At 63.8% G+C, this 57,671-nt stretch carries 47 protein-coding genes (2 of these 47 only partly in view); 14 read left to right on the top strand and 33 right to left on the bottom strand.

Features of this window, described 5'->3' with window-relative positions:
- Together wecB and BTH42_RS03450 are read right to left on the bottom strand one after the other, a co-directional pair.
- Positions 1-962, bottom strand: partial view of a non-hydrolyzing UDP-N-acetylglucosamine 2-epimerase gene (gene wecB / locus BTH42_RS03455; RefSeq protein WP_075295791.1) — the 5' portion only. It extends 193 nt beyond the left edge of the window; only the first 962 of its 1,155 coding nucleotides appear in the window; the start codon lies at positions 960-962; its stop codon lies off the left edge, out of view.
- 180 nt (positions 963-1,142) lie between these two features.
- Positions 1,143-2,711, bottom strand: coding sequence for a methyl-accepting chemotaxis protein (locus tag BTH42_RS03450; RefSeq protein WP_075295789.1), 1,569 nt, complete (start codon positions 2,709-2,711; stop codon positions 1,143-1,145).
- A gap of 244 nt (positions 2,712-2,955) precedes the next feature.
- Here BTH42_RS03450 and BTH42_RS03445 point away from each other — a divergent pair, with 244 nt between their 5' ends.
- Positions 2,956-4,056 carry a glycosyltransferase gene (locus tag BTH42_RS03445; RefSeq protein ID WP_075295787.1) on the top strand — a complete coding sequence of 367 codons (1,101 nt, stop codon included), beginning with the start codon at positions 2,956-2,958 and terminating at the stop codon, positions 4,054-4,056.
- Positions 4,057-4,115: 59 nt separating this feature from the next.
- Here BTH42_RS03445 and BTH42_RS03440 read toward each other — a convergent pair whose 3' ends face one another.
- The 5 genes from BTH42_RS03440 to BTH42_RS03420 form a co-directional block, all read right to left on the bottom strand.
- A complete protein-coding gene (locus BTH42_RS03440) occupies positions 4,116-6,002 on the bottom strand; it encodes a nucleoside-diphosphate sugar epimerase/dehydratase (RefSeq protein WP_075295785.1) in 1,887 nt (628 codons plus the stop codon).
- Positions 6,003-6,021: 19 nt separating this feature from the next.
- The gene (locus BTH42_RS03435) at positions 6,022-7,038 is read right to left on the bottom strand and encodes a glycosyltransferase family 4 protein (RefSeq protein ID WP_178392113.1); all 1,017 of its coding nucleotides are present in this window, start codon (positions 7,036-7,038) and stop codon (positions 6,022-6,024) included.
- Positions 7,039-7,043: 5 nt separating this feature from the next.
- Positions 7,044-8,006, bottom strand: coding sequence for an SDR family oxidoreductase (locus tag BTH42_RS03430; protein ID WP_075295781.1), 963 nt, complete (start codon positions 8,004-8,006; stop codon positions 7,044-7,046).
- Positions 8,003-8,827: a glycosyltransferase family 2 protein gene (locus BTH42_RS03425; protein ID WP_256701751.1), complete on the bottom strand. Its 825-nt coding sequence runs from the start codon at positions 8,825-8,827 to the stop codon at positions 8,003-8,005. Before BTH42_RS03425 ends, BTH42_RS03430 begins: the two co-directional genes overlap by 4 nt.
- 321 nt (positions 8,828-9,148) lie before the next feature.
- Complete coding sequence (locus BTH42_RS03420; RefSeq protein WP_143751960.1) at positions 9,149-9,844, bottom strand: hypothetical protein; 696 nt, start codon at positions 9,842-9,844, stop codon at positions 9,149-9,151.
- 411 nt (positions 9,845-10,255) lie between these two features.
- Here BTH42_RS03420 and BTH42_RS03415 point away from each other — a divergent pair, with 411 nt between their 5' ends.
- The 7 genes from BTH42_RS03415 (at position 10,256) to BTH42_RS03385 (ending at position 23,492) form a co-directional block, all read left to right on the top strand.
- Positions 10,256-11,671, top strand: coding sequence for a mannose-1-phosphate guanylyltransferase/mannose-6-phosphate isomerase (locus tag BTH42_RS03415; RefSeq protein WP_075296102.1), 1,416 nt, complete (start codon positions 10,256-10,258; stop codon positions 11,669-11,671).
- 441 nt (positions 11,672-12,112) lie between these two features.
- A complete protein-coding gene (locus tag BTH42_RS03410) occupies positions 12,113-15,406 on the top strand; it encodes an FkbM family methyltransferase (protein WP_075295776.1) in 3,294 nt (1,097 codons plus the stop codon).
- Between the two features lie 4 nt (positions 15,407-15,410).
- The gene (locus tag BTH42_RS03405; RefSeq protein ID WP_075295774.1) at positions 15,411-16,838 is read left to right on the top strand and encodes a glycosyltransferase family 2 protein; all 1,428 of its coding nucleotides are present in this window, start codon (positions 15,411-15,413) and stop codon (positions 16,836-16,838) included.
- Positions 16,839-16,881: 43 nt separating this feature from the next.
- Positions 16,882-17,937 (top strand): GDP-mannose 4,6-dehydratase, encoded by a 1,056-nt coding sequence (gene gmd / locus BTH42_RS03400; protein ID WP_075295772.1) that lies wholly within the window; start codon positions 16,882-16,884, stop codon positions 17,935-17,937.
- A complete protein-coding gene (locus BTH42_RS03395; RefSeq protein WP_075295770.1) occupies positions 17,934-18,785 on the top strand; it encodes a GDP-mannose 4,6-dehydratase in 852 nt (283 codons plus the stop codon). The genes gmd and BTH42_RS03395 overlap by 4 nt, the downstream gene beginning before the upstream one ends.
- A gap of 48 nt (positions 18,786-18,833) precedes the next feature.
- On the top strand, positions 18,834-20,243 hold the full coding sequence (locus BTH42_RS03390) for an FkbM family methyltransferase (protein ID WP_075295768.1): 1,410 nt from the start codon (positions 18,834-18,836) through the stop codon (positions 20,241-20,243).
- A gap of 51 nt (positions 20,244-20,294) precedes the next feature.
- Positions 20,295-23,492, top strand: a complete 3,198-nt coding sequence (locus BTH42_RS03385; RefSeq protein WP_075295766.1) for a glycosyltransferase family 1 protein — start codon at positions 20,295-20,297, stop codon at positions 23,490-23,492.
- Positions 23,493-23,657: 165 nt separating this feature from the next.
- Here the strand turns inward: BTH42_RS03385 and BTH42_RS03380 are convergent, their stop codons facing one another.
- From BTH42_RS03380 to BTH42_RS03335, 10 genes are all read right to left on the bottom strand, one after another.
- Positions 23,658-24,671: a glycosyltransferase family 2 protein gene (locus tag BTH42_RS03380; RefSeq protein ID WP_075295764.1), complete on the bottom strand. Its 1,014-nt coding sequence runs from the start codon at positions 24,669-24,671 to the stop codon at positions 23,658-23,660.
- A gap of 312 nt (positions 24,672-24,983) precedes the next feature.
- On the bottom strand, positions 24,984-26,861 hold the full coding sequence (locus BTH42_RS03375; protein WP_075295762.1) for a glycosyltransferase: 1,878 nt from the start codon (positions 26,859-26,861) through the stop codon (positions 24,984-24,986).
- 41 nt (positions 26,862-26,902) lie between these two features.
- Positions 26,903-27,655 (bottom strand): ABC transporter ATP-binding protein, encoded by a 753-nt coding sequence (locus tag BTH42_RS03370; protein ID WP_075295760.1) that lies wholly within the window; start codon positions 27,653-27,655, stop codon positions 26,903-26,905.
- A 10-nt stretch (positions 27,656-27,665) separates the two neighbouring features.
- A complete protein-coding gene (locus tag BTH42_RS03365; protein WP_075295758.1) occupies positions 27,666-28,448 on the bottom strand; it encodes an ABC transporter permease in 783 nt (260 codons plus the stop codon).
- Positions 28,449-28,497: 49 nt separating this feature from the next.
- A complete protein-coding gene (locus BTH42_RS03360) occupies positions 28,498-29,406 on the bottom strand; it encodes a glycosyltransferase family 2 protein (protein WP_075295756.1) in 909 nt (302 codons plus the stop codon).
- Positions 29,399-30,301, bottom strand: coding sequence for a dTDP-4-dehydrorhamnose reductase (gene rfbD, locus BTH42_RS03355; protein WP_075295754.1), 903 nt, complete (start codon positions 30,299-30,301; stop codon positions 29,399-29,401). The genes BTH42_RS03360 and rfbD overlap by 8 nt, the downstream gene beginning before the upstream one ends.
- Complete coding sequence (gene rfbC, locus BTH42_RS03350) at positions 30,294-30,845, bottom strand: dTDP-4-dehydrorhamnose 3,5-epimerase (RefSeq protein ID WP_075295752.1); 552 nt, start codon at positions 30,843-30,845, stop codon at positions 30,294-30,296. Before rfbC ends, rfbD begins: the two co-directional genes overlap by 8 nt.
- Positions 30,830-31,723 (bottom strand): glucose-1-phosphate thymidylyltransferase RfbA, encoded by an 894-nt coding sequence (rfbA, locus tag BTH42_RS03345; protein WP_075295750.1) that lies wholly within the window; start codon positions 31,721-31,723, stop codon positions 30,830-30,832. The genes rfbC and rfbA overlap by 16 nt, the downstream gene beginning before the upstream one ends.
- Positions 31,724-31,733: 10 nt before the next feature.
- Positions 31,734-32,795 carry a dTDP-glucose 4,6-dehydratase gene (rfbB, locus tag BTH42_RS03340; RefSeq protein WP_075295748.1) on the bottom strand — a complete coding sequence of 354 codons (1,062 nt, stop codon included), beginning with the start codon at positions 32,793-32,795 and terminating at the stop codon, positions 31,734-31,736.
- Between the two features lie 416 nt (positions 32,796-33,211).
- A complete protein-coding gene (locus BTH42_RS03335) occupies positions 33,212-34,147 on the bottom strand; it encodes a GDP-mannose 4,6-dehydratase (protein ID WP_075295746.1) in 936 nt (311 codons plus the stop codon).
- A gap of 183 nt (positions 34,148-34,330) precedes the next feature.
- On the opposite strand from BTH42_RS03335, the gene BTH42_RS03330 reads away from it, so the two are divergent.
- A complete protein-coding gene (locus tag BTH42_RS03330) occupies positions 34,331-35,203 on the top strand; it encodes a symmetrical bis(5'-nucleosyl)-tetraphosphatase (RefSeq protein WP_075295744.1) in 873 nt (290 codons plus the stop codon).
- A gap of 160 nt (positions 35,204-35,363) precedes the next feature.
- Here BTH42_RS03330 and BTH42_RS03325 read toward each other — a convergent pair whose 3' ends face one another.
- From BTH42_RS03325 to BTH42_RS03300, 6 genes are all read right to left on the bottom strand, one after another.
- Positions 35,364-36,215, bottom strand: a complete 852-nt coding sequence (locus tag BTH42_RS03325) for a 1-acyl-sn-glycerol-3-phosphate acyltransferase (RefSeq protein ID WP_075295742.1) — start codon at positions 36,213-36,215, stop codon at positions 35,364-35,366.
- Positions 36,216-36,259: 44 nt separating this feature from the next.
- Entirely contained in the window at positions 36,260-37,540 is a 1,281-nt protein-coding gene (locus BTH42_RS03320) for a dihydroorotase (protein WP_075295740.1), read from the bottom strand.
- A gap of 49 nt (positions 37,541-37,589) precedes the next feature.
- On the bottom strand, positions 37,590-38,615 hold the full coding sequence (locus BTH42_RS03315) for an aspartate carbamoyltransferase catalytic subunit (protein ID WP_075295738.1): 1,026 nt from the start codon (positions 38,613-38,615) through the stop codon (positions 37,590-37,592).
- Between the two features lie 80 nt (positions 38,616-38,695).
- Complete coding sequence (gene pyrR / locus BTH42_RS03310; protein ID WP_075295736.1) at positions 38,696-39,235, bottom strand: bifunctional pyr operon transcriptional regulator/uracil phosphoribosyltransferase PyrR; 540 nt, start codon at positions 39,233-39,235, stop codon at positions 38,696-38,698.
- Positions 39,222-39,662 carry a Holliday junction resolvase RuvX gene (gene ruvX, locus BTH42_RS03305; RefSeq protein WP_075295734.1) on the bottom strand — a complete coding sequence of 147 codons (441 nt, stop codon included), beginning with the start codon at positions 39,660-39,662 and terminating at the stop codon, positions 39,222-39,224. Before ruvX ends, pyrR begins: the two co-directional genes overlap by 14 nt.
- A gap of 10 nt (positions 39,663-39,672) precedes the next feature.
- Positions 39,673-40,251 (bottom strand): YqgE/AlgH family protein, encoded by a 579-nt coding sequence (locus BTH42_RS03300; protein ID WP_075295732.1) that lies wholly within the window; start codon positions 40,249-40,251, stop codon positions 39,673-39,675.
- Between the two features lie 29 nt (positions 40,252-40,280).
- Between BTH42_RS03300 and BTH42_RS35875 the strand changes: the two genes are divergently transcribed.
- Complete coding sequence (locus BTH42_RS35875) at positions 40,281-40,406, top strand: hypothetical protein (protein ID WP_256701749.1); 126 nt, start codon at positions 40,281-40,283, stop codon at positions 40,404-40,406.
- Positions 40,407-40,668: 262 nt separating this feature from the next.
- Here BTH42_RS35875 and BTH42_RS03295 read toward each other — a convergent pair whose 3' ends face one another.
- Positions 40,669-42,075, bottom strand: coding sequence for a hypothetical protein (locus BTH42_RS03295; protein WP_075295730.1), 1,407 nt, complete (start codon positions 42,073-42,075; stop codon positions 40,669-40,671).
- 276 nt (positions 42,076-42,351) lie between these two features.
- Positions 42,352-42,522, bottom strand: coding sequence for a rubredoxin (locus tag BTH42_RS03290; RefSeq protein ID WP_006047743.1), 171 nt, complete (start codon positions 42,520-42,522; stop codon positions 42,352-42,354).
- A gap of 270 nt (positions 42,523-42,792) precedes the next feature.
- Between BTH42_RS03290 and BTH42_RS03285 the strand changes: the two genes are divergently transcribed.
- Together BTH42_RS03285 and cysC are read left to right on the top strand one after the other, a co-directional pair.
- The gene (locus BTH42_RS03285) at positions 42,793-43,656 is read left to right on the top strand and encodes a hydroxymethylpyrimidine/phosphomethylpyrimidine kinase (RefSeq protein ID WP_075295728.1); all 864 of its coding nucleotides are present in this window, start codon (positions 42,793-42,795) and stop codon (positions 43,654-43,656) included.
- Between the two features lie 133 nt (positions 43,657-43,789).
- Positions 43,790-44,428 carry an adenylyl-sulfate kinase gene (gene cysC, locus BTH42_RS03280; RefSeq protein WP_075295726.1) on the top strand — a complete coding sequence of 213 codons (639 nt, stop codon included), beginning with the start codon at positions 43,790-43,792 and terminating at the stop codon, positions 44,426-44,428.
- A 160-nt stretch (positions 44,429-44,588) separates the two neighbouring features.
- Here the strand turns inward: cysC and groL are convergent, their stop codons facing one another.
- The 3 genes from groL to BTH42_RS03265 all read right to left on the bottom strand — a co-directional run bounded on the left by groL (position 44,589) and on the right by BTH42_RS03265 (position 47,394).
- On the bottom strand, positions 44,589-46,229 hold the full coding sequence (groL, locus tag BTH42_RS03275; RefSeq protein ID WP_075295724.1) for a chaperonin GroEL: 1,641 nt from the start codon (positions 46,227-46,229) through the stop codon (positions 44,589-44,591).
- Between the two features lie 53 nt (positions 46,230-46,282).
- A complete protein-coding gene (gene groES / locus BTH42_RS03270) occupies positions 46,283-46,573 on the bottom strand; it encodes a co-chaperone GroES (RefSeq protein WP_075295722.1) in 291 nt (96 codons plus the stop codon).
- A 425-nt stretch (positions 46,574-46,998) separates the two neighbouring features.
- A complete protein-coding gene (locus tag BTH42_RS03265; RefSeq protein WP_075296100.1) occupies positions 46,999-47,394 on the bottom strand; it encodes a hypothetical protein in 396 nt (131 codons plus the stop codon).
- A 353-nt stretch (positions 47,395-47,747) separates the two neighbouring features.
- On the opposite strand from BTH42_RS03265, the gene BTH42_RS03255 reads away from it, so the two are divergent.
- Together BTH42_RS03255 and BTH42_RS34635 are read left to right on the top strand one after the other, a co-directional pair.
- Positions 47,748-48,362 (top strand): hypothetical protein, encoded by a 615-nt coding sequence (locus BTH42_RS03255; RefSeq protein WP_075295718.1) that lies wholly within the window; start codon positions 47,748-47,750, stop codon positions 48,360-48,362.
- Between the two features lie 83 nt (positions 48,363-48,445).
- Entirely contained in the window at positions 48,446-50,683 is a 2,238-nt protein-coding gene (locus BTH42_RS34635; RefSeq protein ID WP_143751959.1) for a hypothetical protein, read from the top strand.
- Between the two features lie 269 nt (positions 50,684-50,952).
- On the opposite strand, the gene BTH42_RS03235 is transcribed toward BTH42_RS34635, so the two are convergent.
- The 5 genes in view from BTH42_RS03235 to BTH42_RS03215 are tightly spaced (at most 53 nt apart) and all read right to left on the bottom strand, a layout consistent with a single transcriptional unit that may run on beyond the window.
- Positions 50,953-53,211 (bottom strand): polysaccharide biosynthesis tyrosine autokinase, encoded by a 2,259-nt coding sequence (locus BTH42_RS03235; protein ID WP_075295710.1) that lies wholly within the window; start codon positions 53,209-53,211, stop codon positions 50,953-50,955.
- Positions 53,212-53,260: 49 nt separating this feature from the next.
- Positions 53,261-54,400, bottom strand: a complete 1,140-nt coding sequence (locus BTH42_RS03230; protein ID WP_178392112.1) for a polysaccharide biosynthesis/export family protein — start codon at positions 54,398-54,400, stop codon at positions 53,261-53,263.
- A 42-nt stretch (positions 54,401-54,442) separates the two neighbouring features.
- Complete coding sequence (locus tag BTH42_RS03225; RefSeq protein WP_075295706.1) at positions 54,443-55,828, bottom strand: undecaprenyl-phosphate glucose phosphotransferase; 1,386 nt, start codon at positions 55,826-55,828, stop codon at positions 54,443-54,445.
- Between the two features lie 52 nt (positions 55,829-55,880).
- Positions 55,881-57,491, bottom strand: a complete 1,611-nt coding sequence (locus tag BTH42_RS03220; RefSeq protein ID WP_075295704.1) for a sugar phosphate nucleotidyltransferase — start codon at positions 57,489-57,491, stop codon at positions 55,881-55,883.
- Positions 57,492-57,544: 53 nt separating this feature from the next.
- Positions 57,545-57,671 carry the 3' portion of a helix-turn-helix domain-containing protein gene (locus tag BTH42_RS03215; RefSeq protein WP_178392111.1) on the bottom strand. Its footprint extends 950 nt past the window's final position, so 127 of the gene's 1,077 nt are visible here — the last part of the coding sequence; its start codon lies off the right edge, out of view; it ends in the stop codon at positions 57,545-57,547.

Below are 57,671 nucleotides of genomic sequence, written 5' to 3'. Positions count from 1 at the left end.
GTATCGGTGCCGACCAGTTCCGCGACGCCCATCGCGACCGCCTCGGGCCGCTCGGTCTCGTCGCGCAGCACCAGCACCGGCTTGCCGAGCGCGGGCGCCTCTTCCTGCACGCCGCCTGAATCGCTGAGAATCAGGTACGAAGCTTCCATCGCGGCGATGAACGACAGATAGTCGAGCGCCGGACATAACTCGACGCGCGGATGCTCCCCGAGCAATTCGCGCACGACCGACGCCACGTTCGGATTCGGATGCACCGGGAACAGCACGTCGAGGGAAGGATCCCGCGCCAGCAATTCCAGCACCGCCGCGCAGATGCGCCGCAGCGGCTCGCCGAAGTTTTCCCGCCGGTGGGTCGTCACCAGCATCATCCGGCGGCCGGCCGGCACGCCGCGCGCGGCTTTGTGCGGATGGCGGCGCGCGTCGAACAGCGCATCGATCACGGTATTGCCGGTCATGAACACGGTCTCGTCCGCGCACCGTTCGTCGCGCAGATTTTGCGCGGACGCCGCGGTGGGCGCGAAGTGCCAGCGGGTCAAGCGCCCGGTGACCACGCGGTTCATTTCTTCGGGGTACGGATTGCTCATGTCGTGGGTGCGCAGTCCCGCTTCCACGTGGCCGACCGGAATCCGGTTGTAGAACGCCACCAGCGACCCGGCCAGCACGCTGGTCGTGTCGCCCTGCACCAGCATCGCGGCGATGCCGGCGTCGCGGACCACGTCGTCGATCGACGCGATCAGGCGCGACGTCAGGCCGGCGAGCGTCTGGTTCGGCCGCATCAGGTTCAGATCGTGATCGGGCTGGATGCCGAACACGTGCAGCACCTGATCGAGCATGTCGCGGTGTTGCGCGGTCGCGATGACCAGCGGCTCGAGGTACGGGGATTCGTGCAGAGCCCGCACGATAGGCGCCATTTTGATTGCTTCCGGACGGGTGCCGAACAGCACCGCGACCTTCTTTTTCATCGCCTGCACGCTTCAGTCCATTTCGTTGCCGTTATTTTTCGCGCGGCAATCATACCTGAAAAGCCTGAGGCGACTTTTCGGCGGCGAGGACAACGAAAACGGCGGGACGGCAGCGGCGGTGCTCCGCAGGCGCGCGCGCCGTCAGCCCCGTTGCCCGTGTCAGGAGTCAGGCGTCACGCGTCAGGCCAACGCCGGCGACGCCCCGTCCAGACGAAACACCGAAATCGCGTCCTTCAGCACGATCGCCTGCTCTTCCAGCGACTTCGCCGCGGCGGCCGCCTGCTCGACCAGCGCCGCGTTGTGCTGGGTCACTTCGTCGATCTGCGAGACCGCCTTGTTGACCTGCTCGATGCCGTCGCTCTGCTCGAGCGCCGACGCCTCGATCTCGCTCATCACGCCGGTCACGCGCTCGACCGCCTTCATCGCTTCCTGAATCGTCTTCTGCGCGTCCGACACCAGCGAGGCGCCCTCCTCGACCTTCGCCGCCGATTCGCCGATCAGCTCCTTGATCTCCTTGGCCGCCGCGCCCGAGCGCTGCGCGAGGCTGCGCACTTCCGAGGCCACCACCGCGAACCCGCGCCCCTGCTCGCCCGCGCGCGCCGCCTCGACCGCCGCGTTCAGCGCGAGGATGTTGGTCTGAAACGCGATCCCCTCGATCATCCCGATGATCTCGGTGACCTTGCGCGACGATTCGCTGATGCCGTCCATCGTCTCCGTCACCCGCGACACCACCGTGCCGCCGCGCGTGACCGTATCGAGCGCGCCGTGCGCGAGACGGTTCGCCTGCTTCGCGTTGTCGGCGTTCTGTTTGACGGTCGCCGACAGCTGCTCCATGCTCGCCGCGGTCTGCTGCAATGCGGCCGCCTGCTGCTCGGTGCGGGCCGACAGATCGGCGTTGCCCGACGCGATTTCGTTCGCGCCCTGGGTGATCGCGCTGGTGCTGCCGCGCACCTTGCCGACCGTTTCGATCAGGCCGTCGCGCATCCGCGTCAGCGCGCCGAGCAGCTGGCCCATCTCGTTGCGCGAGCGCACCTTGATCGCGACGCTCAGGTCGCCCGCCGCGATCCGCTCGAAGTGCTTGACCGTCGCGTTGACCGGCTTAATCAGCGCCGCCGACAACGCGATGCGCGCGCCCACGCCGATCACGAGCGCGATCACCGCGATCGCGCCGAACAGCAGCGTCGCGAACTGGAAGCGCTGCGCGCCGGTCGCGGCCTGCCGATGCTGATCGTCGAGCTGGGCGGTTTCGAGCGCGTCGATCGCCTTCGAATAGGTCGCGTAGAAGCTGTTCGCGGTATCGCCCTGAATGTTGCGGAAGGTGTTGAAGTCGAAATCGGTCAGCGCCGTGAATTCCGGCTCGATCGCCTTGTCGACCAGCGCCGCGCGCGTCTGTTCGACGTTTTGCGCGAGCTTGCGCTCGGCCTCGCTCGCGAACGGGCCGGCCATGTAGTTGCGGAAATCCTTGTTCGATTCGACCAGCAGCTTGTGCGCGGCCGGCAGCAGATCGTCGGTCTGCTTGCCGACGCTGAACAGCGTCTGATAGGTGCCCAACGCGAGCTGCACCTGCAGCAGCTTTTCCGAGCTGGCCTTCAGATGCGACAGCGCGGCGGTGCTGCGCTGCGTGTCGGTGAGGCTGTCGTTGGCGAGCTTCAGCGCGCCGTAGCCGACAGCGATCACCGTCAGCAGGAAAGCGACGAACACGCTGATCACGAGCGTCAGTCCGCCACGAATTGTGATGTTGTTTAGCATTGGGTCTCCAGCGGTTGTTGCGCGCGACGTACACCGCGCCGCATCCCGGTTTACGGCGTTTGCCTAACTTCGCCACATAGGTGAAATCCATGAGAAGCCAGCACCGGCGGGCCTCGGCGGGCGACTAAAACGTCACTATCTGGGATTTTCGAGGCCCGCTTCCGCAAGCTTCGGCACCGTGCCGCGCGGCGGTCGCGATGCGTTTCGTTTGTATAATTCCGCGTCTTCGCTCAGGCCCACTTTCATGCTCAGTTTTGCGCTCGGCTTTCTCGTTTCCCTGCTGATCACTCTGTTGATCGTGCGTTATGCGCATCTGCATGAAAAATTCTCGACCGATAGCGATCTGGCCGGCGTGCAGAAATTCCACGCGCGCCCGGTGCCGCGTATCGGCGGCGCCGGCATCCTGCTCGGTCTGCTCGCGTCGGCGGTGCAGCTGCATCGCGCGTATCCGGCGGTGTCGGGCGGAATTCTCGGCCTGATCGCGTGCGGGCTGCCGGCGTTCGGCTCGGGGCTCGTCGAGGATCTGACCAAGCGGGTGTCGCCGCTCGCGCGGCTGATCTGCACGATGGCCGCCGCCGCGCTCGCGTTTTTCCTGCTCGATATCGCGGTCACCCGCATCAGCGTGCCGCCGCTCGACTTTTTGCTGTCGTACGCGGCGATCTCGTTCGTGGTCACCGTGCTCGCGGTGGCTGCGCTCGCCAACGCGATCAATATCATCGACGGCTTCAACGGCCTTGCGTCGATGGTCGCGTTCATGATGTTCGCGTCGCTCGCGTACGTCGCGTTCCAGGTGCACGATCCGGTCGTGCTGTCCGCGTCGTTCATGATGATGGGCGCGGTGCTCGGCTTCTTCATCTGGAACTTCCCGGCCGGGCTGATCTTTCTCGGCGACGGCGGCGCGTACTTCATCGGCTTCATGCTCGCCGAACTGTCGATCCTGCTGGTGATGCGCAATCGCGACGTGTCCGCATGGTATCCGGTGCTGCTGTTCATGTACCCGATCTTCGAGACCTGCTTCTCGATCTACCGGAAGAAATTCATTCGCGGGATGTCGCCGGGCATTCCCGACGGCGTGCACCTGCATATGCTGGTCTACAAGCGGCTGATGCGCTGGGCGGTCGGCGCGCGCACCGCGCGCGAGCTGACGCGCCGCAACTCGCTGACGTCGCCTTATTTGTGGCTGCTGTGCCTGATCGCGGTCGTGCCGGCGACGCTGTTCTGGCGCCACACGCTGCACCTGTTCTGCTTCGTCGTGGTGTTCGCGGCGACCTATGTGTGGCTGTATGTGAGCATCGTGCGGTTCAAGTCGCCGCGCTGGATGGTGGTCAGGAAGGCGAAGCGGTAGACGTAAAAAAAGCGCCCTCGGGCGCTTTTTTTATTGCTCGCGGCTTCGTCGACCTTGCTTCACGAAGCCTTCTTGGTGATCGGCACCGGCACGCTGCGCAGCGTCGGCGTCGCGGCGGCGGGCTGATACTCGGGGACCCAGCGGCGCAGATCGCGGCGCACTTCGTCGTCGTTGAGCACGCGGTGCTGCATCAGCCACGGCAGCAGTTCGTCGAGCAGATTGTCGGCGACGCCGCGCGCCTGCGCGATGCGCAGCTTCGCGTGCGGGGTGCGGGTGGTCGTTTCGTCGTCGGCGAGCAGTTCTTCGTAGAGCTTTTCGCCCGGACGCAGGCCGGTGAACTCAATCCGGATCTGCTCTTCGGAGAAGCCGTACAGCTTGATCAGATCGCGCGCCAGATCGGCGATCTTCATCGGCTCGCCCATGTCCAGCACGAAGATTTCGCCGCCCTGCCCCATGCTGGACGCCTGCAGCACCAGCTGCGACGCCTCCGGAATCGTCATGAAGAAACGGGTGATTTCGGGGTGGGTCACCGTGACCGGGCCGCCCTTGGCGATCTGCTGCTGGAACTTCGGGATCACGCTGCCCGCGCTGCCCAGCACGTTGCCGAACCGCACGGTCTCCAGCGGCGTGCGCTCGCTGGTCTGCTGCAACGCCTGACAGACCATCTCTGCCAGCCGCTTGCTCGCGCCCATCACGTTGGTCGGGTTGACGGCCTTGTCGGTCGAAATCAGCACGAAGCGCTTCACGTCATGGCGAATCGCCGCGCGCGCAACCCGGTAGGTGCCGAGCACGTTGTTGCGCACCGCCTGCCATGCGTTCTGCTCTTCCATCAGCGGCACGTGCTTGTAAGCGGCCGCGTGATAGACGATGTGCGGCGTGTGGCGCGCCATCACCTGATCGAGCAGCAGCGAGTCTTTCGCGTCGCCGACCACCGGCACCAGTGCGACGCCCGGAAAGCGTTCCTGCAGTTCTTCGAGCAGCCGGTACATCGCGTATTCGGACAGATCGAGCGCGATCAGCTGGGCCGGCCCGAAACGCAGGATCTGCCGGCACAGCTCCGAGCCGATCGAACCGCCCGCTCCGGTCACCATCACTACGCGATCACGCAGCAGCGCTTCGACGTGCGGGGTATCGATCCACACCGGCTCGCGGCCCAGCAGATCCTCCAGATCGATGTTGCGCACCTGGGACAGCGACGCCTGGCCGCCGGCCATGTCGGTCAGCGCGGGCAGCACCATCGCGCGCACGCCGGCGCGCACGCACAGCGTCGCCGCGCGGCGCTGCTGCTCGACCGACGCGGACGGAATCGCGATGATCGCGTATTCGGTCTTCATCGCGTCGGCGATTTCGGGGAGCGTGTCGATCGCGCCGAGCACTTTGTAGCCGTAGATTTCGCGGCCGTGCTTGGAGACGTCGTCGTCGAGCAGGCCGATCAGCCGCCATTCGCTCGAACGCGACAGCTCGCGCGCCAGCATCGCGCCCGCGGTGCCGGCGCCGAGCACGACGACCGGCTTGCCTTGCGCGACCAGACCGCCGTACAGATAGAACTCTTTGGCCGCGCGATACAGCGCGCGCGCGCCGCCCATCGCGAGGAACAGGAACAGCGGCGAGACCAGCAGCACCGAGCGCGGAATGATCGGGGTGGGCTGCACCATCACCGCGAGGATCATCGACAGCAATGCGCCGCTCGCGACCGCCTTCGAAATCCGCAACAGGTCGGGCAGGCTCGCGAACACCCACATCCCGCGATACAGGCCGAACAGGCGGAACATTACGCCGTAGACAGGCAGCACCCAGACGAGCGCGTGCAACGCGCCGTCGCGGAATTCGACCGGCACGGCGCCATTGAAACGGATGACGTACGCGATCAGCCACGCGCTCAGGACGGCGGCCAGATCGAAAACGAAAGCACTCAGTGATAACCACCAAGCTTTTGAGCGAAACATCAGAGGCAAACCTCGAGATTTATTTCGTGCTGGCAGTATCGGCTTCAACGCGTCTCCAGCGTAGATCGATAGCGACGCCCATGCACGCCAACATGCAGCACCACGCGGCGACGATCGCCCACTGCTGGAGTTCGGGCTGTTGCAGTGCCCATAGAGCAAGCATTATGCCGCCCAGCATCACCGCGTACCAGTAGCCCGCCATCCGGGCGTGGCTCATGCCGGAGCGCACCATCCGCTGATAGTAATGGTCGCGGTGCGCCTCCCAGAACCTTTCGCCGCGTAACAAACGTCTCAGCAGTGTTACAGATGCATCCGCGATAAACGGCGCGAACACCAGTGCGGGAAACCACACCGGCCACAGCGCGTTGCGCCAGCCCCAGTAGCCGAGAGCGCCGGCGAGAAAGCCGAGCGGAATCGAGCCGGCGTCGCCCAGAAAGAGCCGGGCGGGATGGAAATTGAGCAGAAGAAAGCCGAGCGCGGCGCCCGCCACCGCCGCCGCCGCGACCACCAGATCCATGGCCGGCTGGCCGGCCGTCATTGCCGCGATGCCGTACGCGCCGAAGCCGAACAGCGCCATGCCGCCGGCCAGACCGTCGGCGCCGTCCATAAAATTATAGAGATTGATCAGCCACAGCATCAGGAAACCGATGCCCGCCAGCAGCCACCACGGCGCGGCCGCCGGATACACGATCAGCAGCAACGCGACCGCGAGCAGGTGACCGGCGAAGCGCACGCGCGCGGGCAAGCCGCGGCGGTCGTCGATCTGCGATAACGCCGCGAGACCGGCCGCCGCCACCGCGATCAGCCACATCGACGGCGCCAGCCACAAGATCGCCGCGACGCACACCGGCACGATGCCCCAGCCGCCGACCCGCGGGGTCGGGCGCACATGGAGCGAACGGGCGTTCGGAATGTCGGTGGCCAGCCGCCACGCGAGGCCGGTGCCCAGCAGAACGCGCAGGATCGCGGTCGATGCGATCGCCGCGACCACGAACACGCCCGCCACGGCGGGCCACGATGCAAGTGAAAGGCTCATGTCGGTTATTGTCGTTGGTCGCGCGACCGGTACCACGCGGCGGTGGCGGCCAGACCCTCGCGGGTCGTGTAAGGCGGCTGCCAGCCGAGTTCGCGTTTCAGACGGCCGGTGTCGAGCTGCAGGCTGTCGGTGAGCCGGCCGATCTGCGGTCCGAGCCCGGTGAGCTTGCCGAGCAAGCGCAACGCGCCGACCGGCACCGGCACGAGCCGCGCCGGACGGCCGAGCGCGTCGCCGACCATCCGCAGCAATTCGGCGACGGTGGGCGCATCGTCGTCGGCGACGTGAAAACAGCCGTGGGTCGCGCGCGGGTCGGTCGCGCAGTGCAATAGCGCGTGCGCGAGGTTATCGACGTAGACGAGGCTGCGGCGCGACTTGACCGCGCCCAGCGGCAGCGGCAAGCCGCGCGAGACCGCGTTCATCATGCTGAGAAAGTTTGCGCGCACGCCCGGGCCGTAGACCAGCGGCGGACGCACGCTGACGACCTCCAGACCGGTCGACGCGCCGAACTGCGCGAGTTGCCGCTCCGCACGCAGTTTCGAGCGGCCGTAGGCGTCTTGCGGCGCGGCCGCGTCCTCGCTCAAAGGCACTCCGCCGTCGCGCTCTCCCGCCGCCTTGATGCTGCTGACGAACACGAAACGGCGCACGCCGCGAGCGTGCGCGGCCTCGGCGACGCGTCGCGCGCCAACTACGTTGGTCGCGTCGAAGGCTGCGTCGGGGTCGGGCGACTGGTCGTGCATCACGTGGACGCGGGCGGCCAGATGGATCACGCAGTCGGCCTGCAGGTCGGCCGGCCACGCGGCGTCGAGTCCGGCGAAATCGGGGCTGTCGTGGACCCATTCGGTTACGCCGGGCATGACCGTGCCCTTGCGGCGCACCAGCGCGGTGACCGTGTGCCCCGCCGCCAGCGCGAGCCGGCAGACGGCCTGGCCGACGAAGCCGTTCGCGCCGGTCACGACAACGCGGCTCACCACAGCCTCCAGCCGAAGCGGTTGAAGAATTTGTAGGCGGACGCGGCGAACATGCGGATGTGGGCGGAGCCTTTGCGGGATGCGCCGCCGCCGTGGTGCACGACAGTCACGCGCGGCACATAAGCGACGCGGGCGACTTCATGCGTGCGCAAGCTCAGATCGTAGTCCTCGAAATACAGGAAGTAACGCGGGTCGAAGCCGCCGATCCGTTTGAGCACGTCCGTGCGAAACAGCATGAAGCAGCCGCTGATGATCGGCGGATCCCAGACGATGGAACGGCCGTCGATCACATCGCGCATTTCATACTGAGCGAGGCGCTTCGCGAACAGGGTCCGGCGCAGCACCGACGGCAGGAAGCCGCGCGCGAGCAACACCAGCAGGGTCGGGAAGCGACGACACAGATATTGTTCGCGGCCGGCGTCGTCGTTCACTCGTGGCGCGAGCAAGCCGGTGTCGGCATGGGCTTCGAAGAACTCGTGGGCGGCTACGAGCGCCTGCGCATCGATGTCGATGTCCGGATTCAGGATCAGGTGAAACTGGCTGTTCGCCTGCTCGATCGCGAGATTGTGGCCGCGACCGTAGCCGACGTTGCCGTGGCCGGCGAGCACCGTGCAATCGATGCCGGCCTGTGACAGCCCGGCGAGGCTCTCGCCCATCTCGGGCATGCCGCCGTTATCGATCAGATAGAGATGAACCGACACGCCCGGCGCGACGCGCGCCAATGCTGTGCTGGCTTGCGCGAGACTGGCCAAGGTCCGTGCGAGCAGTTGCTGGTCAGGATGGAAGACGACCACCGACACGGTCACTATGCCGTGATTCATACTAGGTACCGCACTCACTGTCATCGGGGAAGGCGGCGATCGGCGCCGGGGGAGCGCTTGAGTTGTTTAAACGGGGTCAGCAAAGCGATTAGTGTGCTGAAAATGAGCGGTTTGCGCAACTGGGGTTTCTGTTTGTTACGCGGGTGACTTGCTACAGGCAAATTGGTCTGGCTTCGGCGCAAACTGCCGCGTTGGAGTTGGTTCACCAATCACTGCAATGGTAGTCGGCATGACCGCACATCGGTAAAACCTGGCATGGCCACGCGTTGCCACCAGTAATAACGACACCGTCGCCGCGTTACTAGTCGGCGTGCGATGCGATTAACTCAAAGCTTCCCAATTGCGCATCGCCTGCTGGCGCGTCGTCAGCGTCCACGGAACGTCGTAGCCGAGAGCGTCAAAAAGATGGCGATGCCTTCTGTAAATCGCCCGCGCCGTCCTCGCGGGTATCAACCGCCGCCAAAGACCGGCACGCCCTTGCCAGCCGTGCTGATTCGGCAACGAGTGGAAATAGTTGAAATCGAAGCGTTGCAGTGATTCGTCCAACCGCTGTCGTGGCGCCTCGCTTGCGAGAGCTCCGACCAGCGCAACGAACTTTTCGTTCGAGCCCTTCACCAGATCCTCGTACCGGACCCGCAGCGCGTGCTCGTCATGCCACCATTGATAGGTAACCGACAAAAGATTTTCGGCACCCCACCCCAATGCATAGTCCGCGAACGCATCGGAGCTCGGCGACTGGCCCGCCAGTTCCAGAGGAATTTCCGCGTTACCCAGCAACCACTGACTGGTCTCGGGTTCGTGGCGAATGAATTGCAGAACGGAGAGGAGAACATCCAGCGGGTGACGCCCGATTACCACGGACCTGAACTCGTTTTCCACGAGGAAACGTTGAAAGTTCGGCTCGCGATACCAGTGGACCTGAATTATGCAGCGCGGCGGCAATGGGGCTGGTGCGTCGAGATAGTTATGGACCGCGATTTCGCGTAGATCAAGACTGTTCGCCAGCACCGAGCGCACCCAGCTACTTCCACTACGTGGAGAACTAACAATGGCGATTCGCATGGATGAGATTGAAACCCTCTGGACTGCAAAGACTTCGCACACGCCGATGGACCGGATGAACAGCATCGCCAGACGCTTAAGAAGGCTAATGAATCCAGCGAGCGGGAAATGGCGATAAGTCTGTGCTTCGGGTGGCAAAGCCAAATGTCTGATGTATTCAAGTGTAGTTCGTAACGGCCATAACTCAACGCAAGTTAACCGTTTCACTCATGGCGCCGGGTCGTACAACGCTGCCTTGCGATGCCCTGCAACACGCAATCTGCCGGTTGACTGTCACGAATTGTTAAGAGCATGTCTTTTGACCGATTGACGGCGGTTACAGGGTAAGATCGAGGCATTATCTTCAGGAAGGTGATGATCAGAACTATGCTGATTCCCGTCATACTTTCCGGCGGTGCCGGAACCCGACTGTGGCCTGTTTCCCGTGAGGGCTATCCCAAGCCCTTCATGAAACTGGCTGACGGGGATAGTTTGCTGTTCAAGACGTACCGGCGGGCAGCGGCGGCAACTGGCACGGACGCTGAGATCCTGACGGTCACCAACCGTGAGTACTACTTCATGAGCAAGGATGAACTGGCCCTGGCGAAGCCCGCTCAGGCCGGCGCCTTCCTGCTCGAACCCGCGGGGCGCAACACGGCCCCGGCCGTGGCGATGGCCGCGCACTGCATAGCCGCGAAGCACGGCCGCGATGCGCTGATGCTGGTTCTGTCCGCGGACCATCTCATACAGGACCAGGCGCGCTTCGAGGCGGCCGTCGAGGCGGCCGTCAGCCTCGCCCAGCAAGATCATCTGGTCACGTTTGGCATCGTGCCCAGCGCGCCGGAAACCGGTTTTGGCTACATCGAGGCAGGCGCCCCCCTGGGTAGCGGCAAACAGGTGTTGCGCTTTGTCGAGAAGCCCAATGTAGAAACGGCTCGCGAATACATCGAGGCCGGAAATTTCTACTGGAACTCAGGAATGTTCTGCTTCAAGGCAGGGACGATCCTCGACGAAATTTCCCGCAACGCACCCGATGTCGCGACCACGGTCGAGGCCTGCTGGGCGTCGATGCCGCACGACGGCGCGATGCTCGAAATCCCTTCGCAGTCCTTCTCTCAGGTTCCCGATATTTCCATCGACTATGCAGTGATGGAGCGCTCCGACAAGGTCGCCGTGGTGCCCGCCGACTTCGGCTGGAGCGACATCGGCTCGTGGGTCGCAGTGCGCGAATTGTCGACGCCGGATGCAGACAACAACCGCACCACCGGCGAAGCGATCTTCGTCGATAGCAGTAATACCTATGTGCATAGCCAGAACCGCATGGTAGCCACCGTGGGCGTCGAGAACCTGATGATCATCGATACGCCCGATGCCCTGCTCGTAGCTCACCCCGACAAGGCACAGGACGTTAAAAAGGTCGTGGCGAGACTCAAGAAACAGGATCACGAAGCCTACAAGCTGCATCGCACAGTGACCCGTCCGTGGGGCACTTATACCGTGCTGGAAGAAGGCACGCGCTTCAAGATCAAACGCATCGTGGTCAAGCCGGGCGCCAGCCTGAGCTTGCAGTTGCACCATCACCGCAGCGAGCACTGGATTGTCGTCAGCGGCATGGCCAAGGTCGTCAATGGCGAACGGGACATCTTCGTTAGTACGAACGAGTCGACCTACATCCCCGCCGGCCATAAACACCGCCTCGAGAACCCGGGCGTGCTGGATCTGGTGATGATCGAAGTGCAGAGCGGCGAATATCTGGGCGAGGATGACATCGTGCGCTTCGAGGATATTTATGGGCGACAGTGACCGGGACACGCATCGCTAGCGAGTGCGTTCGAACGAAATCGTGCGGGCCTGACAGGTCGAGCATTTCGCAGCGCCGGCCTTCGTCCCCCGAAGATCGGCGACGCTTTGCTCAACGCGCCCAAACATTATTCGCGTCAAGTTTGCAGGCCGCTCTGCCGACTCATCCGGTAGTCGGGGCCTCGCAATACGAGCGCGTCAATGTTATCGGCTTGCAGCTTCGTACAGCCTGATCTGAAGGGCGCATCGCGAGCGACATCCCGCAGGCGATCACAACCGCCGTGCCGTCGGCATCGGAGACGATGAGTCGTGAACGTTGTGCAAACGTTGCACCTGGCCATGCATCCGCCGCGCACGATAAAAATGGCGTCGCCCTTTGTGACTCATCAGTCAATCATGGTAGATGTATTTCATGACACCACTCACATCACGGCTTGACCATTCATGACATTGATTTCCTTCGCGCAGAACCAGGAAGACATCATGCTGTGGCGTGCGCTCGGTCACGTGCGCAACGGGTTCTATATCGATGTAGGCGCGGCCGACCCGGAAGATCTGTCAGTAACCAAACTCTTCTACGATCGGGGTTGGCACGGAATCAACCTGGAGCCGCAGTCGGCCTATTTCGCATTGCTGAGCGCCGCGCGTCCGCATGACATCAATCTGCAACTGGCTGCCGGTCGCGAAGCCGCTTCGCATGTCTTCCACAAAATCGACGGCACCGGCCTCTCGACCTTCGACGCCGAGATCGCCGCACGTCATCGCGCCAGCGGATGGGACGTGGTTGAAGAGACGATCGACGCGCTGCCACTGGCGGATATCTGCGAACTGCATCGCCCCCATGGTCCGATTCATTTCCTGAAGATCGACGTGGAAGGCGCCGAAGGCGACGTGCTGGCGGGCGCGGATTTCCACCGTTTCCGCCCCTGGATCGTGCTCGTGGAAGCCACCCTGCCGTTGTCGCAGGAAGAGTCTCATGCATGGGAGCCGACGCTTACCTCGCAAGGCTACAGCTTCGTCTGGTTCGACGGCTTAAACCGGTTTTATCTGGCCGACGAAATGAAAGAGGAACTGGGAAAGCATTTCCATGTTCAGCCCAATGTCTTCGACGACTTTCAGCCGCCTGCGCGGTTACTGCAACGCGCCCGGCACGCCGAACAGGAACTGCAGCACACTCGCGAGCAGGTTACGCAGGAGATGCAACAGGTTCGCGAGCAAGCCGCGCAGGAAGTGCAGCAGATTCGCGAACAGGCCGCCGAGTCCCTGGCGCAGGCCAATACCGTAAGCCGCGAAGCACTCCGGGCGGTGGAGCGGTCCGCGCACGAAGCCGATGCCGCGAACCAGCGCGCGACCGATGCTATTCAGCAGATGGCGCAAAACCTCGAGGAAGCGACGCGCCGGTCCAACGAGGCACTTGCGGAACAGGACCGGCTTAACGACGAATTGCGACGCGACGCGCAACGAGCCAACGAGCGCGTCACAGCGCTGATGACCAGTACTTCCTGGCGAGTGACAGCACCGCTCAGAGGAACCATGATCCGTATCCCAACATCGGTCCGCTCAACGCTGCGCCGCGGAATGAAGGCCCTATGGTGGGCAGCGACTCCTCACCGGATGCCCGCACGTATCGCTTTTCTGCGAGCACGGCGTCAGCAGGCGCTTTTCGGTACCGGCCTCGCCAGCACGCAACCAACCGACGAGTCCGGCGCGCCGCTCGGCAAGCCTGTGACTGACGCCGTGATCGAGTATCGCAAAGCGACGCGCGACAGGCGCGAGGTCGCGTTGTTCGTCACCCACTCGCCCGACGGCAAGCTCAAGCCGCATGTGCGCCCGTATATCGCCGCACTGCGCCGGCATGGCATCGATGTCACGCTGATCGTGGCGGCGGACGCAAACTGGTTTGACGCCGATGCACTGTCGCTTGACGAGGTGGATACGCTGGTTGTGCGCGAGAACCTCGGGTTCGACTTCGCCGCCTGGGCGCATGTGCTACAGGTCCAACCGGAACTGTTCGACGCCGACACGCTTTACTTGCTCAACGACAGCGTGATCGGCCCCCTCAACGACTCGCTTTTCGAGAAGCTGCTGACTCGCGTGCGTTCGGCGCCCGGCGATATGGTCGGCATCACGGAGAGCTGGGAATACGAGTGGCACATTCAGAGCTTTTTCCTCGCGCTGCGCCGCCGCGCACTGGCGTCGCCCGTTCTGCAGGATTTCTTGAATAACGTCGTGATTCTGCCGACGAAGCACGAGGTCATTCAACGGTACGAACTCAAGTTCGCCCCTACGCTGCGGGCCGGTGGAATTTCTCACACCGTGATGTTCCCGTCCGAGAACCGCGACAACCGTACGCTTTTCGACTGGAAGAATCTGATCGAGGATGGCTTCCCGTTCGTCAAGGTGATGGCGTTGCGCGACAAGATCGAAGGCATGGACAGCAGCGGCTGGCGTGAAGTGCTGCTAGCGCATGGCTACGACGTGGCGCTGGCCGAACCCGCGCTTCAGGTAGCTGCCGCCAATCCGGATCCGGCCGGCAATGCGGCGCCGTCGCGCGTGCCGCGGCAGTCCACGCTGCCCCGGCACCTGCCCGGCTCCGCACTGAAGCCGGCCATCCAGCTGATCGGCCCGTGGAACTACGCAAACGGCCTCGGCGTTGCCAGCCGATCCTATGTGTCCGCATTACGACGCACGCCGTACGCGCTCAATCTCGCACCGGTCAAGCGGCCCTTCCACATTCATCGGCGGATGGCCTTGCCGCTGGATATCAACGATTTCTCCGGTCCGGCGGACGTCGTAGCCATCCATTTGAACCCGGAGGCCTGGCCCGCACTCCTGATCGAAGAACAGAAGCAGGCGATCGAGCGCGCCCGGTTGAAACTGGGGCTGTTCGTCTGGGAAACGGAAGATATCCCGAACTACTGGCATCCCACATTCGGTTCGGTCGATGCCATCTGGGCTCCGAGTCGCTATTGTCAGAAGGCTTTCGCAGCGAGCACCGACGCCCCTGTTCACGTGATCCCGTACGTGGTGACGGTCCCGCCAAGCCTTCCAGGTCCTGACAAGATTCGCCGCACCAAAACGGAAATCGGCCTCGATGCCGAAGACCGCGTGATCCTTTATGCGTTCGACGGCTCGAGCTATCTGGTTCGTAAAAATCCCTTTGCGCTGGTGCGCGCTTTTGCGCGAACCCGGTTGGGACGGTCCGGCTGGAAGTTGGTGCTGAAGACCAAGCACCTGTTCGACATGCCGCAGCAGGGCAACCAGTTACAGCAGCTGTGCGATGCGGCGGATGGCGTCGTGCTGATCAACCGTGCGCTCGATCTCGACACCATGCGCAATCTGATGGCAATGGCCGACATTTACGCGTCGCCCCATTGCGCCGAAGGCTTCGGCCTGACGGTGGCCGAGGCGATGGCAATGGGCAAGATCGTCGTCGCCACCGACTACAGCGGCACGCGCGATTTCCTCGACGACACTTGCGGGTTTCCCGTTCGCTATGCCGTCACCGCGCTGCAAGACGATCATGGCGCCTATACGACGGGCAACGTCTGGGCCCAGGTCGACGAAGACCATCTGGCCGAGTCGCTCGAAAAAGCCGCCGCGCTGGTCGAAAAAGGCGATCATGCAATCGGAGACAGGGCACGGGCGCGCATCGCCACGGACTTGTCGCCCGAGCGGGTCGGCGCATTGATTCAGCAAAGCATCGAGCAACTTCTCGCGCCACAACGACGGTCCTGATTCCATGCAAAATCTCTTGTCGCAAGCTTTTCTGATTCCGTTGACCGTTACCGCCGAGGGTGCACTGCGGGACGCGAAAGGCCGCACGCCACAAATTCAGGGCGGCGCGCATTGGTATGTGCTCAGCGATGCCGGCACTGAAATCACCGCCGAATTTGGTCCGGCTTTGCAACGCGAAGCGATGGGCAGGCCCGACATCGGCATCTTCTACGTGGATCAGCGTTTGCGCCGCGAGAAGGCGCTCGATCTGCGTCCGGACTTCGACCTCGCGCTGTTGCTCGCCTATGACTATATCGGCCTGCCGATCGCCGTTCAGGCGAATGTCCTGACCAAACTTCTCCCTTCCGCGGCGGCGTATGGGGCAGCCTTCAGTTACGCACTGCTGCTCGAAGCGGTGCAAACCGGCGTCCCTATCAGCCGCATCGCAGAAGTACTGGCGACGCGCGACAAACGCTATCCGCAGATTCCAACGCAAGAGCGTCAGCGTGTGATCGAGGACTGGCTGGGGCAGGATCGAATACATTTCGAGCTGAAGCCGGGTATCGCGCCGTACGCGCTGCAATTGACTCGCAATGCCAACGAAATGCCTCCGGTCACGTTGTGCATTCCCACTCGCCAGGGCCGCCCCGCGACAGCAGACGGCGGCGCGCAAAGCCGTCCGTTCATTACCGGATTGCTCGAAACCATCGCGCGCCTCGACTATCCGATGGACAGGCTGCATGTGATCGTCGGCGATGACCTGTCCGACGGCTCAGCGTACGCCGACCGGCCGTGGCCCTTCGCGTTGACGCGCATCGTCACCACGCGCGCGCCCGGCGAACCGTTCAACTACGCGAAGAAGATGAATCAGCTCTGGCGCTTGAGCCAGACCGAGCAAGTCGTGCTGATGAACGACGACATCACCAGCGAATCGACCGACTGGCTACAGGCGCTGCTGACTTTTTCGATGCAGGAAGATGTCGGCGGCGCCGGCGCGCGGCTGCTGTATCCGAACGGCACGCTGCAACATGCCGGGATGGCCGGCGGCCTGATCAGCACGTGCGCTCACACGTGGCTCGGCTGCCCTGCCGATCAACCGACCTACCAGGACTGGGCCATCGTCCATCGCGAGTGGTCGATGGTCACGGGGGCGGTGTTTGCGACCCGGCGCTCGGTGCTCGAAGAAATCAACGGCTTCGACGAAGTGTTCACACTGGAATTCAACGATGTGGACATGTGTCTGCGGCTGAAGATGCTCGGCTACCGCATCGTCTACACGCCGCATGCCGAGCTGGTTCATCATGAAAAGGCCTCACGCGGGGAAACGGCACCGCCCGGCACCGACCTGAACCGTTTTCTCAAGCGCTGGCGAACCTATCTGTACAACGATCCCATGTTCAATCCCGGGCTGGATCGCCAATCGCTTTCGTTACGTCCGCTCGCTTCGGCCTGAGCACCAGACTTCCACTGAAATCCACCACCGACAATCCATACTCATGAACAATTCACAGCTCTCGAAGAAATGCGCGGTTATCACCGGAATCAGCGGGCAGGACGGCGCCTATCTGGCTGAACTGCTTCTGAACAAGGGATATCGCGTTTATGGCACGTATCGCCGCACGAGCTCGGTCAACTTCTGGCGTATCGAGGAACTCGGTATCCAGAACCATCCGGACCTGCAGCTCGTCGAATACGATCTGACCGATCTGGGCAACTCGATCACGCTGATGCAGGAAGCCCAGCCGGACGAGGTCTACAACCTCGCCGCGCAGAGCTTCGTCGGCGTCAGCTTCCACCAGCCGACGACCACCGCGCAGATCACCGGCGTCGGCGCGTTGAACCAGCTGGAAGCGATCCGCATCACCAACCCGAAGATTCGCTACTACCAGGCGTCCACCTCCGAAATGTTCGGCAAGGTGCAGGCGATCCCGCAAGTCGAGGAGACCCCGTTCTACCCCCGCAGCCCTTACGGCGTCGCGAAGCTTTACGCGCACTGGATGACGGTGAACTACCGCGAAAGTTACGGCATCTTCGGTTCCAGCGGCATCCTGTTCAACCACGAAAGTCCGCTGCGCGGACGGGAATTCGTAACGCGCAAAATCACGGACTCCGTGGCCAAGATCAAGCTGGGCAAGCTGGACGTGCTGGAACTCGGCAACCTGGATGCGAAGCGCGACTGGGGTTTTGCGAAGGAGTACGTGGAAGGCATGTGGCGCATGCTGCAGGCCGACGAGCCCGACACGTTCGTGCTCGCCACCAATCGCACCGAGACGGTACGCGACTTCGTCCGGATGGCTTTCAAGGGCGCCGGCATCACGGTGGAATTCAAGGGTAGCGGCGAGCAGGAATCGGCCGTGGATACCGCCACCGGCAAGACGGTGATGCGCGTGAATCCGAAGTTCTACCGGCCGGCCGAAGTCGAGCTGCTGATCGGCGATCCGGCCAAGGCAAAAGCCAAACTGGGCTGGGCACCGCACACCACGCTCGAACAGCTGTGCCAGATGATGGTCGAGGCCGACCTGCGCCGCAATACCGAGGGGTTCTCATTTTGAAAATCCTCATCACCGGAGCGCACGGCTTCACCGGGCGCCACCTCGCCGCGCGAGCCGCGGCGGAAGGACACGACGTCGTCGCTCTGCACGCGAACCTCACCGACAAGGATGCGCTGCATGACGAGGTGAGCCGGATCGCGCCGGATGCCGTCGTCCACCTGGCCGCGATCAGCTTTGTCGGACACGCGGACCTCAGCGCGTTCTACGCGGTCAACGTGGTCGGCACGACGTATCTGCTCGACGCGCTCGCGCAGTTGCCGACCGCGCCGCAGCGCGTGCTGATCGCGAGCAGCGCCAACGTGTACGGCAACAGCGAGCAATCGCCGTTGAGCGAAGCGCATCCGCCGGCGCCGGTGAACCATTACGCGATGAGCAAGCTGGCGATGGAATACATGGCCAGAACCTACGCCGAGCGGCTGAACATCGTCATCACCCGGCCCTTCAACTACACAGGGGCGGGTCAGAGCGTCAACTTCGTGATTCCGAAGCTCGCCAGACATTTTGCCGAGCGTGCGGCTTCGGTGGCGCTCGGCAATCTGGACGTCGAACGGGAGTTCAACGACGTGCAACTGATTTGCGACGCCTATATGGCGCTGCTGTCGCATGGTCAGGCGGGTGAAACCTATAACGTCTGCACGGGCAAGCCCTACACGCTACGCGAGATCATCGACACGTTCGAGGCGATCACCGGCCACAAGATGACCATCGAGGTGAATCCCGCCTTCGTGCGCAAAAACGAAGTACACCGGCTTTGCGGCAACCCCGACAAGCTGAACCAACTGCTCCAGGCCAACGGCGTATCACTGAACGTACCGACGCTGCGTGAAACCCTGACCCGCATGCTCTGAATTTCAGAGATGCCTTGCCGCTCCATCAACCTCACGCTCTGAACCTTCATGACATTGACTTCCTTCGCACAGAACCAAGAAGACGTCATGCTTTGGCGCGCGCTCGGGCACATTCGTAACGGCTTTTATATCGATGTCGGCGCAGCGGACCCGCATGTGTCGTCAGTCACGCAGCTTTTCTACGATCACGGTTGGCACGGCATCAATCTGGAACCGGATGCGAGTTTTTCCGACTCGTTGAGCGCAATGCGCCCTCACGATATCAATCTCAGCGTGGCCGCTGCTCGCGAGGCCCGATCGTACCGCTTCTACCGGATCGGCGGCAGCGGCCTCTCCACGGTCGATGCAGCGATCGCGACTCGCCATCGGACGGCCGGCTGGGAGGTGACCGAAGAGATCGTCGAGGCGCTGCCGCTCGCCGAGATCTGCCGGCAACACTGCCCCCAGGGTCCGATTCACTTTCTGAAAATCGACGTGGAAGGTGCCGAAGCAGATGTGCTGGCCGGCGCTGACTTTCGCCTTTTTCGCCCCTGGATCGTGCTTGTCGAGGCAACCCTGCCAAATTCGCAGCAGGAGTCCTACGGCGACTGGGAGCCGATGCTGATTTCGAGTGGCTACAGTTTCGCCTGGTTCGATGGTCTGAACCGCTTCTACGTTGCCGACGAAAAAAAGGACGAACTGGGAAAACATTTCCGGGTTCAACCGAACGTGTTCGATCCGTTTCAGACACCTGGGGATTTACTGCTGCGGGCCGAGCGTGCCGAACAGGAATTGCAGCAGTTTCGCGAACAGGCTGCCGCAGAATTGCAGCGGGTCCGCGAGGCGGCAGCACAAGAAAATCGGCGCATCGGCGAGCAGGCATCCGCGGCACTGCGTGACGCGGATGCCGTGAGACGTGAGGCAACCGCGGCCGTCGAACAGTTCGCAAGCACAGCGCAGGCCGCAAACAATCGTTCGTCCGCCGCCATGCAACAGTTGCAGCAGTTGGCGGACACGCTTGGCCAGGCGAACCTGCAGGCCGCCGTTGCGTTGGCCGAGCAAACCCGCCGCGGCGACGACGCGCAACGCAGCGCACTCGCGGCGCAACACGCCGCGCGACTAGCGAACGAGCAGGTCACCGCGATGCTCAACAGCACGTGCTGGCGGGTGACCGCGCCGCTGCGGATGGTGCGGCGTATGAAGCCCACCAAACAGCGGGCGCGACAGGTATTTCATCGCACCGGTCGATTTCTGCTCGGACTGCCGGGAGGTCAGCGTGGCCTGCGGCTCATGCGTGCCATCGCTCCGCGGCCGGTGGAATGGCTGGCTCGCCGCTATCGCGTGTATGAGCAGACCGCGGCAATGCAGGAACAGGCAGCGGCGGCCACTCCTGCAAGTGCAACCGATCTCAGCCCCGAAGAAGCGCGCCTGTATCGGCAACTCAGCACGTCCAACTCTCGCACGACGACATTGGCTTGATCGTCAGCGTCTCCAACCCGATTTTCATTGCACTCTAAAAAAACTGACACTATGCGTCTTGTGATCGATTTGCAGGCAGCTCAAGGGAGTGGCAGCGACCGCGGTATCGGTCGCTATTCGCGGGAGCTTGCGCTGGCCATGGTTCGCAATGCGCGAGCACATGAGGTCACTATCGCGCTCAATGGTGTCTACATGGACAAAGCCGAGGAGTTGATCGCGACCTTCTCATCGGTTCTGCCTCGCGAGAACATCCGCGTGTGGCATCCGCCACGCGGCGCCGTACCGTTGCTCCATGATGCTCCACGCCTTGCTTACGCGGAAACCCTGCGGGCGCATTTCCTTGCGTCCCTTCAGCCGGACCTCGTGCATGTGTGCAGCGTGCTCGAAGACAACGATGTCGTTGGTTGCCTGCCGCGACAACTGGGTCGTTTGCCCGTAGTCGCGACCTTTTACGATCTCATTCCGTTATTGCGGCACGCCGAATTCTTCGGAACCTCGAACGTACCTTCGCCCCACACCCGGTGGTATTACCGCGGCATTCAGGAACTGACGTCGTGCGAAGGGCTGCTCGCCATTTCCGAGTCCAGCCGCAATGAGGCGATCGATCATCTTTCCTGCGCGCCCGAACGAGTCTTCAATATACGCGCCGGTATCGGGCCGCAGTTCCATCCGACATCGTTGCCGGCTAATGAACGCGCGGCATTGCTCGCACGCTATGGCCTGCGCGACTCGTTCATCATGTTTCTGGCCGCGGACACGCCGAACAAGAATGAAGCCGGCTTGCTGGCAGCCTATGCGCGCCTGCCGCGGGAATTGCAGAGAACACACCAGCTGTTCATCGCGGGGCAACGAGATCGCGCCAGGTTGTATCAAAAGGCGGCGCAACTCGGCATCCCAACCGAAAGTCTTGTCTACACCCCCTTCGTGGAAGAGGACGACCTCCAGGCTCTTTATTCGGCGTGCGGTCTGTTTGTATTTCCTTCCCGGCATGAGGGCTTTGGGTTGCCTGCCGGCGAGGCGATGGCGTGCGGGGCACCGACCATTGTCAGCAACACCACGAGTCTTCCCGAAGTGATCGGACGCGCGGATGCCACCTTCGACCCCGAAGATCCCGACTCCATCGCCGCTTGCATGCGCAAGGTACTGGAGAACCCGTCGTTTCAACAGGAACTCGCAAACTACGGCCCGCGCCAGGCCGCGCAATTTACGTGGCACGCGTCGGCCGAACGGGCTTGGGATGCGCTCGAGACGATCCATGACGCCCGATCGCGACAAGGTCACACACGGATCACGAGCGTCGTTCCAAAACGCCCCCGCCTGGCCTTCGTGTCCCCGTTACCGCCACAGGCCACCCGTGTGGCCGAGCACAGCGCAAGCCTTCTGCCCCGTCTCGCACGCCACTACGACATCACGCTAGTCAGTGAGGAAGAAACCTCGGAGCACCTGCTGTGGGGATTTCCGCGACTCGCTCCGGCGGACTTCCTCGCGCAGGCCGGGCGTTTCGATCGCGTCGTTTATCAAATCGGCAATTCGCCGTTTCATCGCTTCCAGATCGAAACGCTGCTGCCCTGCTGCCCAGGCGTGGTGATCCTGCATGACGCGGTTCTGTCCGACTTGATGTACGCGTCGGCCCGTGAGCGCGGACGCATCGACGAGTTCCGGGCTGTACTGCTGCAGGCGCACGGCTACCCTGCTTTGCGCTTTGCCGAAGACAATGGCATTGAAGCTGCGCTGCGGCACTATCCGTGCAGCCTGTCCGTGCTGCAGGAAGCGGTTGGCGTGATCGTGTATTCGGATCGCGAGATGGAAGTATTGAGCCAGCATTTCGGCGCCGACGCGATGCGCACGCTTACCGCGGTTCTGCCGCCGCAGGAGTCGGCGGAAGTCACTGCCGAACAGTGCGTCGATGCGATCGAAAAGGCCTATGCAACGCCGGGCGTCACTGTCGTGGCGCAAACAATGCAGACCGATATCCAGGCTGTGTCGGCGCTGCCGAATGGAGTAGCGGCCGCGTCGCGCAGCCTCGTGCGCAGCTTCCCGTCGCCATCGCGCGGCGGAGGATATAGCCGGCTCCTGATCGATATCTCCGAATTGGCGCGTATCGATTCGGGTTCGGGCATTCAACGGGTCGTACGCGAGATTACCCGCCGCGCACTTGAAACGCCGCCCCGCGGCTTGCGCAGCGAAGCTGTACGGATTCGCGAGGGGCTGTTACGCCATACGTACGCCAGACCGCTGTCGCTGCTGGGTCTGCCGCCCCTCGATCTGCCGGAAGCACCGTTCGATGTCCGGGCCGGCGATGTGCTGCTCCTCGCCGACGTTTATCCGATCATCACGGCGGCCGAATTTGACGAATTGCGGCGGTTGCGCTTGAACGGCCTGCGCATCGTGGTGCTCATCTACGATCTGTTGCCGTTGCGATGCCCTCAGTACTTCAACGACGATTTCGTCAAGCTCGTAACAGAGAACTGGTACGGCAGTCTTCTCGGCATCGCCGACGCTGCTGTTTGCATTTCCCGGTCTGTCGCCGATGATGTAATCGCCTGGCTCGACGAGGATCCCAGTCTGCGAAACAGACCACTGCCGATCGGCTTCGCTCATCTCGGCGCGGATTTTCGCAATGACTTTCGCAGCGAAGAGCTCAAAGGGCAAAGTTCGTCGGCCACCCTCGCCGCTCTCGAGAACGCGCGGCTGCGTCCCAGCGTCATCATGGTGGGTACGGTCGAACCTCGCAAAGGCCACCCGCAGGTCTTTGCGGCATTCGAAAAACTATGGGAAGCCAATGAGAACCTCAATCTGATCATCATCGGCAAGCAGGGCTGGAAGATGGACCAGTTCTCCGAGCAGTTGCGCCGCTCCCCGGAACTGGGGAAGCGGTTGCATTGGCTGCCTCGCTGCAGCGATAGCGAGGTGCGCGCTCTCTATAGTGCGAGCTCAGGGCTCATCATGGCATCCGTCAACGAAGGGTTCGGCTTGCCGATCGTCGAGGCGTTTCAGGCAGGCTTACCGGTTCTGGCACGCGACATTCCGGTGTTTCGCGAGATCGCAGGCGACCAGGCGTGTTATTTCTCCGGAGATGATCCCAAAACGCTTGCCGTGGCGCTGCGTGACTGGGCCGCGAACGGCTTTGCGCCGCGCCCGCGGTCCGGCTCCGAATTCACCTGGGATAACTGCTACCGCAAGCTATGCAACGCGATTTTCGACGACGAGTGGTACGCGACATGGCAGCCGAAAAACAAAGGCGCATAGAGAGGGGCGCGGAGTCTGCCGGCGCTCACGCGACGAATCTGACCAAGCCGTCGCGTCGACAGTTTTACCGTCGTCTTTTGTCGTAAATCCTGGCGCACGGAGCCCGCTTCGCCCATGAATGTCCGCTTCGATCTGCGGATTCAATGGGTTGCGGGTGCCCAAACATCAGGTGACAAGGCTTCGTCGCACTCCAGTCGAAAGTGTGGCGTAGCGCATTACCTTGATAGCCCACGGCGGCGAGTAGTCGAGAACGAATGCAACAAGCGAGAACTTCAGTTTCAGCTTGCGGCGGACATATCTGCTTTGCCGTAATACCTTCGCGTACTCCTGGAGAATTGCTACCACCTCCTGTTTGTCCGCGGTTTTTTTCGTTGTCGCTTTCAACGCATCCGAGAGGAATGCGCGGCCAAATCGAGGCGCGATGCAGTCCCGGAAAAAAAACAGGCCTCGGTCCGGGTTGTCGGGAAACTGGCTCGATAGCTTCATGAAATACCTGAACCTGCTCCGACACATGCGGATGCTGTACGAAGTGCTCTCGCTATGAATGCACCAGACCGTTACCGGCTCGTCGACGTAGTAGTTGGTGAAGCCGCTGCGGAAAATTCTCAGGAAGAGATCATCATCCTCGTAGCCCATGAACTGCTCATCGAAGCCACCGACCGCTTCAAATGCCTTGCGCGTGATAATTGAAGCCGACGGCAGGACGAACATGTCGGATTTCAGCAGATCGATCAACGACTTTTTCGGATTCGACGGCGAGTGCTCCTTCACTGAACTGGTGAATACCAATCCACCATCACCGTCAGCAATATGCAGATCGGCATAAACAAAGCCGAGCCGAAGATCATTTTCCGGAAGATTACCCACGAGAATCTCGATGTGATTCTCGAGATAAAAATCATCCTGATCCAGAAAGCATATATAGTCGGATGTGCTCGCAGCGACACCAACGTTTCGGGCGGAGCCTTGCCCGCCGTTCGATTTGTCGATTATGCGAAATCCATATTTTTGTGCCAAAGGGTCAAGCGCGGCGCGCTCTTCGGCCTTTGAGCCATCATTAACGACGATGAATTCCGCCGGCGCAATGGTTTGTTCCGCAACACTCTTCACGGCCCGTTCGAGCCATTTCGCACCGTTATAAAATGGAATAATCACGGCGACCGATGGTGTTTTATTCATATACGCTCCTCAGGACGCTTCAGGGTACCTTAAACAAATTACAAGCCACTTTCTTCATTGTGAAAGCGATGATTCCTTTCTTGAGCGGCGCAATGGCAGAAGACACGCGCCAGGCCAACTCGTCGTGTTGTGTGAAAAGGCTCTAGCGCGGCAAGCAGCGACGCTACACATGTAGCCTGAAAACCAAACACCAATACAACCATGCCGCTTCGCGCGGCTTTTTATTTTCCAATCAGGATTCCCACGTGGATCTGGATCGGTGGACATCGATCGCCTGTGCTCTTGCCCAGTGTCTGCGCGCGCCGTATGCCCTCAAACAAGCGCATCCACTCGCGGCGGCGATGCCAGAGCGAAACTACCTTCGTCCAGAGTCAGGTTGGGGCTATAAGACGGGTCGCTCCGTAACAGGCTGCCCCAACGCCGCTGCATGTACTGCACCTCTCCGTCGAAGTGAGCTTGTCCCGCAGAATCGCTGCCGCAGTGTCGAATCGACGACTCGTGGTGATACAGCTCCGCATACGGGGTCCAGACATTGCGATAGCCGGCTTCCTGCGTACGAATGCAGAAGTCGACATCGCTGAACGCCATCACCGCCGCCTGCTCATCCAACCCTGCCACTTCGCGATAGACCGACTTGCGCACGATCATGCATGCAGCCGTCACCGCGGAAACAGATCGAATCAGGCTGGCGCGACCGAAGTAGCCAAACGAGCTGCGAGGAATGCGTTGATGAACCGATCCGGCCACGCCATGCAGACCCAGTGTCATACCGGCATGCTGCACCGTACCGTCCGGATAAAGCAGTTTCGCGCCTACCGCGCCGACGCCGGGCTGCAACGCAATGCTGACCATTTCCGACAACCAGTCGGGCGAGAGTACTTCGATACCACTATCGATCAAGCCGACGATCTCGCCATTCGCCGCATCGACAGCCGAATTGCACCATGCGGAGAAGTTGCGTGGCCGGTCGTCGCGCAACACCCGAACCTTCCCGCCGCGCTCGAGTGCGGCCAGGTAGTCCTGCGTCGCGGGGTCGTCTGAGCCGGCATCGACGATAAGGATTTCGAAATTGCCGTACGTGGTCTTCCCGACAATGTTCGTGACGCACTGTTTGAGCAATTCGAGTTCATTTCGGATTGGAAGGACCAGACTGACAAGCGGCGCGGGAGTTGGTAGCGCGTATCGTGCACGGTATCCATTGACCGCAAACTCCACCGCGCCGCGAACGCCCATTCTGCCGAAGTGGTCGTTAAGCGCCCGCTCGCCGGCCACTACGGCATAAGGCTTTGCATCCGCGCCCGCCGCCGTGCTCTGCGCGTGGACCCGCCAGTGGTACAGCACGCGAGGGATGTGATGGATCGCGCCAACGCCAGCGCGCTCGACACAACGAAGCGCAAGATCATAGTCTTGCGACCCCTCGTAACCCTCGCGAAACCCGCCCACCTCGTCCAGCAGAGTGGTCTGAAACACCCCCAGATGACTGAACATGTTTTGCGAGAGAAACAGGTCCGGGTTCCAGTCGCACTTGAAATACGGCTCGCGGCGCTTGCCGGATTCGTCGATCTTGTCTTCGTCGGAGTAGATCATCCGGATCGAGGGATTACGCTCGATCGCATCGGCAACGCAATAGAGCGCATGCTCCGGCAATATATCGTCGTGATCGAACAGCGCAACCCACGCGCCCGTCACAAGTTCGAGCGCAGTGTTAGATGCCGCGGAAATGTGACCGTTTTTCTGCCGGAACGCGACCTTGATCCGTTCGTCCGTATGAGCATAGCGCTCGAGTAACGGACGGATCTCGGGATTGGTCGACACGTCGTCCGCGATGCACAGTTCCCAATACGGATAGAGCTGCCCGCGAATGGATTCAATCGCCTCAGCCAGCCATTTGGGATCGGGATTGTAGACGGGCATCACTACCGAAATTCGCGGCGGATTTTCAAACCCCGCGATGCGCGCGCGAATGGCCACGCGAGTTGCGTCGTCGATCTGATCGTAGCGGCACACCCATTCGGCGTAGAGCTGCGCAGAGACGGTGCCCGGCGCGCCCGCGCGCAACCACGCGATCCGTCGCTTCACGCCTGCCAGACCTTCGCGGCGAAAGACCCCGTAGGCTTTGCGCACGGCCCAACGCAATCCATCACCCGCGACCAGCCGGCTCAGCAACGAACGTGCTCTACGCAACTTCATTGATTCAGCGTCCCGCAGTACCGCCGTTGCCATTCACAGCTTCAGCCCCCCATCGCAGTCGCATACTGCGACACGACTTCTTCGACCTCGCCGAACGCACGCACACATCCGCGCTCCATCCAGAGCGCCTTGTTGCACACCTTGCGAATTTCGCTGTTCGAGTGCATCGCGAGAACGACGATCTCGGCCCGGCCGCGCAGTTCTTCGAGACGCGCTTCTGCCTTATGCATGAAAGACGCATCACCCACACCCATGACTTCGTCGAGAAGCAGGATCTCCGCGTCGACCGATGTCGAAACGGCGAACGCAAGTCGCATCTTCATCCCGCTCGAATACGTGCGAACCGGCAGGTCCAGATAGTCACCCAACTCGCTGAACTCCGCGATATCGTTCTGCTTCTCGCGAATCTCCGCATCGGTCATGCCGAGCAGCAGCCCGCGCAGCCGGATGTTCTGCATGCCGGTCGAGTTGTCGTCCATGCCCAGACTGATGTCGAGCAACGGCACGACTTTGCCCTCTCGCGACAGCGTGCCGGCCGTCGGAGGATAGATGCCGGCCATCGCACGCAGCAGTGTCGACTTGCCCGCGCCATTGTGGCCGATCAGTCCAACCCGATCGCCGCTCTCGAAGCGGAAGGTCAGATCGTCCAGAGCGCGTACGACGATGACACCGTCGTTGCCCTCCGCAATCCGGTTGCGCCGCCCCATCCGCAGCACCTGTTTCTTCAGCGAGCGACCCTGCACGTCGAAAATCGGCAGGTCCAACGTCACGTTGTTCAGTTCAATGTACGCCATGTCGCTCTCTTCAAACCCAGTACGGAAGACGTTTCAAATAGCGGCCAGTCATCAGCAAGGCAATCGGCCAGCCGATCACAGCCATGCCGATCGTCACTTGCCATGCCACCATGCTCGGCATTTGCCCGATCAGCGGAGCCCGCACGATTTCAATCAGATAGGCGAGCGGATTCCATTCGACGATAAACGCGAACCGGTTCAGCGACTCGGGACGGAAAATGATTGGCGTGACATAGAACGCGACTTGCAGCAATGCGCCGATGATTTGCGGCAGGTCACGAAAGCGTGCGGACAACAGGCCCACCGTCATCGCAATCCACATCACGTTCAGCAGATATACGAGCAAGCCGGGGATGAACATCGGCAGCGCTTCCCAGCTTTTGACGCCATAGATCGCAAGGAGGCCGATAACAATGACGAAGTTATGGGCGACGACGATCAGATTGCGCCATATGACCTGCAGAATGAAGATCAGCTTGGGCGTAGGGACCTGCCGGATGTACGACGCACCGCTAATGTACGCAACGCTCCCCTCGTTCACCGACTGCGAAAACAACCCCCACAGCACGATGCTCGACGCCAGAAACGGCAGATACTCGTTCATCTTCTGGCCGAACAGCGTGCCATACACGACGCCGAGCGAGGTGATCATCACCCCCATACTGATAGTCAGCCAGAACGGCCCAACCCGCGAACGCGCATAGCGCTGCCGGATCTCCAGCCAGCCCAGCAGCGTCCACAACCGCCATGACGCGAGGCTCTGTTTGAGGTCAAGAAGTGAAAGAGTCAACATGCAAGCTGTCTATTTGAATGGAATATGTAAAGTGGGTAGTGTGCGCGTTTCACAGTGCACCATCGCGCCCGGTCAGTCCATGCCAGATCCCCAGCAGGGAAAGACGCAGATGCAGCAGGCGAGGTTGCATGAATAACGCGTAGATCACGAGCCGGACCGGCATCTTCACGAGTTCGGTCGACTTCCAGCTCCAGGGCACATAGGCCCGCCGGATCAGCGCGATCGCATTGCGGAACAGATAATAATGCCGAACCGCGCTGTGCCCCGGATAGCTTCGTCCGAACACCTTCACCGGTTCGCCGCCCAGTTCATGCGCGAGCCGCAACGCCGGCGCGCCGAGCACCGAATAGCCCTTCGCGCGAGCCCGCGCGCACCATTCGAGATCGACGAAATCGATGAACAGGCCGTCGTCCATCGGACCGATCTCGCGCCACACGTCGAGGTTCACGCACGAGCCCGACGTAATCAGGAAGTCTACGTCGATCGGCTTCACGCCCTCGGGCGGAATCCGCCGCAGCCACAGGTAACCGAAGCGCACGAACGGCGCCACGCCACGCAGGCGCGTATCTTCGTACGCCGGCCCGATCAGCGCGACGCGCCGGTCGCGCTGCCGCTCGGCCGCGAGCGTCTCGGGCAACTCGCGCAGCAGTTGCTCGGACGGTTCGCTATCCTGATCGAACATCAACACCGACGTGCAGCCTGCCGCGTGCAGTCGCTCGATGCCCTGGTTCAGCGCGGTCGCGATCCCAAGGTTCGCGCCGTTCGCAACATAGTCGATTTGGGCATCGAGGCCAAGCGCCGCCGGCGTGCTAATGCTCTCGGTGTTGTCGATCACCACGCACGGCCATACCTGGGCGAGCCGGTTCGCCCGGGCCACGCAATCGTGGTCCGGGCGATAAAAGACGATTACGACACCGGCTTGCTCCCGACGCGACGAATTCTGGTCCAAGTTACTCACTCAAACACAGCTTCAGCGCATCGGCCCAATCCGGCAAACGCAATCCAAATGCTTCGGTCAACTTGTCGTGCGACAGCCGCGAATTGGCCGGCCGCATCGCGGGCACCGGATAGTCGCTCGCCGGAATCGGCACGACCTTCGGCGCGCGTTCGCCCATTGCGTTCGCGAAGATCGCCTCCGCGAACCCATGCCACGAGGTCGCGCCGGCCGACGTGAAGTGATAGACGCCGGAACGTCGCGCCCACCACTGCGTGCGGTCGTCCGCCGACAGCGCTTGCGCGGCGATATGCGCGGTTGCGGTCGCGATCGTTTTCGACCACGTCGGCGCGCCGATCTGATCGGCGACCACGCGCAACTCGGGACGCTCGCTGCCGAGCTTGAGCATCGTCAGCAGAAAGTTCTTGCCGCGTCGCCCATACACCCAGCTGGTACGCAAAATCAGGTGCGCGCAGCCGGTCGCCGCGATCGCCTGCTCGCCCTCGAGCTTGGTCAGCCCGTACACGTTCTGCGGATTGGTCGCATCCGTTTCGACATACGCGCCGTCCTTGGTGCCGTCGAACACGTAATCGGTCGAGTAGTGAATCAGCGCCGCGCCGCTCGCCGCCGCCTCTTCCGCCAACACGCGCGGCACGTCGGCATTCAGCCGGCGCGCGGCGGCGATGTCCGTCTCAGCCTTGTCGACCGCGGTGTAAGCGGCCGGATTGACGATCAGCGACGGCTTCAACTCGCGCACGACGGTACGCACGCGCTCCAGATCGGACAGATCGAGGACCGAGCGGTCGCATGCCACCACGCGCCCCAGACCTTGCAGCGAGCGCAGCAGTTCGAAGCCGACCTGCCCGTTCACTCCCGTCACCAGAATCGTCGGCTCAGGATTCACGCTCACCTCACGCATAAACTTCGGCGTCGCCGAGCTGCTTGCCCGCGGCATCCTTCGCCGCCAGCAGCGGTTCGAAGTCGATCGGCCATTCGATACCAATGGCCGGATCGTTCCACACGATGCTGCGCTCGTGCTCGGGGAACCAGTAATCGGTGGTCTTGTAGAGGAACTGCGCGGACTCCGACAGCACCACGAAGCCGTGCGCGAAACCGGGCGGCACCCACAGTTGCCGATGATTCTCGACCGACAGCGTCACGCCGACCCACTTGCCGAAATTCGGCGAGCTCTTGCGGATATCGACGGCGACGTCGAACACTTCGCCTTCGACCACCCGCACCAGCTTGCCCTGCGCGTGCTCGATCTGATAGTGCAGACCGCGCAGCACGCCGCGCGCCGAGCGCGAATGGTTGTCCTGCAAGAACTCGACATTCGACTCGACCTTCTCGGCGAATTCCTGCGCATTGAAGCTTTCGAAGAAGAAGCCGCGCGCATCGCCGAACACCTTCGGCTCGATGATCTTGACTTCGGGCAGCGCGGTTGCGGTTACCTGGATGGCCATGCGACGTGATCCGTAAGAAGGTTTTGCAGGTACTGGCCGTAGCCGTTCTTCGCGAGCGGCCTCGCCAGCGCGAGCAGCTGTTCGCCGTCGATCCACTGGCGCCGGTAGGCGATTTCCTCAGGGCACGCGACCACCAGACCCTGGCGCTTCTGCAGCGTCGCAATGAAGGTCGCGGCCTCGATCAGCGAATCGTGCGTGCCGGTGTCGAGCCACGCATAGCCGCGGCCCATGATCTCGACGTTCAGCGCCGCGTTCGCGAGGTAGCGCGAATTGACGTCGGTGATTTCGAGCTCGCCGCGCGGCGACGGCTTGATGTCGGCGGCGATGTCGCAGACCTGTTTGTCGTAGAAGTACAGACCGGTGACCGCGTAGTTCGAACGCGGCTTGGCGGGCTTTTCCTCGATCGACAGCGCGCGGAACTGCTGGTCGAATTCGACCACGCCGTAGCGCTCCGGATCCTGCACGTGGTACGCGAACACGGTCGCGCCATCGGGCTGCTCGTCGGCGCGCTCGAGCTGCTTCGCGAGATCGTGGCCGTAGAAGATGTTGTCGCCCAGAATCAGCGCCGACGGATCGTTATTCACGAACTCGCGGCCGATGATGAACGCCTGCGCGAGTCCATCCGGCGACGGCTGCACCGCGTACTGGATATTCATCCCCCACTGGCTGCCGTCGCCGAGCATCGCCTCGAAGCGCGGCGTGTCCTGCGGCGTCGAGATGATCAGCACGTCGCGGATCCCCGCCACCATCAGCGTGGACAGCGGGTAGTAGATCATCGGCTTGTCGTAGACCGGCAGCAGCTGCTTGGAGACGACATGCGTGATCGGGTACAGGCGGGTGCCCGAACCGCCCGCGAGAATAATGCCTTTGCGCGCCATTACCGTGTCCTCACGCGCGTTGCGCGTAGTTGGTCTCGACCCACTTCCGGTATTCGCCCGAAGCGACTTCGTCGACCCATTGCTGGTTGTCGAGATACCACTGGACCGTCTTCGCCAGACCGGTTTCAAACGTTTCCGCCGGCTTCCAGCCGAGTTCGCGTTCGAGCTTGCGCGCGTCGATCGCGTAGCGGCGGTCGTGGCCCGGGCGGTCCGTCACATAGGTGATCTGGTCGCGGTACGAGCCGGCCGCCTTCGGGCGGCGCGCGTCGAGCAGATCGCACAGCGTATGCACGACCTCGAGATTCTTCTTCTCGTTCCAGCCGCCGACGTTGTACGTCTCGCCCGGCGTGCCGCGCGCGAGCACTTCGCGGATCGCGCTGCAGTGGTCGCCCACATACAGCCAGTCGCGCACGTTCTGGCCGTCGCCGTAGACCGGCAGCGGCTTGCCCGCGAGCGCGTTGGCGATCATCAGCGGAATCAGCTTTTCGGGGAACTGGTACGGACCGTAGTTGTTCGAGCAGTTGGTCGTCAGCACCGGCAGGCCGTAGGTGTGGTGATACGCGCGCACCAGATGGTCGGAGCCGGCCTTGGTCGCCGAGTACGGGCTGTTCGGCGCGTACGGCGTGGTCTCGGAGAATTGCGGATCGGTCGCGGACAGCGAGCCGAACACTTCGTCGGTCGACACGTGCAGGAAGCGGAACGCCGCGCGTTCGGCTTCGCCGAGCGTGTTCCAGTAGCTGCGGGTCGCCTCGAGCAGCGTGAAGGTGCCGACCACGTTGGTTTGCACGAAATCGGCCGGACCGTGGATCGAGCGATCGACGTGGCTTTCGGCCGCGAAATGCAGCACCGCGCGCGGCTTGTGTTCGGCGAACAGCGCGTCGAGCCCGGCGCGGTCGCAGATGTCGACGCGCGCGAACACGTGTTTGGGATTGCCCTGGTGCGCCTTGAGCGTGCCCAGATTGCCGGCGTAGGTCAGCTTGTCGACGTTGAGCACTGCTTCGTCCGACTCATCGAGCCAGTCGAGCACGAAATTGGCGCCGATAAAACCGGCACCGCCCGTTACCAGAATCATGAAATTCCCTTCCAGGTATGGGTGACAGACCGCAGTGACTGTGCCGGCCCGCGCATCCCGCGTAGTGGTGGTGTTCGTTTCTGCTGGCGCCCGTCGCGCCGCCGCGCACAACCGGCAGACACTCAGACGCCAATTTTAAGAAGGCCCAATTATAAAGCGGCCCCGGGCAAAAACTAGAACCCTAACAACTTGAAACAGCTTGACAAAATCGGTTGCGATCGATCAGTAAAATAACTTTTTTAACCGCATTTAAAAGTGTTTTAACGAACGTAACGCCGCAGGACGCGGCGCGCAGCGCGACTCGGGGGACGAGCGAAGAAGCGGATGTAAGGGTGGCGAAAGCAGCCCAAAAGGGGGCCGATGCGAACGTTATCGGCGCAGAAGCCGCCCTCAGCATCGGCTTGCGCCCTTCAGCGTTATGCAGTCAGCATCCAGCGCAACGTGTCGCTGAAAGGGATCGATTCGACCGACGGCACCAGCGAGTGCAATTTCGCCGGCGATCCCGCCAGCATTTTGACGTCCGTCTGGCGGACAAAGGCGGGATTGATCTGCACTTCGAGTTCGTGCCCCGTCAGCTCGCTCGCCGCGGCGAGGATCTCGCGCAACGAGTACGGGGTGCCGGTGCAGACGTTGACGATCTCGCTCGCTACATTGGCATCGAGCAGCGCTTCGTACGCGCTCGCCACGTAGCGCACGTCCGAGAAGTCGCGGGCGATGTCGATGTTGTCCAGTTCGATCGAAGGCGCGCGGCGCGCGAAATGGCTGACGATCTTCGGCACGAGGAAGTTCACCGCCTGGCCGCGCCCGGTGTAGTTGAACGGCCGCACGATCAGGACCGGCAGACGGTCGAACCACGTGCGCACCATCGCTTCCATCGCCGCCTTGCTGGCCGCGTAGTGATTGACCGGGGTGAGCGGGAAGCTTTCGTCGATCGCCGCGCTGCTGACATTGCCATACACGTTCGCGCTGCTCGCGATCAGCAGCTTGCGCGGCACATGGCCGATCGCCGCGCACGCTTCGAGCAGGTTCAGCGTGCCGAGCACGTTGACGCGATAGAAGTCGAGCGGATCGGCGTGACCGACGAAGCTGATCGCGGCCAGATGCACGATGTAGTCGGGGCGCACGCTGTCGAGCACGCGCCGGCATTCGTCCGGCGACGTGATGTCGAGCTTGATGCGGGTCGGCGTATCGGGCTGGTCGCCGCCGGACACCGCTTCGATCACGGTATGACCGCGCCCGAGCAGTTTCTCGACCAGATAGCGGCCGGTGAAACCGCTGGCACCGGTGACGAGCGTGCGAATGGATTGCGTCGCCCCCGCAGAGGAGCTGCTGGCTTCGTTCACGAGAGTCATCCTGTTTGTTGTGGCGCAATAACGCGCGCGGTTCTCGTGCTTGGCCGGCGAGCGGCGTCCGCCAACCGAAGGCGCGATATCCGAACGTCAAACGGGCTATTATGTCACGCTCACTTGCTGCACCGCCCACCGCGGCACGTCTCCTGCGTCGCCGCGTGTATCGAATTGCTTCCACTTCGTTTGATGACACCGTCCACCGCTTCCAGCCCGTCCACTTCCCCGGTCCCTCTTGCGTTCGGCGATCTGCAAGGCTGTCGCAAGCCGTTCGAACAACTGCTCGCGAAGGCCGCGCCGCCGGCCGGCACGCCGTTGTGGTTCGCCGGCGACCTGATCAACCGGGGACCGGAATCGCTGGCGACGCTGCGCGACGTGATCGCGCTCGGCGAGCGGGCGGTGCCGGTGCTCGGCAATCACGATCTGCATCTGCTGTCGGTGTCGGCGGGGATTCGCAAGTCGAAGAAAGGCGACACGATCGACGAGATCCTCGCCGCGCCCGACGCGGCCGATCTGCTCGAATGGGTACGCCACCGGCCGCTCGCGCATTTCGAGCACGGCATGCTGATGGTGCACGCGGGCGTGCTGCCGCAATGGGACGTCGCGCTCACGCTGGAACTGGCCGACGAATTGCAGCGCGCGCTGCGCGCGCCGAACTGGAAGGAGACGCTCGCGGGTCTGTACGGCAACGAGCCGAATCGCTGGACGCCGGCGCTCAAGGGGATCGAACGTCTGCGCGTCACCTGCAGCGCGCTCACGCGGATGCGCTTTTGCACCCCCGACGGCACGATGGATTTCAGCAGCAGCGGCACGCTCGCTTCGGCGCCGGCCGGCTGTGTGCCGTGGTTCGACGCGCACTCGCGCCGGACCGCCGACGTCACCGTCGTGTTCGGCCATTGGGCGGCGCTCGGCCTGCTGATGCGCGACAACCTGGTCGGGCTCGATTCGGGCTGCGTGTGGGGCCAGAAGCTGTCCGCGGTAACGCTCGCGAAGCATCCGGCGGAACGCACGCTGACCCAGGTCGATTGCGATGCTTGCGCGGTGCCGCGCGGCGGGAATTGACTGGAAGGGATTGAAGGCGGGTTGGGCGAGGCGCTGATCGTCGCGCCATGTCCGCGCGCGTGGCGACTCGAACCGGAGCAAGTCTATGCTCGGCGCGCCGCCGCGGTGTTCCCGGGCATCGCGATCGTGCCACTGGCGAGTTCGAGCCAGCGGCATGAACTCAGGCAGAGCGCCCCGATTGATCGACTGGCTCGATCAGCGGGTCCGCCGCGCCGACGGCAGTCGATGCAGTCGCGTTGGTTTCGCGCTCCTGCGCGAGCGCGCCGGTCGGCGCCTGACCGCGCTGCAAATCGGACAGCGCACCGGCCACCACCTGCTGCGCCTGCGCCGCCAGCTCGCGGCGGTCCGCGCCAGGCGCAAGCGGCGCGCCGACATACACATGAGCGGTCAGCGGGCCGCCGCGCAACAGCATATCGAGCGAATCGGATAGCGACAGATCGTCGATATATGCGGGCGCGGTCGACTGCTTACCCGCCGCGTCTTCATACATGATGCACACCGGCTGTACCGGCGCGCCGGCCGACACCGCGGCCTGAAACATATTCGCGTGAAACGGCAGCAGCGCGAGCCCGTTCGACGTCGTGCCCTCCGGAAACACGCACATCAGCTCGCCGGCGCTCAAACGATCCGCGAGTTCGTGCATGATCCGCTTCGCGTCACTGCGCTTCTCGCGCTGGATGAACACCGTATCGAGCTGCTGCGCAAGCCAGCCGACCAGCGGCCACTGGCGGATTTCCGCCTTCGACACGAACGGCGTCGGCCGCCACGCATTGATCACGTAGATGTCGATCCACGAGATGTGATTGGCGACCACCAGCGCGCCGCGATCGAGCCGCGCCGCGTCGTTGTGCACGACGACGCGCATCCCGCACAGCCGCAGCATCTTCAGCGACCACGCGCGATTGAGCGCGTGACGCCGCTCGGCGCTCGCGTTCGGAAAACGCGTCGCGACGGTCCACATGCCGTGCAGCAGATGAGCGATGAGACGGACCTTGCGTAACGCGAGCTTCATGGCCGGAGCTTTCCCTGAGTGGAGCGAAACCGGAACGCGGCGGCTCAGCGCGCTTCGTACGCGAGCCGGCCCGCCACGACGGTCGCCCGCACGCAGGCCGGCAGTTCGTAGCCGAGGAACGGCGTGTTGTGCCCTTGGCTCTTCAACACGCGCGGCTCGACGCGCCAGTGCGCGCGACGATCGAACACGCACAGATCGGCGACCGCGCCGACCGCGACGCTGCCGGCCGCTTCGAGACCGAGCACCCGCGCGGGCGCAGTGGTGATGCGGTTCAGCGCGGTGGCGAGCGGCACGCCCGCTTCGTCGGCCCATTTGACCGTCAGCGACAGGAACAGCTCGAGACCGGTCGCGCCCGGCGTCGCCTCGGCGAACGGCAGCAGCTTTTCGTCGTCGTCGACCGGCGTGTGGGCCGAGCAGATCGCGTCGATCGTGCCGTCGACGAGGCCCGCGCGGATCGCTTCGCGATCGCGCTGCTGACGCAGCGGCGGGTCGAGGCGGAACTGCGCGTCGAAGTAACCGATGTCGAGATCGATCAGATGCACGTGGTTCACGGTGACGTCGCACGACACCGGCAGCCCCTCGGCCTTGGCCGCGCGCACCAGCTCGACGCCGGCCGCCGACGACACGTGCGAAATATGCACGCGCGCGCCGGTCACGCGGACCAGTTCGAAGATCGTATGGAGTGCGATCGTTTCGGCGGCGACCGGCACGCCCGACAGACCGAGCCGCGACGCCAGCGCGCCGCTCGCGGCGACGCCGCCCTTGCCAAGATACGCATCGACCGGACGCAGCCACGTGGTGAAACCGTAGGTCTTCGCGTACTGCAGCGCGCGCATCATCACCTGGGTATCGACGATCGGCGTATCGGCCTGCGAAAAGCCGACGCAACCCGCTTCGGTCAGCTCGACCATCTCGGTGATCACCTGCCCCTTCAGACCGACCGTCAGCGCGCCGAGCGGATACACGTGCGCCTGATGCAGGTTGCGCGCGCGATACCGCAGCATTTCGACGAGACCGGGTTCGTCGAGCGTCGGATCGGTGTCCGGCGGACACACGAGGCTCGTCACGCCGCCCGCGACCGCCGCGGCCATTTCCGACTTGAGCGTCGCCTTGTGCTCGTAACCCGGCTCGCGCAGCCGCGCGCACAGGTCGACCAGACCGGGCGCGACCGTCAGACCGCTCGCGTCGATCGTGCGTTCGGCCTGGAAACCGGCCGGCGCGCTGCCGATTGCAGCGATCTTGCCGTCGGCGATAAAAATGTCCTGCTGCTGTTCGGTGCCCGCTGCCGGATCGATCAGCGTGCCGCCTTGAATATGAATCTTCATGCGCTGCCTTTGTTAAACCTGTGGTTCAGCCGGTGCTTCGGCTTCCTGATCAGTCGTTATTGCCCGCGACGATGCCCATCACCGCCATGCGCACCGCGATCCCGAACGTCACCTGGTTCAGGATCACCGATTGCGGGCCGTCCGCGACCTGCGAGTCGATCTCGACGCCGCGGTTCATCGGACCGGGGTGCATCACGATTGCATCGGGCGCGGCGAGGGCGAGACGCTCGGGCGTCAGGCCCCAGCTCTTGAAGTATTCCTGCGACGACGGCAGCAGCGCGCCGCTCATGCGCTCGTTCTGCAGACGCAGCATGATGATCACGTCGACGTCCTTCAGACCTTCGTCGAGGTTGTGGAACACCCGCACGCCCATCTGTTCGAGGCCGCCCGGCAGCAGCGTGCGCGGACCGATCGCGCGCACCTCGGGCACGCCGAGCGTGGTCAGCGCGTGGATGTCGGAGCGCGCGACGCGCGAATGCAGAATGTCGCCGACGATCGCCACGCGCAGCTTCGTGAAGTCCTTCTTGTAGTGGCGGATCGTGTACATGTCGAGCAGCCCCTGGGTGGGGTGCGCGTGCCGGCCGTCGCCGGCGTTGATCACGTGCACGTGCGGCGCACAGTGCTGCGCAATCAGATACGGCGCGCCGCTCGACGCATGACGCACGACGAACAGATCCGCGTGCATCGCCGACAGATTGTTGATCGTGTCGAGCAGCGATTCGCCCTTGCTGGTCGACGACGCGTTGATGTTCAGGTTCAGCACGTCGGCGGACAGGCGGGTGGCCGCGATCTCGAAGGTGGTGCGGGTGCGCGTCGAGTTCTCGAAGAACAGATTGAACACCGATTTGCCGCGCAGCAACGGCACCTTCTTCACTTCGCGATCGGTGACGCTGACGAATTGATCCGCGGTATCGAGAATCTGGTTGACGATGGCCTTCGGCAGACCCTCGATCGACAACAGATGTTTGAGCTCGCCGTTTTTCGTGAGCTGCGGGTTGCCCTTCAGGAAGCCGTAACGAAAGCGCTCGGACGCGCTAGCGGAGGAATCCTGCGGAGCCTGGGTGGCGGTGTTCATGGTGTACCTGCTTCAAATACGGACTACAACGTGATCGGTGTCGCCGCGCACTGGGGCGATGCTCGCGGGCTACGCGAATTTCAATCGACGCGTGCTTCGGTGTGAAAAGAAAACCGCTGGCCGCCGGCGCCGTTCTCGTCGCGGGCCAGCACCAGCGTCGCGTTGGCGGGCACGTCCACCGTGCCGCCGACGAAGCGCGCCGCCACCGGCAACTCGCGGCCGCCGCGATCGGCGAGCACCGCGAGTTCGACCGCGGCCGGGCGGCCATAGTCGTACAGCTCGTTGAGCGCCGCGCGAATCGTGCGGCCGGTGTACAGCACGTCGTCGACCAGCACGATGCGGCTGCCGTCGACCGCGAACGGCAACGAGGTCGGGCTCGCCTGCGCGTGCAGGCCTTTCTTCGCGTAGTCGTCGCGATGCAACGCGACGTTCACCACGCCGAAATCCGGCACGTTCAGGTCGCGCGCGAGCCGCTCGGCGAGCCACGCGCCGCCGCTATAAATGCCGGCCAGCACCACCGCATCGGCACTGCCGGGCGCGGCGGCGAGCCGCTCGCCGTAGGCCGCGCGAATCTGGTCGAGCAACGCGCGATACAGCGCTTCGGCGTCAATGGAACTCATGATCGTCGGAAAGTCCGTCTAGATATTGCTGGAGGATGATGCTCGCGGCCTGCGCGTCGAGCATGTCGGCGCGGCCGTTGCCGGCGCGGATTTCCGCCTCGGCCTCGACCGACGAATAACGTTCGTCGACCCACGTGACCGGCAGATTGAAGCGGCCGTTCAGCTGGTTGCCGAAGCGCTTCGCGAGCTGCGTGCGCTCGTGCGGGGTGCCGTCGGGATGCATCGGCAAACCGACGATCAGCGCGTCGGGCTTCCATTCGGCGATCAGCTTGCCGAGCGCCTCGAAGCGATAGTCCTTGCTGTGGTTCTGTACGACGACGAGCGGCTGCGCGAGGCGCGTCAGCGAATTGCCGACCGCCACGCCGATGCGTTTTACCCCGTAGTCGAACGCAAGCAGCGTCGCCTCACGTCCGGCCGACTGACTCATGCCTGCCCTCTCATGCGTGCCCGGCTTCGCCGGACAGCATCGACAGCGACACGCCCAGCAGCGCGAGCGCCGCTTCGAGCCGGTCTTCGGCGGGTACGTCGAAGACGATCTTCGGATCGGCCTCGACCGTCAGCCAGCCGTTCTTGGAGATTTCGTCTTCGAGCTGACCGGCGCCCCAGCCGGCATGGCCGAGCGTCAGCAGAAAACGCTCGGGACCCGTGCCGCTCGCGACGGCTTCGAGCACGTCTTTCGAGGTGGTCATTTCGAGCCCGCCCGGCACCGACATCGACGACGTATAGCCGCTGCCGCTTTTCGGATCGTGCAGCACGAAGCCGCGCTCGGTTTGCACCGGGCCGCCGAAGTAGACGGGAACATGGAGAAGCGGTTCGATCTCGAGCTTCAGATCGATGCGATTGAAGAGCGCCTGCAGGTCGATATCGGTCGGCCGGTTGATCACGAGGCCGAGCGCGCCGCGCTCACTGTGATCGCAAAGGTAGACCACCGTTCCTGAAAACGTCGGATCGGCCATGTTCGGCATGGCGATCAGGAACTGGTTGGTCAGATTGATGCGATCGGTACTCTTGGACATAGTTGGGATTTTAGCAAAGACGATGCGGGATGGCGGGCTGCGTTGAGCATCGCCGTAGCGAGGTGCTGCAATGCGCGTTCCGCATGCCATCGACGCCGGATCAGGTTGCACTCTATCACGCGCGCGGCTCGCGCCATGCCGCGATCAAGCGGTGAAACAGCGCGCGGAACCTGACGTTCGACGCGGCTCGCCGGTTACGCTCCAGCGGGTGATCGGGACAGGTTGAACGGGTTCTCGATGCGTCGCTTCAAATGGGCTGGCCAGGCAGTGCCCAGCACCGCATCGCGGCCCGGGCGCGCGAGGTTCGGCGAGCGTCGCGCGGGCCGCCGCATCTGGAACCGCATCGCGCAGGCAACATACGCCCCGGCATCGCGCCCAGCGCTCAGGCCCCGCCGCTGAACAGGCTCGAGCGCATGCTCACGCGCCGCCCTGCTCGATCGCGCGCGTGAGCGCGCCAAGCGTCGCCTGCAACTGCCCTCCGCCGGCCGGCGCGACGCCCGCGGCGACCTGGTGCAGCGTCGCGCGCAACACTTCGGCGGCCTGTTCGAGCGTGGCCGCCGCTGGCGCACCGACGATCACATGCGCGCGCACCGCGGGCGTCGCGACACCCGCATGCGCGCGACGCCGCCACGCGAGCCCCAGCGCATCGGCGAGCAACGCGACGTGACCGAGGCCGAGCGCGCAGGCCGCGGCGCCGAGCCGGTAAGCGGCATCGCCCGCCTGCAGCGCTTCGCTCGGATCGGCCTTCTCCGGTTGATCGGCCGCGCGCGCATGGGCGGCCAACGCCTGGATCGACGCGTCGGCGGTCTGCAGAAAGTCTTCGTAAGCATTCGCGTTGACGGTCAGCACGCCGAGCTCACGCGTCGACGACAACGCCTGAGCCTGCTGCGCGCCCGCCTCCCACAGCATTTCCGACGACTGCGTGCCGGCCACGTGCCAGTCGACGGTCAGCCCGTAATCGCGCAGCACCTCGACCTGATCGGCATCTTCGGCGGCCGCGCCGAACAGCGCGTAGTCGCGCCACAGCAGCGCGAGCGTCGCGCGCACCAGCGAACGCGGCGCCCGCTCGATGCCGCGCGCATGATCGGCGAGCGCCAGATTGCAGCGCGCGTAGAAGCGCCGGGTATCGGTGTCGCGGGCCGCATGGCCGCGCGCGCGCAAGGCCTTCGCGCAGGCTCGCGCGAGCCGCCAGAAGTCATAGGGATCGGGACCGGCCAGTTCGACGAACACCGCATCGAGTTCGTCGAGCCCGGCATGGGTGACGGCAAGCGCGACCGCGCTGCCGGTATCGGCCTGCGAGCGCAACACGGGCAACAACGCGCGCTCGTAACGGACCCGCAGATGCGCGAGCAGCTCGGCCGGGTGCGCGTGCATCGATGCCGGCGGCACCGGCCGCGCGCACAGCGCGAGGTCTTCGAAGCCGACCGCGGAGCCTGGCGTGTGGTCGGCCAGTTGCGCGCACAGTTCGCCGTAGTGATTGAACAGGGTCGGCGAGCAGCTCAGCTCGCGCAGATTGTGGCGCTCGAGCGCCGCGCGAAATTCGTGCAGCGCCGCGCCGAACACCGGACGGGCGCTTTCCGCTTCGGCCGCCTCGGCGCCCGCTAGCGGCGACAGCCGCACCAGCGCATCGGCGAAACGCTGCGCGCTGAACCAGCCGGCGGTGCGCAGCGCATAGGACGCACGCAGCAGAGCGGCGCCGCTTTCGGCGTGGCGCTCGAACGCAAGCGACGCCTCGGCGAGCGCCAGCTCGGCGGCGCGGACCGCACCGCCGCGCGGGTTAGGCAGGGCATCGAGGGAAACGGGTGCTGCGGATCGAAGAGTCATGGGCAGGCGGCACGAAGCTGACGGATCGTCGCTTCGCGCCGCTGCAGAGTGCTCGGCCAACGCGCGAACCGGCGACAGGACAATCACGGACTACCGTTGCGACACGGCGCGCCCAACGATGTTCCGCGCCGCCAGGATGAGACTCGGTGCCGGCGGCGTCAGGCTTCGACGCGGCCGGCCCGGAAAGACCAGAAAAACCCGACGAGAATCGGACTGCAACCTGCATCACGACCCGGACCTGAGATCAGCCGGCCGAAGCCGGCGGCCCGGCAAGCTTCAGATCTGCACCATCTCGAAGTCTTCCTTGCGGGCTCCGCACTCCGGACAGGTCCAGTTGATGGGAACGTCTTCCCAGCGCGTGCCCGGCGCAATGCCTTCGTCCGGCAAGCCGGCTTCTTCGTCGTAAATCCAGCCGCAAATCAGGCACATCCAGCTTTGATATTCCATTCTTGTGTCGCGTCGTTGAGTCCGTGGAAACGGGAGCCATGATGGTACCGTGTTGGCGCCCCCATGCCTAGCAATCGAAAACGCGCAATCGTAGCGTGCGCCGGCCTTCGACGGGGCGGCCGCGGACGCCTTTCGCGACGCTTGCGGCGTCATGCCACGTGACGGTGCGCGCGCCGGCGCCGCGCGAAAAAACGCCCCCGGCGCGGTTTAGGCCGCATAATTGAGCCAATTGCGCCTCGCGCGCCGAAAACCGCACCTTTTACTCAATTCATGCCCAGCGACACGCCTCCGATCGTCCTCACCTTCGGCCTCTCCGACCCCACCGGCGGGTCCGGCCTGCAAGCCGACCTGATGACTCTTGCCAGCATGGGCTGCCACGGCGTCTCCGTGCTCACGGGCTACACCGTGCGCGATTCGGCCAACTGCGACGAAGTCACCGGACTCGACCCGGACGTCGTCGCGACCCAGGCGCGCATGCTGCTCGAGGACATGCCGGTCGCCGCGTTCAAGGTCGGCGCGTGCACCCGCGCCGAAGTGGTCAGCGCGATCGCGGAAGTGGTCGCCGACTACGACAACATCCCGCTGATCCTCGCCCCCGACTTCACGCTCGACGACGAACACGTGCTCGCCGCCGACGAACTGCGCGAAGCGATCGCCGATCTGCTGGCGCCGCAAACCACGCTGCTGGTCGCCGATGCGACGGCGCTGCTCGCGCTCGCGCAGCCCGATGGCGACGCCGAAGCGCCGAGCCTCGACGCGGCAATCTCGCATCTGCTGGCGCAGGGCTGCGAGTACATTCTGTCGACGGAAACCGGCTCGCACCGGCTCGTCAACACGCTGTTCAGCGAAGACGGCCAGTTGCGCCAGGACACGTGGGACCGCGCGAGCCATCGGTTGACCGGCCTGACCGATACGCTCGGTTCGGCGATCGCGGCTTTGCTGGCCAACGGCCAGGAGCCCGCCGAGGCGGTACGCGAGAGCCAGGAGTATCTGTATCAGGCGGTGCGCAATGCATTCCGGCCGGGCATGGGCTCGTATATGCCGGACCGCTTCTTCTGGGCCCGCAGCAGCGACGACGACGAAACCCCGCCGGCGCCCGGCAAAGGCACAGCACCTGGCGAAGCGCGGCACTGATCGAGGTTCGGCGCTCAGCCGCAAGGTCCGCCCTGCGTTCGGCAAGCCGCTGTGAAAAACCCGCTCTCAGGCGGGTTTTTCATTTGATTGCGGAAAATGCGCGGGCAGCGAGGAAAGTGAGGAAAACCTACCGATGAAACAGCCGCCGAACCTCCTGCAACGCGTTCGCAGCACCGTGCCCGCTCGGGACCGCACCCGTCTGCTCGGCCAGCAGCCGGCGACGATCTGGCTGACCGGCCTGTCCGGCGCCGGCAAATCGACGCTCGCATTCGCGCTCGAACAGCAGTTGATCGCGCTCGGCCACGCGTGCTACGTGCTCGACGGCGACAACGTCCGTCACGGCCTCGCCAGCGATCTCGGCTTCGAACGCGAGGACCGCCGCGAAAACATCCGCCGCGTCGCGCACGTCGCGCAACTGATGAACGATGCCGGCCTGATCGTGATTACCGCGCTGATCTCGCCGATCCGCGCAGATCGCGAGATGGCGCGCGCGATCATCGGCGCGGACAAATTCATCGAGACCTATGTGTGCGCGTCGCTCGCCACCTGCGAGGGCCGCGACCCGAAGGGGCTGTACGCGAAAGCACGGGCTGGTGAGATCAACTCGTTTACCGGTGTGTCGGCACCCTATGAAGCACCGGCGACCCCGGATCTGCAGATCGACACCGGCGCTTTGAGCCCCGCTGAAAGCGTCGCGCGAATTTTCAGCTACCTGCGCGACAAAGGTCTCGTCGCGCCGGCGCAGCAAACCAATCGCGCAGCGGGAGCCTGAGTCCTAAAAGTTTTTTTGTCGGCCCCAAAAGCAAAAACCCGCATCTCTGCGGGTTTTTGCTTTTGGGAAGCACGCGTCGCCGCGCACTTCCCGGATGGACATCCGACCGGGTCCCGTATGCGATCCCACCGCGAGGCGGAACCGCGAGACCCGAGCCGAATTACATGTCCATGCCCATGCCGCCCATGCCGCCGGGCATGCCGCCAGGCATCGGTGCATCTTCCTTCGGCAGTTCGCAGACAGCTGCGTCGGTCGTCAGCAGCAGACCGGCAACCGAAGCTGCGTTCTGCAGCGCGGTGCGCGTGACCTTGGTCGGGTCCACGACACCGGCGTCGACCAGGTCGACGTACTCGCCGGTCGCTGCGTTGTAGCCGTAGTTGCCCTGGCCAGCAGCAACTGCCGCCACCACGACGCTGGCTTCTTCGCCGCCGTTCGTGACGATCTGGCGCAGCGGCTCTTCCATCGCGCGCAGCACGATCTTGATACCTGCGTCCTGATCGGCGTTAGCGCCCTTCAGACCGGCGATTGCCGTACGTGCGCGGATCAGCGCGACGCCGCCGCCAGCAACGATGCCTTCTTCCACAGCTGCGCGCGTTGCGTGCAGTGCGTCTTCGACACGTGCCTTCTTTTCCTTCATTTCGACTTCGGTCGCAGCACCGACCTTGATCACTGCAACGCCGCCTGCCAGCTTGGCAACGCGCTCTTGCAGCTTTTCACGGTCGTAGTCCGAGGTCGCTTCTTCGATCTGCTTGCGCACTTGCTTGACGCGAGCTTCGATGTTCGCTGCTTCGCCAGCGCCGTCGATGATCGTGGTGTTTTCCTTGCCCACTTCGATGCGCTTCGCCTGGCCCAGTTCAGCCAACGTTGCCTTCTCGAGCGTGAGGCCGGTTTCTTCAGCGACGACCTGACCGCCGGTCAGGATCGCGATGTCTTCCAGCATCGCCTTACGACGATCGCCGAAGCCCGGAGCCTTGACGGCGACGGTCTTCAGGATGCCGCGGATGTTGTTGACGACCAGCGTTGCCAGAGCTTCGCCTTCGACGTCTTCAGCGATGATCAGCAGCGGACGGCCAGCCTTTGCGACTTGCTCGAGCACCGGCAGCAGATCACGGATGTTCGACACCTTCTTGTCGTGCAGCAGCACGAACGGGTTGTCGAGCACGGCAACTTGCTTGTCCGGGTTGTTGATGAAGTACGGCGACAGGTAGCCGCGGTCGAATTGCATACCTTCGACGACGTCGAGCTCGTCCTGCAGCGACTTGCCGTCTTCGACGGTGATCACGCCTTCCTTGCCGACCTTGTCCATCGCTTCAGCGATACGATCGCCGATCGATGCGTCGCTGTTCGCCGAGATCGCGCCGACCTGTGCAATTTCCTTGTTCGTCGTGCACGGCTTGCTGATCTTGCGCAGTTCTTCGATCGCAGCTGCAACAGCCTTGTCGATACCGCGCTTCAGGTCCATCGGGTTCATGCCCGATGCGACGTACTTCATGCCTTCGCGAACGATCGATTGCGCGAGAACCGTAGCGGTCGTCGTGCCGTCGCCTGCGTTGTCGCTGGTCTTGGAAGCAACTTCCTTGACCATTTGCGCGCCCATGTTCTGGAGCTTGTCTTTCAGTTCGATCTCTTTAGCGACCGACACACCGTCCTTGGTGACCGTCGGGCCGCCGAAGCTGCGCTCGAGGACCACGTTGCGGCCCTTCGGACCCAGCGTGACCTTCACGGCGTTGGCGAGAATGTTCACGCCTTCGACCATCTTGGCACGGGCGGAATCACCGAATACGACGTCTTTAGCTGCCATCTTCTAACTCCTTGAATTCTTTAGATATAACCGGGGAAGTAGCGACGTTGCGCTTACTTCTGCACCACGGCCATGATGTCTTCTTCGCGCATCACCAGCAGTTCGTTGCCATCGACCTTGACGGTCTGGCCTGCGTACTTGCCGAACAGGACGCGGTCGCCGACCTTGACGTCGAGCGCGATCTGGGCGCCCTTGTCGTCACGCTTGCCCGGGCCGACTGCGAGGATTTCGCCCTGGTCCGGCTTTTCTGCGGCAGCTTCGGGGATCACGATGCCCGACGCGGTCCTGGTTTCCTGATCCAGACGCTTGACGATCACGCGATCATGCAAAGGACGAAGGTTCATACATACTCCTCTCTTGGATTGGGACTGAAGAACGCTGAGAAAGACCCGGCTGGCGGGGCCAACCGGCGATGTTGTTAGCACTCTCGTGCAGCGAGTGCTAATTATATGGACGGGTAGTGACAAATTCAAGAAGTGGGGGATAGCGGAATTTCGGCGGGGTCGCGGGCCACGATTCGACGGTCGGCGCGGTCGCCGGCGGAGCCCGCACAATGGCTTCCGGCACCGGCGAACCATCGAAAAAACAAGGACTTGCAGCGTTACCGCAGGCTAAACGAAGCACCCCGCCCGCGCGTCAATTCGGCCAAAGTTACCGGTCCCGCCGCGTCCGATTACAACCGTAAACCGCTTTCCAGGGAAAACCCCGGTCCGATTTCGCATGAGCCAGCACCGCATTTCCGACCAGGAAAAGACGGTGCCCCACCCCATCATTTGCGCGCCGGCGGCCGTAACGCATTCTGCGCCATCCACTTCAGCCGTTCGCAATTGACCTTGATACGCGACGCGAATTCCGCCGGGTCACGCTCGCGCAGCGCGCTCATCTGACTATTGGTGGTTTCCGCGCGGCGCCAGCCGGTATCCCAGTGCTGGTCGAAATGGGTCGCGTCGGTCAGGCGCGTCCGGAGCCGCTCCTTATAGGCGCCGATCCGCTCGGGCGGCACCTCGCAGAACGTCTGCGCGAAGCTCGCGCGCTCGCCCGCCGTCTCGACCCGCAGGTTCGCGTCCTCCTCGCCCGCGTGACCGGTGAGCGGCACGGCCAGCGACAGCATCGACAGCAATACCGCCGCGCACAGCGGTCGGCGGCAAGACGGCAGCTTTTTCATTTTCGACTCCTGACGATCCGGCATGGCGCCCGGGGGCTTGCCCCGAACCTTCGCGCCGCGTTGCACACGATGTCCTCAATGGACAGCACGATGGCGTTTTCGCCCGTGATCCGGCGCGATGCGTCGCCAGTTCACGGTGTTACGCTCGCAAAAGCAGCTTTCGATAGCCTGCCCGGCAGCGCGTTGCCGGACAGCGACGTGGAGCGCGGCGCACCTCGAAGCGTCCGTGCTCGACGACGGACCGGACACGAAGCTCGAATACGACGCGCGACATGTGGACAAGCAGACATACATCGAAAGCCCACAAGGACAACACTAACAAACGGCGAAACATCGCTGCGGGAGTGACTGCGATGGCATTCAAAACATATACCGTACTAACGCTCCTCGCGACGAGCAGTGCAGCGTTCGCGTGGCAGCCTCTCACCTATCCGATGCGCAGTCAAAGCCCGTATGAACGGGGCGTCGACAGCGCGCTGTGCTACGCGGAAGCGAGCCGCGTCAGCAAGGTCAATATCGTTCGCGAGCCGCAGATACCGGCGCGTCCGGCGCCGGCGGCGAAAGGCGCGTCGACCGGTGCGCCGGCCAAGCCGCCGCTGCCGCCCAGCACGTTCTCCGCTACGCCTTTGCCGTATGCCGCCAGCATGCCGGACGGCGCGAGCGCGCCGATGGCAGGCGCGCCTGATGGCGCATCGGCGGTGAAACCGGCGAACGAGGCCGTCGCTGGTGCTGGTGCTGGCGGCAAGAATAACGCGGCTATCGCGGCGGCGTCCGGTGCGTCAGGCGCTGCGCCCGCTACGACTGCGAGTGCCGCGCCCGGTGCATCCGGCGCAGCGGATACCTCGTTGCAGGCCAACGCGGGATCGGGCGTGAGCCTGCCGCCGCTGCCCGCGCCCGAACCGCCGATGACACGTTATTGGGCCGCCTACGGCGCATGCATGCAGGCACGCGGTTACGCCGTCCAGTAGTCCCAGTCGATGCCGTTTGACGGCGTCGTGACGATAATAATTTTTGATGGCGCCGGTCCCGGACGCCAGTGGGGGATCAGGCCATGCCGCGCGACACGAGCTCCGACGAGCCGTTCTTCCATCAATGCGCGTACTGCGGCGTGCCGCTGCCCGGGCGCTTTTCGCCATGCCCCGCATGCCACGAACTGCCGCTCGACAGCTTCGACAAACCCGGCCAGCACAGTCCCCGCGCGGCGCGCTCGATGGCGCTCGCCGCGCCGCGTCATTCACGCGATTCGCGCGATTCCCGTCAGTCGTGGCAAGCATCGTCGGCTGGGTCGGCGCGCCGGGCCGCGCGTACGCCGTCGACGACAAAACTGAGCCGATACGACTCGATCGATGAGGATACTTACGTGCCTCCGGGCTCCCGGCGGCTGCGGCGCTCGCTGGTGCTCACCACCGCGGTGCTCGCGGCGATCGGCGCGGTGTATGGTGGCCTCGCTTATCGGAGCGGCAACGACGCTAGCGGTAATACGCCGGTCGAAGTGGCCGGCGCGGTGAATGGGTCGCATGATGCGGCGGCGCTTACCGCGGCTGCGAAACCGACGCCTGAGAGAAACGATGTAGAGCGGCAAAGGCCGACGGCCGTCGTTGGTCAACAGCGGTCTCCGGTTGTCGCCAGCTCACCGCCGACGGCTGCCGTGGCCGCGCAACAAAAGCCCTCCGCTGTCGCCGGCCAACAGCCGACCGCTACCGTTGCCGTTGCCGTTCAACAGCCGGCTACCGCGGTCGAGCAACAGCGGCCCGCTGCGGTTGCCGCCCAACAATCGGCTCCTGCGGTGGCCCCCCAACAGCGGCATTCCGAGGCCGTTGCTCAGCAGTCGCCGACTGCAGCAGTCGCAGCACAGCAAACGGCTGCGGTTGCCGCGCCACAGCCGACGCCTGCCGTTACGGCGCAACAGCGAGTATCCGCGATCGGTGTCCAGCAAGCGCCAGCTCCGGCCGCCGCTCAACAAGCGCCGGCTACTGTTGTTGCTCAGCAGTCACCTACCGTTGCCGCGCAGCACCAGCCGCCTGCGGTCATCGCCCAACAGGCGGCTCCTGCCGTTGCCGTGCAACAGCATCCCTCCTCGGTCGGTGTCCGACAAACACCGGCGGCGGCCGTCGCTCAGCAGCAGCCTCCGACTACCGTCACTAAGCAATCGACGGCTACCGTTGTCGCTCAACAACCACCCGCCGCAGCCGCGCAGCACCAGCCGCCTGCGATCGTCGCTCAACAGGCAGCTCCTGCTGTTCCCGCGCAACAGCATCCCTCCACGGTCGGTGTCCAGCAAACACCACCCGCAGCCGTCGCTCAGCAGCGGCCTTCAACTGCCGTAACTCAGCAGTCGCCTACGACCGTTATCGCTCAACAACCGCCCATCGCAGCCCCGCAGCATCAGTCGCCTGCGATCGTCGCTCAACAGGCGATTCCTGCTGTTGCCGCTGAGCAGCGGCCTGCAGCTATCGTCACCCAGCCGTCGCCGACGACCGTTGTCGCTCAACAGCCACCTACCGCAGCCGCGCAGCATCAGCCGCCCGCGATCGTCGCCCAACAGACGCCTCCTGCCGTTGCCGCGCAGCAGCGACCCTCCGTGGTTGGCGTCCAGCAAACGCCGCCCGCGGTAGTTGCTCAACAACAGGCCCCCGCTGCCGTCGCCCAACAGCATCCGCCGGCCGTCGCGGCTCAACAACGGCCTGCGGCAATCACCGCTCAACAGCCATCGCCCACCGTCGTCGCGCAACACCCGGCCACCGCAGCAGCCACCCAACAACCATCGCCCGCGCGCTCGCTACCGGCGACGCCAACCCCACGCGTCGCCACCACGCCGCCGGTCGCATTGGCAACGGCAACGAGCGCAAGCGGCCCCTCACCTGCCGCCTCGCGCCGCACGACAACGGCAGCCACCGACACGAAGCGCGCATCGGTCTCGTCAAGCGACTCAGCTCGCGCCTCACTACGCAATCAGTCGAGCGACGCACAGCATGCCGCCCACCGCACCGACGCATCGCGGCATCGCGAGAGCCCGCTCGTCGCGCAAAACAATCCGCCGACGACCCAGGCACACCTCACCACGACAACCTCCGCGCCACCGGACAGCCTCGAAGCGCGGCGTCATCGTGAGGAAATCGCTACGACCGAATCACAGCGCGAAGCATCGCCGGCCGATGCGCACGGCAGGAACATGCAGCACATCTCAACGCTTGCCGCACACGAGCCGGAGCGGCATGCCTCGCAACCGGCCTTCGAAGTCGCGGACAGCCTAACCAGCAGAATCCGCGAGCTGTTCCAACATCACTAACGATTAATCACCAAGGATGCCGATTCAAATCGGCACCCGACTCCGGCATCCGACTCCAGCTTCCGAACCCGACATACGAATCGGCCAAACGGATCCAACAACCCAACCCCGCAAAAGCAACGGCCCGATCAGCGCAAGCCGATCGGGCCGTTCAACATTTAGTTGATCTGACCACCTAATCTGATCACCTCATAAGAGGCCGTGACTAAAAAAGCCCCCTACCGTCTCCACCAAAACCACGAGCCACACCACCGCGCAGCCCGCACTCCTCACCCAGCAATACTGTCGTACCCGTAATACCCGCCCTGATACCCCGAGCCAAGAAACGCCCCTTCCTGCGGCACATCGGTCATCAGCACGCCGCGCAATCCAACCCCGCCATTGCGCAGCCGTTTAGCGGTTTCGATAATCTCGTTCAGCGGCTGCCGCCCATGCCGCACCACCAGCAGCGTGGTCCCCGCGTACCTGCCGACCAGCGTCGGATCGGTGACCGCGAGCACCGGCGGGGTATCGATGATCACGAGGTCGTAGCGCGGCTTCAGCTCGTCGAGCATCGACTGGAAACGCGGGCTCATCAGCAGCTCGGCCGGATGCGTCGGCAGCGTGCCTTTCGGGATCACGTCCAGACCGGGCAGCACGTCATGGCGAATCGCCGTTTCGAGATCGGCACCGCGCAATACGTCGGACAGTCCCGGCTGATGCGGAATGCCGAAATGCGAATGAACGTCGCCGCGCCGCATGTCGCCGTCGATGATCAGCGTGCGCTTATGCGCGGACGCAACCAGCGCCGACAGATTCACCGACAGAAACGACTTGCCCGCATCGGGCCGCGAGCCGGTGATCATCACGACGTTATTGGACGCATGAGCGAGCGACAGCTGCAACGAGGTGCGCAAATTACGCACGCCTTCCACCGCGAGATCGGCGGGCGCCTGCTGCGCGAGCACGTGCTGCCCGCGACGCCGCTGCGCGACGCTGTGCTGCAAGCGCAACTGGGTCTCGCTGCGCGGCACCGCCGCGAACACCGGCACGCCGAGCATCACTTCGAGCTCGTCGGGCCGCTCCACGCCGCCGCGTACCGCGCGCCTGAAGAATGTCAGCAGGATGCCGAGCACGAGCCCGCCGCCGAGCGCGCCCAGCATCACCACGAGGCGCTTCGGCCGCACCGGGTCGTCCGGTGTTTCGGCAAGGTCGACGAGCCGCACGCCGCCCACCTGCCCCGCCTGGGTCACGCGCAGTTGCTGCACGCTCGCGAGCAGCGTGTTGTACTGCTCGGTTTTCATCTGCACGTCGCGCCGCAGGCGCTGCGCGGTCTGCTCGGTGTCGGGCGCCGCGGTGACATTGCGGTTGATGTTGGTCTGCGCGCCCTGCAACGCGGCGATCTGCGCATCGAGCGCGGCGACCGCCGGATGGCTCGGCGTGAAGCGCTGCAGCATCTGCACGCGTTGCTGTTGCAGATCGAGCAGACGGTTCTTGTTGTCCGCGACCTGTTGCAGCAGCAGACGGTTTTCCTCGCCGAGGTCGACCGTGCCGTGCGCGTTGCGGAATTTGTCGTAGTGCTGCTGCGCGTCGTCGAGTTCTTTGCGCAGACCGGGCAGTTGCTGTTCGAGGAACGCCAGCGTGTGCTGGGTTTCGCTCGAACGGTTCGCCAGGTCCTGCCGCACGAACTGCTGCGCCATGTTGTTGACGACCGCGGCGGTCAACGCCGCGTCGCCGCCTTCCAGACTCACGCGAATCACGCCCGATTGCGGCGCGGTTTCCTCGACGAGAACCGTCTTCTGCAGACGGTCCACCGTGCCGAGCGTCGACGCGCGCGCGAGCCTGAAGCGCGTGCCCGGCGCGCCGGTCAGCCGATCGACGTGCAGCGTAATGGGACCGTCGGCGGTATCGGTCTGCACCGTTTCGCCGACGTGGCCTGACAGGATCGCGTTGCCGCCCGGATCGCGCAGCAGAAAGCTGTTGCCGGCGCCCGCGACCAGCGTGAAGTTCGCGTCGTACATCTGCTTCGTGGTATCGAAGCGCGACACCGCGATGCTTTCGTTGCCCCACGCGAAGCCCGACAGATCGATGAACGACGGCAGCCTGACGCCCCAATGACCGTTCACCAGACCGGCGAGCATCCCGCCGACCACCGGCAAACGACGCGGCGTCGCCGTGATGTCGAGGTGCAACGTGCGCACCGCTTCCTCGACGACGAGCCGCGACTTCAGCAACTCGATCTGCGCGGCCGTCGACGATTTCGCCTCGGCGCCGCCGCCCAGCGACGGCAGCGCACCGCTAGCCGCCCCGTTCGCATTGGCCGCCCGGTCCTCGACGTGAAACAGCACATCCGCGCGATAAGTCGGCGGCGCGAGAAACGCATACGCGCCGCCAAGCGCGAGTGCCAGCAGGGTCACCGTGACGACCGTGCGCCGGCCGCGCACGATCGTCCTCAGGTAGTCCGACAGCTGCAACCTGCCCGGCCCGGCCGCGTCGGTGAAACGGGTTTCATAGCGGCCGTCGTAACGGTCGTCATAGTTGATTGCCATGTTGTTCCCCGACAAGGCCCGGCAGTTCAGGTTACCCGTGACGCTTGCGTCACTTCGCGACAACCACCCCCGTGACAGCCGCGTTGATCGCCGGCAACAGCAGGTTCAGCACGCGGTTGAAGCGGACCAGACCGCCCTGGCCGACATACACGATGTCCTTCGGCTGCAGTTCGAACTGGTTGGCGAGCAGCATCGCGACCGGCGAGCTCGCGTCGAGGTGATAGATCTGCGGCGAGTCGCTGGTCGAATTGCGGATCACGAACAGCTGCTGCGCGGCGGCCGTGTTCGAATCGAAGCTGCCGCCGTCGGAAATCGCCTGCGACAGCGTCAGCGAACCGTTGCGCAGCGGCAGCACCGTGGCCGGCTTGTTGACCTCGCCCATCACGTAGACGCCGCTGTCCTCGCGCGCATTGATCCGCAGCAGATCGCCGGCCCGCAGATAGATATCCGACGGGTTGCGGCCGTGCTTGATCATGTCGTCGAGGTTCAGCTGATAGGTCTTGCCGTCGCGGATCAGGTCGAGCCGGCTGCGGTCGGCGGTCGTCGTGAAGCCGCCGCTCAGGCCGATCGCATTGGTCAGCGACATCGGCACGTCGGTGACCGACTGGCTGCCCGGCGTGCGCACTTCGCCGTCCACCATCACCTGCGCGTTACGGAACGAGGCGACCCGCACCGTCACTTCCGGCTTCTGGTAGACCTTGCTCAGACGCTGATGCAACTCGCGCTGGATCGTCGAAACGTCCTTGCCCGCGACGTGCAGATTGCCCGCATACGGAAACTGCACGTCGCCGTTTTCGTCGATCAGGAAGCCCGGCATCGCGTCGCCGGTACGCGAGCTGGTGGTCGGCTGGCCGAGCGCGGCCGCGAGTTCCGGGTGATCCCAGACCACGATCTGCAGCACGTCGCCGGGACCGACCTTGTAGACGGCCGGCTTGCCGAACAGCGACGCGACATCCGGCGACACCGTCATCGCCTGCTGGTCGGCGCGCATCTGCTTGAGCAGCGTCAGGTTGATATCGGTAATCGGAATCTGCTTCTGCTGCGCAGCTTCAGTACTGAATTCGCCGCCGGTGTCCTGAACCGACGCAGGCGTAATCATCCGTTGTCCCGGTACGACCCCACACCCCGAGAGCAGCGCTGCACTAGCGAAAACCGCAAAACCTACCGTGCGAAAACCGAGCGAGCTCATAATATTTCCTCCTAGCGCCCCGAGGCGTTTGTTATCCACGTCTTAGTAAGCGTTTCGATGCACCAGTCCGGCGACAATCGTCGCGCCGATAATCCGCATATCGAGAGCGAACGACCAGTGACCCAGGTAGTACAGGTCATGCTCCACGCGGCGTTCCATCTTCTCGATGCGGTCGGTTTCACCCCGGAAGCCGTTGATCTGGGCCCAGCCCGTGATCCCCGGCTTGATCCGGTAGCGATTGATATAGCCCGCGACCACTTTCTGATAGAGGTCGTCGTGCTCGAGCGCATGGGGACGCGGTCCGACCACCGACATATCCCCACGCAACACGTTGAAAAACTGCGGCAGCTCGTCGAGGCTCGTGCGGCGCAAAAACGCGCCCACTCGCGTGACCCGTTTGTCGTTGCGGGTCGCCTGACTCAACGTGCCCTTCGCTTCGGTATGCAGCCGCATCGAGCGAAACTTGTAGATCGTGAACACGCGCCCGTCCGCGCCCTTGCGCTTCTGTTTGAACAGCACCGGTCCGCGCGAGGACAGCTTCACCGCGAGTGCGATGCCGAGCAGCAGCGGCGCCAAAGCGACGAGTGCGGTGGCCGCGAACAGGCGGTCGAAAATTTCCTTCTTCAGCATCGCGTTGGCCGACAGCGGCGACGCGACCAGGTTGATCGCCGGCACGCCGAGCAGATCGACGACGCCGCTGCCCTCGAACAACGCATGACTGCGCACGTCCGGCATGAAGCGGATATTCACCAGGTCGTCGCGGAATTCGCCGATCAGCTCGCAAATCAGCGGTTCTTCCGAGAGCGACAACATCAGCCATAACTCGTGTACGTCGTTGGTGCGGATGTAATCGGCCAGCGCATCGACGCTGTCGAACACCGGCACGCGCGAACTCGTCACCGCGGAATCGTCCGGCCGCGTATTGAACACGGCGGTCGCGCGAAAGCCCGCGGTCGGCGCCGACTCGATCCTGCGCAAAATCACATCGCACTGCGAACCGCTGCCGACGATCGCGACCTGATGCAGATTCATCCCGGCGCCGCGCGCACGCGCCAGCACCGCATGGGTGATCAGCCGGTACGCGATCAGCAGACCGCCGGTGGTCGCGGTCCAGTACGAGAACCACAGCCGCGACACGATATCGATCCGGTGCAGCGAGTACATCAGCACCAGCGCGCAGGCCTGCACGATCAGCCACGCGAGCGACACCTGGCCGGCCAGCCCGAGCTTGGAGCGGCCGCGCCACGATTCGTAGACGCCAAAGGCCGGAAAGATCGCCAGCGCGAAGGCGGCCGAAAACATCACCAGCGCCCAGTAGAAGCCCGACTGGCCGAGGTAGTCGAAGCGGATCTGCGACGCCACGGTCGCTCCCGCCAATACCAACGCGACATCGAAAATTCGCGCGAGCAGATCCTGAAACTTGCGCATGTTGCTTTCCTCGGTTGCCTGTTCTGTGCGCCACTGGGCGCGCGCATGCTGCTTACGGGCAGCGGCCGTAGTTGTCGTTGAACCTCACGATGTCGTCTTCGCCGAGATAGGCGCCGGACTGGATTTCGATGATTTCGAGCGGCACCTTGCCCGGGTTTTCGAGCCGGTGACGGGTGCCGAGCGGGATATACGTCGATTCGTTTTCGCTGAGCAGGAACTGCTCGTCGCCGCGCGTGACGAGCGCGGTGCCGCGCACCACGACCCAGTGTTCCGCACGGTGATGATGCAGTTGCAGCGACAGCTGCGCGCCGGGCGTGACGACAATCCGCTTGACCTGAAAGCGCTCGCCGCGATCGATCGAATCGTAGAAGCCCCACGGGCGCCGCACCTTGCGATGCGCGTCGGCCTCGGGCGCGTTCTGCGCCTTGATGCGCGACACCAGCCCCTTGACGTCCTGCACGTGCGAGCGGTCGACTACCAGCACCGCGTCGGCGGTTTCGACCACCACCACGTTGGCGGTGCCGACACACGCAACGAGCCGCCCTTCCGAATGCGCGTAGCACGACACCGCGCCTTCGAACGCGACCCGGCCGCGCCCGGCATTGCCGTTCGGGTCTTTTTCCATCGCGTCCCACACCGCGTCCCACGAGCCGAGATCGGACCACCCGGCTTCGAGCGGGATCACGACGCCGGCGGGCATCGCGGGGTTGGCGCTCGCGTGGTTGCTTGCATTAGCGTCCGCATTGGCGTTACCGGCCTCGTTCGCGCTGCCGCTGCTTTGCGCTGCGCCCTCCGCCGGCTCCGTCAAACGCTCCATCACCGCGTAGTCGATCGAATCGGCCGGCACGTCGAGGAACGCGTCGTGCGCGGGGCGAAACACCGCGCCGTCCTGGCGGCCGTTTGCGAACGCGCTCGCGCACGGCGCATGCATGTCGGGCCGCAGCCGCGCGAGCGCATCGAGCCACACGCTCGCCCGCACGATGAAGATGCCGCTGTTCCACCAGTACGTTCCCGCCGCCAGATACTGCGCGGCGATTTCCTCGGCCGGCTTCTCGACGAAACCGTCGATCGCATGACCGCCCGCGGCCAGCGCCGCGCCGATGCGGATATAGCCGAAGCCGGTGTCGGGCCGCGTCGGCGGCACCCCGAGCGTGGCGATCGCGCCGGCCGCCGCGTGGCGCGCCGCGCAATCGAGCGCGCGCTGCAATGCGGGCACGTCGGCGATCGCGTGATCGGCCGGCATCACGATCAGGATCGAGTCGGGATCGGCCGCGCTCGCGAGCGCGGCGGCCAGCGTCAGCGCGGGCGCCGTGTCGCGGCGCGCGGGCTCGACGATCAGCCGCGCGTCGATGCCGTTATCGTGCAGCTGCTCGGCGATCACGAAGCGGTGCTCCTCGCCGCACACGACGATCGGCGACGCGTCGATGCTCCAGCCCGCCGGAAAACCGTCGAGACGTCGCGCGGTCGCCTGCAACAGCGAGTCCGAACCGACCACGTCGATCAGCTGCTTCGGAAAATTTTCGCGCGACACCGGCCACAACCGCGTGCCCGAGCCGCCCGCCAGAATCACCGGAACGATATGCGCGCAGCGCGCGCCGGCCGCGCCGGCGCTGGTGCCGTTCGGCTCGACAGATCTGGCGCTGGCGATGCTCTGCGTCAACATATTCGGATTCCTCATGGTGCTGCAACGTACGGGGAACGACGATCCCGGCTCTGTTACTCGCCGCCCATCCGGCGGCTTTGAATCCTGAACTCGGTCGGCGAAATCCTCATCCGCTTGCGGAACACTTTCGCGAGCCGGTCGCCGTTGCCCATGCCGGTGCGGCGCGCAATCTTGTCGACC

The organism is Burkholderia sp. SRS-W-2-2016 (genome assembly GCF_001931485.1).
GTDB lineage: Bacteria > Pseudomonadota > Gammaproteobacteria > Burkholderiales > Burkholderiaceae > Paraburkholderia.
This window is presented reverse-complemented; position numbering and strand designations above follow the sequence as displayed.

What these genes read in the sequence shown, in the direction of transcription:
- BTH42_RS03335 (WP_075295746.1), bottom strand. Translation starts at nt 34,147, where the DNA reads ATGACTCTCGTGAACGAAGCCAGCAGCTCCTCTGCGGGGGCGACGCAA.
- BTH42_RS03300 (WP_075295732.1), bottom strand. Translation starts at nt 40,251, where the DNA reads ATGTCCAAGAGTACCGATCGCATCAATCTGACCAACCAGTTCCTGATC.
- BTH42_RS35875 (WP_256701749.1), top strand. Translation starts at nt 40,281, where the DNA reads ATGGCGGGCTGCGTTGAGCATCGCCGTAGCGAGGTGCTGCAATGCGCG.
- BTH42_RS03325 (WP_075295742.1), bottom strand. Translation starts at nt 36,215, where the DNA reads ATGAAGCTCGCGTTACGCAAGGTCCGTCTCATCGCTCATCTGCTGCAC.
- BTH42_RS03265 (WP_075296100.1), bottom strand. Translation starts at nt 47,394, where the DNA reads ATGAAAAAGCTGCCGTCTTGCCGCCGACCGCTGTGCGCGGCGGTATTG.
- groES (WP_075295722.1), bottom strand. Translation starts at nt 46,573, where the DNA reads ATGAACCTTCGTCCTTTGCATGATCGCGTGATCGTCAAGCGTCTGGAT.
- BTH42_RS03450 (WP_075295789.1), bottom strand. Translation starts at nt 2,711, where the DNA reads ATGCTAAACAACATCACAATTCGTGGCGGACTGACGCTCGTGATCAGC.
- groL (WP_075295724.1), bottom strand. Translation starts at nt 46,229, where the DNA reads ATGGCAGCTAAAGACGTCGTATTCGGTGATTCCGCCCGTGCCAAGATG.
- BTH42_RS03235 (WP_075295710.1), bottom strand. Translation starts at nt 53,211, where the DNA reads ATGGCAATCAACTATGACGACCGTTACGACGGCCGCTATGAAACCCGT.
- rfbD (WP_075295754.1), bottom strand. Translation starts at nt 30,301, where the DNA reads ATGCGTGAGGTGAGCGTGAATCCTGAGCCGACGATTCTGGTGACGGGA.
- rfbB (WP_075295748.1), bottom strand. Translation starts at nt 32,795, where the DNA reads ATGATTCTGGTAACGGGCGGTGCCGGTTTTATCGGCGCCAATTTCGTG.
- BTH42_RS03385 (WP_075295766.1), top strand. Translation starts at nt 20,295, where the DNA reads ATGCGTCTTGTGATCGATTTGCAGGCAGCTCAAGGGAGTGGCAGCGAC.
- BTH42_RS03445 (WP_075295787.1), top strand. Translation starts at nt 2,956, where the DNA reads ATGCTCAGTTTTGCGCTCGGCTTTCTCGTTTCCCTGCTGATCACTCTG.
- BTH42_RS34635 (WP_143751959.1), top strand. Translation starts at nt 48,446, where the DNA reads ATGCCGCGCGACACGAGCTCCGACGAGCCGTTCTTCCATCAATGCGCG.
- BTH42_RS03375 (WP_075295762.1), bottom strand. Translation starts at nt 26,861, where the DNA reads ATGAAGTTGCGTAGAGCACGTTCGTTGCTGAGCCGGCTGGTCGCGGGT.
- BTH42_RS03410 (WP_075295776.1), top strand. Translation starts at nt 12,113, where the DNA reads ATGACATTGATTTCCTTCGCGCAGAACCAGGAAGACATCATGCTGTGG.
- ruvX (WP_075295734.1), bottom strand. Translation starts at nt 39,662, where the DNA reads ATGAGTCAGTCGGCCGGACGTGAGGCGACGCTGCTTGCGTTCGACTAC.
- BTH42_RS03330 (WP_075295744.1), top strand. Translation starts at nt 34,331, where the DNA reads ATGACACCGTCCACCGCTTCCAGCCCGTCCACTTCCCCGGTCCCTCTT.
- BTH42_RS03225 (WP_075295706.1), bottom strand. Translation starts at nt 55,828, where the DNA reads ATGCGCAAGTTTCAGGATCTGCTCGCGCGAATTTTCGATGTCGCGTTG.
- BTH42_RS03380 (WP_075295764.1), bottom strand. Translation starts at nt 24,671, where the DNA reads ATGAATAAAACACCATCGGTCGCCGTGATTATTCCATTTTATAACGGT.
- BTH42_RS03425 (WP_256701751.1), bottom strand. Translation starts at nt 8,827, where the DNA reads ATGAATCACGGCATAGTGACCGTGTCGGTGGTCGTCTTCCATCCTGAC.
- pyrR (WP_075295736.1), bottom strand. Translation starts at nt 39,235, where the DNA reads ATGAGTTCCATTGACGCCGAAGCGCTGTATCGCGCGTTGCTCGACCAG.
- BTH42_RS03405 (WP_075295774.1), top strand. Translation starts at nt 15,411, where the DNA reads ATGCAAAATCTCTTGTCGCAAGCTTTTCTGATTCCGTTGACCGTTACC.
- BTH42_RS03315 (WP_075295738.1), bottom strand. Translation starts at nt 38,615, where the DNA reads ATGAACACCGCCACCCAGGCTCCGCAGGATTCCTCCGCTAGCGCGTCC.
- BTH42_RS03440 (WP_075295785.1), bottom strand. Translation starts at nt 6,002, where the DNA reads ATGTTTCGCTCAAAAGCTTGGTGGTTATCACTGAGTGCTTTCGTTTTC.
- BTH42_RS03390 (WP_075295768.1), top strand. Translation starts at nt 18,834, where the DNA reads ATGACATTGACTTCCTTCGCACAGAACCAAGAAGACGTCATGCTTTGG.
- rfbA (WP_075295750.1), bottom strand. Translation starts at nt 31,723, where the DNA reads ATGGCGCGCAAAGGCATTATTCTCGCGGGCGGTTCGGGCACCCGCCTG.
- BTH42_RS03370 (WP_075295760.1), bottom strand. Translation starts at nt 27,655, where the DNA reads ATGGCGTACATTGAACTGAACAACGTGACGTTGGACCTGCCGATTTTC.
- BTH42_RS03415 (WP_075296102.1), top strand. Translation starts at nt 10,256, where the DNA reads ATGCTGATTCCCGTCATACTTTCCGGCGGTGCCGGAACCCGACTGTGG.
- BTH42_RS03365 (WP_075295758.1), bottom strand. Translation starts at nt 28,448, where the DNA reads ATGTTGACTCTTTCACTTCTTGACCTCAAACAGAGCCTCGCGTCATGG.
- BTH42_RS03285 (WP_075295728.1), top strand. Translation starts at nt 42,793, where the DNA reads ATGCCCAGCGACACGCCTCCGATCGTCCTCACCTTCGGCCTCTCCGAC.
- BTH42_RS03255 (WP_075295718.1), top strand. Translation starts at nt 47,748, where the DNA reads ATGGCATTCAAAACATATACCGTACTAACGCTCCTCGCGACGAGCAGT.
- BTH42_RS03230 (WP_178392112.1), bottom strand. Translation starts at nt 54,400, where the DNA reads ATGAGCTCGCTCGGTTTTCGCACGGTAGGTTTTGCGGTTTTCGCTAGT.
- BTH42_RS03295 (WP_075295730.1), bottom strand. Translation starts at nt 42,075, where the DNA reads ATGACTCTTCGATCCGCAGCACCCGTTTCCCTCGATGCCCTGCCTAAC.
- BTH42_RS03290 (WP_006047743.1), bottom strand. Translation starts at nt 42,522, where the DNA reads ATGGAATATCAAAGCTGGATGTGCCTGATTTGCGGCTGGATTTACGAC.
- rfbC (WP_075295752.1), bottom strand. Translation starts at nt 30,845, where the DNA reads ATGGCCATCCAGGTAACCGCAACCGCGCTGCCCGAAGTCAAGATCATC.
- gmd (WP_075295772.1), top strand. Translation starts at nt 16,882, where the DNA reads ATGAACAATTCACAGCTCTCGAAGAAATGCGCGGTTATCACCGGAATC.
- BTH42_RS03220 (WP_075295704.1), bottom strand. Translation starts at nt 57,491, where the DNA reads ATGTTGACGCAGAGCATCGCCAGCGCCAGATCTGTCGAGCCGAACGGC.
- BTH42_RS03435 (WP_178392113.1), bottom strand. Translation starts at nt 7,038, where the DNA reads ATGAGCCTTTCACTTGCATCGTGGCCCGCCGTGGCGGGCGTGTTCGTG.
- cysC (WP_075295726.1), top strand. Translation starts at nt 43,790, where the DNA reads ATGAAACAGCCGCCGAACCTCCTGCAACGCGTTCGCAGCACCGTGCCC.
- BTH42_RS03320 (WP_075295740.1), bottom strand. Translation starts at nt 37,540, where the DNA reads ATGAAGATTCATATTCAAGGCGGCACGCTGATCGATCCGGCAGCGGGC.